Source organism: Marivirga atlantica (assembly GCF_016734805.1).
Taxonomy (GTDB): domain Bacteria; phylum Bacteroidota; class Bacteroidia; order Cytophagales; family Cyclobacteriaceae; genus Marivirga; species Marivirga atlantica.
The window spans coordinates 115,344-173,014 of sequence record NZ_JAERQG010000001.1 but is presented as its reverse complement, the minus strand read 5'-3'; the positions used below and the strand labels follow the sequence as shown (position 1 = coordinate 173,014).

58 protein-coding genes and 2 tRNA genes (2 of these 60 cut by a window edge) are annotated in these 57,671 nt (G+C 36.0%); 29 read left to right on the top strand and 31 right to left on the bottom strand.

The window, feature by feature from the left end:
* The 5 genes from JKP34_RS00835 to purE all read left to right on the top strand — a co-directional run.
* Nucleotides 1-1,077, top strand: partial view of a hypothetical protein gene (locus JKP34_RS00835; RefSeq protein WP_201916730.1) — the 3' portion only. 504 nt of this gene lie to the left of the window's left edge; only the last 1,077 of its 1,581 coding nucleotides appear in the window; the start codon falls outside the window, past its left edge; its stop codon occupies nt 1,075-1,077.
* A 10-nt stretch (nt 1,078-1,087) separates the two neighbouring features.
* On the top strand, nt 1,088-2,470 hold the full coding sequence (locus JKP34_RS00830) for a DUF5723 family protein (protein WP_201916728.1): 1,383 nt from the start codon (nt 1,088-1,090) through the stop codon (nt 2,468-2,470).
* Nucleotides 2,471-2,548: 78 nt separating this feature from the next.
* Nucleotides 2,549-3,157 (top strand): SiaB family protein kinase, encoded by a 609-nt coding sequence (locus JKP34_RS00825; RefSeq protein ID WP_201916726.1) that lies wholly within the window; start codon nt 2,549-2,551, stop codon nt 3,155-3,157.
* A gap of 101 nt (nt 3,158-3,258) precedes the next feature.
* Nucleotides 3,259-4,401 (top strand): 5-(carboxyamino)imidazole ribonucleotide synthase, encoded by a 1,143-nt coding sequence (locus JKP34_RS00820; protein WP_201916724.1) that lies wholly within the window; start codon nt 3,259-3,261, stop codon nt 4,399-4,401.
* On the top strand, nt 4,398-4,922 hold the full coding sequence (gene purE / locus JKP34_RS00815) for a 5-(carboxyamino)imidazole ribonucleotide mutase (RefSeq protein ID WP_201916722.1): 525 nt from the start codon (nt 4,398-4,400) through the stop codon (nt 4,920-4,922). Before JKP34_RS00820 ends, purE begins: the two co-directional genes overlap by 4 nt.
* Here the strand turns inward: purE and JKP34_RS00810 are convergent, their stop codons facing one another.
* Nucleotides 4,923-7,022, bottom strand: coding sequence for a tetratricopeptide repeat-containing sensor histidine kinase (locus JKP34_RS00810; RefSeq protein ID WP_201916720.1), 2,100 nt, complete (start codon nt 7,020-7,022; stop codon nt 4,923-4,925).
* A gap of 90 nt (nt 7,023-7,112) precedes the next feature.
* Between JKP34_RS00810 and JKP34_RS00805 the strand changes: the two genes are divergently transcribed.
* Nucleotides 7,113-7,697, top strand: a complete 585-nt coding sequence (locus tag JKP34_RS00805) for a hypothetical protein (RefSeq protein ID WP_201916717.1) — start codon at nt 7,113-7,115, stop codon at nt 7,695-7,697.
* On the opposite strand, the gene JKP34_RS00800 is transcribed toward JKP34_RS00805, so the two are convergent.
* From JKP34_RS00800 to JKP34_RS00755, 10 genes are all read right to left on the bottom strand, one after another.
* The gene (locus JKP34_RS00800; protein WP_201916715.1) at nt 7,694-8,464 is read right to left on the bottom strand and encodes a S1/P1 nuclease; all 771 of its coding nucleotides are present in this window, start codon (nt 8,462-8,464) and stop codon (nt 7,694-7,696) included. The two genes, JKP34_RS00805 and JKP34_RS00800, sit on opposite strands and share 4 nt — an antisense overlap.
* Nucleotides 8,465-8,521: 57 nt before the next feature.
* Entirely contained in the window at nt 8,522-10,546 is a 2,025-nt protein-coding gene (uvrB, locus tag JKP34_RS00795; RefSeq protein ID WP_201916713.1) for an excinuclease ABC subunit UvrB, read from the bottom strand.
* A gap of 32 nt (nt 10,547-10,578) precedes the next feature.
* Nucleotides 10,579-11,319: a shikimate dehydrogenase family protein gene (locus JKP34_RS00790; RefSeq protein ID WP_201916711.1), complete on the bottom strand. Its 741-nt coding sequence runs from the start codon at nt 11,317-11,319 to the stop codon at nt 10,579-10,581.
* On the bottom strand, nt 11,316-12,257 hold the full coding sequence (locus JKP34_RS00785) for a DUF368 domain-containing protein (RefSeq protein ID WP_201916709.1): 942 nt from the start codon (nt 12,255-12,257) through the stop codon (nt 11,316-11,318). Before JKP34_RS00785 ends, JKP34_RS00790 begins: the two co-directional genes overlap by 4 nt.
* Before the next feature lie 5 nt (nt 12,258-12,262).
* On the bottom strand, nt 12,263-13,033 hold the full coding sequence (locus JKP34_RS00780) for a phosphosulfolactate synthase (protein WP_201916707.1): 771 nt from the start codon (nt 13,031-13,033) through the stop codon (nt 12,263-12,265).
* Between the two features lie 74 nt (nt 13,034-13,107).
* The gene (locus tag JKP34_RS00775) at nt 13,108-14,517 is read right to left on the bottom strand and encodes a tetratricopeptide repeat protein (protein WP_201916705.1); all 1,410 of its coding nucleotides are present in this window, start codon (nt 14,515-14,517) and stop codon (nt 13,108-13,110) included.
* Between the two features lie 68 nt (nt 14,518-14,585).
* Nucleotides 14,586-15,569 carry an NAD-dependent epimerase/dehydratase family protein gene (locus JKP34_RS00770; protein WP_201916703.1) on the bottom strand — a complete coding sequence of 328 codons (984 nt, stop codon included), beginning with the start codon at nt 15,567-15,569 and terminating at the stop codon, nt 14,586-14,588.
* The gene (locus tag JKP34_RS00765) at nt 15,562-17,931 is read right to left on the bottom strand and encodes a GumC family protein (protein WP_201916701.1); all 2,370 of its coding nucleotides are present in this window, start codon (nt 17,929-17,931) and stop codon (nt 15,562-15,564) included. Before JKP34_RS00765 ends, JKP34_RS00770 begins: the two co-directional genes overlap by 8 nt.
* An 8-nt stretch (nt 17,932-17,939) precedes the next feature.
* Nucleotides 17,940-18,743 carry a polysaccharide biosynthesis/export family protein gene (locus JKP34_RS00760; protein ID WP_201916699.1) on the bottom strand — a complete coding sequence of 268 codons (804 nt, stop codon included), beginning with the start codon at nt 18,741-18,743 and terminating at the stop codon, nt 17,940-17,942.
* Between the two features lie 53 nt (nt 18,744-18,796).
* Nucleotides 18,797-19,948: a glycosyltransferase family 4 protein gene (locus JKP34_RS00755; protein WP_201916697.1), complete on the bottom strand. Its 1,152-nt coding sequence runs from the start codon at nt 19,946-19,948 to the stop codon at nt 18,797-18,799.
* A gap of 184 nt (nt 19,949-20,132) precedes the next feature.
* Between JKP34_RS00755 and JKP34_RS00750 the strand changes: the two genes are divergently transcribed.
* From JKP34_RS00750 to JKP34_RS00735, 4 genes are all read left to right on the top strand, one after another.
* Nucleotides 20,133-20,789, top strand: a complete 657-nt coding sequence (locus JKP34_RS00750) for a SirB2 family protein (RefSeq protein WP_201916694.1) — start codon at nt 20,133-20,135, stop codon at nt 20,787-20,789.
* A gap of 3 nt (nt 20,790-20,792) precedes the next feature.
* Complete coding sequence (hflX, locus tag JKP34_RS00745) at nt 20,793-21,983, top strand: GTPase HflX (protein WP_201916692.1); 1,191 nt, start codon at nt 20,793-20,795, stop codon at nt 21,981-21,983.
* 76 nt (nt 21,984-22,059) lie between these two features.
* The gene (locus tag JKP34_RS00740) at nt 22,060-22,584 is read left to right on the top strand and encodes a hypothetical protein (RefSeq protein ID WP_201916690.1); all 525 of its coding nucleotides are present in this window, start codon (nt 22,060-22,062) and stop codon (nt 22,582-22,584) included.
* Nucleotides 22,585-22,654: 70 nt separating this feature from the next.
* Nucleotides 22,655-22,726: transfer RNA gene (locus tag JKP34_RS00735), tRNA-Arg, on the top strand.
* Nucleotides 22,727-22,831: 105 nt separating this feature from the next.
* Here JKP34_RS00735 and JKP34_RS00730 read toward each other — a convergent pair.
* Entirely contained in the window at nt 22,832-23,182 is a 351-nt protein-coding gene (locus JKP34_RS00730; RefSeq protein ID WP_201916688.1) for a DUF1801 domain-containing protein, read from the bottom strand.
* 523 nt (nt 23,183-23,705) lie between these two features.
* Between JKP34_RS00730 and JKP34_RS00725 the strand changes: the two genes are divergently transcribed.
* Nucleotides 23,706-27,122, top strand: coding sequence for an ATP-binding protein (locus tag JKP34_RS00725; RefSeq protein ID WP_201916686.1), 3,417 nt, complete (start codon nt 23,706-23,708; stop codon nt 27,120-27,122).
* Between the two features lie 98 nt (nt 27,123-27,220).
* Here JKP34_RS00725 and JKP34_RS00720 read toward each other — a convergent pair whose 3' ends face one another.
* The gene (locus JKP34_RS00720) at nt 27,221-27,373 is read right to left on the bottom strand and encodes a lmo0937 family membrane protein (RefSeq protein ID WP_201916684.1); all 153 of its coding nucleotides are present in this window, start codon (nt 27,371-27,373) and stop codon (nt 27,221-27,223) included.
* Nucleotides 27,374-27,609: 236 nt separating this feature from the next.
* Between JKP34_RS00720 and JKP34_RS00715 the strand changes: the two genes are divergently transcribed.
* The 5 genes from JKP34_RS00715 (at nt 27,610) to JKP34_RS00695 (ending at nt 32,620) form a co-directional block, all read left to right on the top strand.
* Nucleotides 27,610-28,965 (top strand): sigma-54-dependent transcriptional regulator, encoded by a 1,356-nt coding sequence (locus JKP34_RS00715; protein ID WP_201916682.1) that lies wholly within the window; start codon nt 27,610-27,612, stop codon nt 28,963-28,965.
* Between the two features lie 77 nt (nt 28,966-29,042).
* On the top strand, nt 29,043-29,312 hold the full coding sequence (locus JKP34_RS00710) for a hypothetical protein (RefSeq protein ID WP_201916680.1): 270 nt from the start codon (nt 29,043-29,045) through the stop codon (nt 29,310-29,312).
* A gap of 206 nt (nt 29,313-29,518) precedes the next feature.
* Nucleotides 29,519-30,232, top strand: a complete 714-nt coding sequence (locus JKP34_RS00705) for a sensor histidine kinase (protein ID WP_201916678.1) — start codon at nt 29,519-29,521, stop codon at nt 30,230-30,232.
* Between the two features lie 70 nt (nt 30,233-30,302).
* Nucleotides 30,303-31,535 (top strand): parallel beta-helix domain-containing protein, encoded by a 1,233-nt coding sequence (locus tag JKP34_RS00700; RefSeq protein ID WP_201916676.1) that lies wholly within the window; start codon nt 30,303-30,305, stop codon nt 31,533-31,535.
* Entirely contained in the window at nt 31,532-32,620 is a 1,089-nt protein-coding gene (locus JKP34_RS00695; RefSeq protein WP_201916674.1) for an SO2930 family diheme c-type cytochrome, read from the top strand. Before JKP34_RS00700 ends, JKP34_RS00695 begins: the two co-directional genes overlap by 4 nt.
* A gap of 9 nt (nt 32,621-32,629) precedes the next feature.
* On the opposite strand, the gene JKP34_RS00690 is transcribed toward JKP34_RS00695, so the two are convergent.
* Genes JKP34_RS00690 through JKP34_RS00675 form a run of 4 tightly spaced genes read right to left on the bottom strand, consistent with a single transcriptional unit; the run spans nt 32,630 to nt 35,408 of the window.
* Nucleotides 32,630-32,815, bottom strand: coding sequence for a hypothetical protein (locus tag JKP34_RS00690; RefSeq protein ID WP_201916672.1), 186 nt, complete (start codon nt 32,813-32,815; stop codon nt 32,630-32,632).
* Between the two features lie 3 nt (nt 32,816-32,818).
* Nucleotides 32,819-33,247 carry a hypothetical protein gene (locus JKP34_RS00685; protein ID WP_201916669.1) on the bottom strand — a complete coding sequence of 143 codons (429 nt, stop codon included), beginning with the start codon at nt 33,245-33,247 and terminating at the stop codon, nt 32,819-32,821.
* A 16-nt stretch (nt 33,248-33,263) separates the two neighbouring features.
* On the bottom strand, nt 33,264-34,061 hold the full coding sequence (locus JKP34_RS00680; RefSeq protein ID WP_201916667.1) for a (Fe-S)-binding protein: 798 nt from the start codon (nt 34,059-34,061) through the stop codon (nt 33,264-33,266).
* Between the two features lie 36 nt (nt 34,062-34,097).
* The gene (locus tag JKP34_RS00675; RefSeq protein WP_201916665.1) at nt 34,098-35,408 is read right to left on the bottom strand and encodes a (Fe-S)-binding protein; all 1,311 of its coding nucleotides are present in this window, start codon (nt 35,406-35,408) and stop codon (nt 34,098-34,100) included.
* A 96-nt stretch (nt 35,409-35,504) separates the two neighbouring features.
* Between JKP34_RS00675 and JKP34_RS00670 the strand changes: the two genes are divergently transcribed.
* Together JKP34_RS00670 and JKP34_RS00665 are read left to right on the top strand one after the other, a co-directional pair.
* A tRNA-Phe gene (locus JKP34_RS00670) sits at nt 35,505-35,577 on the top strand.
* 242 nt (nt 35,578-35,819) lie between these two features.
* Nucleotides 35,820-37,250: a sensor histidine kinase gene (locus tag JKP34_RS00665; RefSeq protein WP_201916663.1), complete on the top strand. Its 1,431-nt coding sequence runs from the start codon at nt 35,820-35,822 to the stop codon at nt 37,248-37,250.
* On the opposite strand, the gene JKP34_RS00660 is transcribed toward JKP34_RS00665, so the two are convergent.
* From JKP34_RS00660 to dusB, 5 genes are all read right to left on the bottom strand, one after another.
* Nucleotides 37,237-38,082 carry a pseudouridine synthase gene (locus JKP34_RS00660; protein WP_201916661.1) on the bottom strand — a complete coding sequence of 282 codons (846 nt, stop codon included), beginning with the start codon at nt 38,080-38,082 and terminating at the stop codon, nt 37,237-37,239. The genes JKP34_RS00665 and JKP34_RS00660 overlap by 14 nt on opposite strands.
* A 76-nt stretch (nt 38,083-38,158) precedes the next feature.
* The gene (gene scpB / locus JKP34_RS00655; protein ID WP_201916659.1) at nt 38,159-38,722 is read right to left on the bottom strand and encodes an SMC-Scp complex subunit ScpB; all 564 of its coding nucleotides are present in this window, start codon (nt 38,720-38,722) and stop codon (nt 38,159-38,161) included.
* Between the two features lie 3 nt (nt 38,723-38,725).
* Nucleotides 38,726-39,115 carry a TraR/DksA family transcriptional regulator gene (locus JKP34_RS00650; protein WP_201916657.1) on the bottom strand — a complete coding sequence of 130 codons (390 nt, stop codon included), beginning with the start codon at nt 39,113-39,115 and terminating at the stop codon, nt 38,726-38,728.
* Nucleotides 39,116-39,256: 141 nt separating this feature from the next.
* Nucleotides 39,257-40,150: a DMT family transporter gene (locus tag JKP34_RS00645; protein ID WP_201916655.1), complete on the bottom strand. Its 894-nt coding sequence runs from the start codon at nt 40,148-40,150 to the stop codon at nt 39,257-39,259.
* Between the two features lie 4 nt (nt 40,151-40,154).
* Nucleotides 40,155-41,144 carry a tRNA dihydrouridine synthase DusB gene (gene dusB, locus JKP34_RS00640; RefSeq protein WP_201916653.1) on the bottom strand — a complete coding sequence of 330 codons (990 nt, stop codon included), beginning with the start codon at nt 41,142-41,144 and terminating at the stop codon, nt 40,155-40,157.
* A 38-nt stretch (nt 41,145-41,182) separates the two neighbouring features.
* Between dusB and JKP34_RS00635 the strand changes: the two genes are divergently transcribed.
* The 5 genes from JKP34_RS00635 to JKP34_RS00615 all read left to right on the top strand — a co-directional run bounded on the left by JKP34_RS00635 (nt 41,183) and on the right by JKP34_RS00615 (nt 45,242).
* Nucleotides 41,183-42,121: a CPBP family intramembrane glutamic endopeptidase gene (locus tag JKP34_RS00635; RefSeq protein WP_201916652.1), complete on the top strand. Its 939-nt coding sequence runs from the start codon at nt 41,183-41,185 to the stop codon at nt 42,119-42,121.
* The gene (locus tag JKP34_RS00630; protein ID WP_201916651.1) at nt 42,114-42,323 is read left to right on the top strand and encodes a putative signal transducing protein; all 210 of its coding nucleotides are present in this window, start codon (nt 42,114-42,116) and stop codon (nt 42,321-42,323) included. The genes JKP34_RS00635 and JKP34_RS00630 overlap by 8 nt, the downstream gene beginning before the upstream one ends.
* Complete coding sequence (locus tag JKP34_RS00625; RefSeq protein ID WP_201916650.1) at nt 42,304-43,137, top strand: phosphatidate cytidylyltransferase; 834 nt, start codon at nt 42,304-42,306, stop codon at nt 43,135-43,137. Before JKP34_RS00630 ends, JKP34_RS00625 begins: the two co-directional genes overlap by 20 nt.
* Before the next feature lie 88 nt (nt 43,138-43,225).
* Complete coding sequence (locus JKP34_RS00620; protein WP_201916649.1) at nt 43,226-44,500, top strand: Glu/Leu/Phe/Val family dehydrogenase; 1,275 nt, start codon at nt 43,226-43,228, stop codon at nt 44,498-44,500.
* 82 nt (nt 44,501-44,582) lie between these two features.
* Nucleotides 44,583-45,242 carry a phosphatidylserine decarboxylase family protein gene (locus tag JKP34_RS00615; RefSeq protein WP_201916648.1) on the top strand — a complete coding sequence of 220 codons (660 nt, stop codon included), beginning with the start codon at nt 44,583-44,585 and terminating at the stop codon, nt 45,240-45,242.
* A 59-nt stretch (nt 45,243-45,301) separates the two neighbouring features.
* Here the strand turns inward: JKP34_RS00615 and JKP34_RS00610 are convergent, their stop codons facing one another.
* Together JKP34_RS00610 and rlmN are read right to left on the bottom strand one after the other, a co-directional pair.
* A complete protein-coding gene (locus JKP34_RS00610) occupies nt 45,302-46,921 on the bottom strand; it encodes a PrsW family intramembrane metalloprotease (protein WP_201916647.1) in 1,620 nt (539 codons plus the stop codon).
* 48 nt (nt 46,922-46,969) lie between these two features.
* Entirely contained in the window at nt 46,970-48,058 is a 1,089-nt protein-coding gene (gene rlmN / locus JKP34_RS00605) for a 23S rRNA (adenine(2503)-C(2))-methyltransferase RlmN (RefSeq protein ID WP_201916646.1), read from the bottom strand.
* Between the two features lie 134 nt (nt 48,059-48,192).
* Here rlmN and JKP34_RS00600 point away from each other — a divergent pair, with 134 nt between their 5' ends.
* Together JKP34_RS00600 and JKP34_RS00595 are read left to right on the top strand one after the other, a co-directional pair.
* On the top strand, nt 48,193-48,456 hold the full coding sequence (locus tag JKP34_RS00600; protein WP_201916644.1) for a hypothetical protein: 264 nt from the start codon (nt 48,193-48,195) through the stop codon (nt 48,454-48,456).
* Nucleotides 48,457-48,511: 55 nt separating this feature from the next.
* Entirely contained in the window at nt 48,512-48,733 is a 222-nt protein-coding gene (locus tag JKP34_RS00595) for a hypothetical protein (protein ID WP_201916642.1), read from the top strand.
* A 44-nt stretch (nt 48,734-48,777) separates the two neighbouring features.
* Here JKP34_RS00595 and JKP34_RS00590 read toward each other — a convergent pair whose 3' ends face one another.
* Together JKP34_RS00590 and JKP34_RS00585 are read right to left on the bottom strand one after the other, a co-directional pair.
* A complete protein-coding gene (locus tag JKP34_RS00590) occupies nt 48,778-49,446 on the bottom strand; it encodes an SDR family NAD(P)-dependent oxidoreductase (RefSeq protein ID WP_201916640.1) in 669 nt (222 codons plus the stop codon).
* Between the two features lie 3 nt (nt 49,447-49,449).
* Nucleotides 49,450-50,115, bottom strand: a complete 666-nt coding sequence (locus JKP34_RS00585) for a ferredoxin reductase domain-containing protein (RefSeq protein WP_201916638.1) — start codon at nt 50,113-50,115, stop codon at nt 49,450-49,452.
* A gap of 132 nt (nt 50,116-50,247) precedes the next feature.
* On the opposite strand from JKP34_RS00585, the gene JKP34_RS00580 reads away from it, so the two are divergent.
* Nucleotides 50,248-50,676, top strand: a complete 429-nt coding sequence (locus JKP34_RS00580) for a 3D domain-containing protein (protein ID WP_201916636.1) — start codon at nt 50,248-50,250, stop codon at nt 50,674-50,676.
* 39 nt (nt 50,677-50,715) lie between these two features.
* Nucleotides 50,716-51,780 carry a PA0069 family radical SAM protein gene (locus JKP34_RS00575; protein WP_201916624.1) on the top strand — a complete coding sequence of 355 codons (1,065 nt, stop codon included), beginning with the start codon at nt 50,716-50,718 and terminating at the stop codon, nt 51,778-51,780.
* Here the strand turns inward: JKP34_RS00575 and JKP34_RS00570 are convergent.
* From JKP34_RS00570 to JKP34_RS00560, 3 genes are read right to left on the bottom strand one after another with little or no spacing between them, the layout of a single operon-like run.
* Nucleotides 51,777-53,090 (bottom strand): DUF2254 domain-containing protein, encoded by a 1,314-nt coding sequence (locus JKP34_RS00570; protein ID WP_201916622.1) that lies wholly within the window; start codon nt 53,088-53,090, stop codon nt 51,777-51,779. The genes JKP34_RS00575 and JKP34_RS00570 overlap by 4 nt on opposite strands.
* On the bottom strand, nt 53,090-53,995 hold the full coding sequence (locus tag JKP34_RS00565; RefSeq protein WP_201916620.1) for a mechanosensitive ion channel family protein: 906 nt from the start codon (nt 53,993-53,995) through the stop codon (nt 53,090-53,092). The genes JKP34_RS00570 and JKP34_RS00565 overlap by 1 nt, the downstream gene beginning before the upstream one ends.
* Before the next feature lie 32 nt (nt 53,996-54,027).
* Complete coding sequence (locus JKP34_RS00560) at nt 54,028-55,008, bottom strand: NAD(P)H-quinone oxidoreductase (protein ID WP_317193640.1); 981 nt, start codon at nt 55,006-55,008, stop codon at nt 54,028-54,030.
* Nucleotides 55,009-55,122: 114 nt separating this feature from the next.
* On the opposite strand from JKP34_RS00560, the gene JKP34_RS00555 reads away from it, so the two are divergent.
* Both JKP34_RS00555 and JKP34_RS00550 read left to right on the top strand, forming a co-directional pair.
* A complete protein-coding gene (locus JKP34_RS00555; RefSeq protein ID WP_201916618.1) occupies nt 55,123-55,926 on the top strand; it encodes a hypothetical protein in 804 nt (267 codons plus the stop codon).
* The gene (locus JKP34_RS00550; RefSeq protein ID WP_201916616.1) at nt 55,871-56,458 is read left to right on the top strand and encodes a hypothetical protein; all 588 of its coding nucleotides are present in this window, start codon (nt 55,871-55,873) and stop codon (nt 56,456-56,458) included. The genes JKP34_RS00555 and JKP34_RS00550 overlap by 56 nt, the downstream gene beginning before the upstream one ends.
* Before the next feature lie 56 nt (nt 56,459-56,514).
* On the opposite strand, the gene JKP34_RS00545 is transcribed toward JKP34_RS00550, so the two are convergent.
* Together JKP34_RS00545 and JKP34_RS00540 are read right to left on the bottom strand one after the other, a co-directional pair.
* Entirely contained in the window at nt 56,515-57,390 is an 876-nt protein-coding gene (locus JKP34_RS00545) for a hypothetical protein (protein WP_201916614.1), read from the bottom strand.
* Between the two features lie 101 nt (nt 57,391-57,491).
* On the bottom strand, nt 57,492-57,671 hold the 3' portion of the coding sequence (locus JKP34_RS00540) for a response regulator (RefSeq protein WP_201916612.1). It continues 438 nt past the right edge of the window; only the last 180 of its 618 coding nucleotides appear in the window; the start codon falls outside the window, past its right edge; its stop codon occupies nt 57,492-57,494.

Here is a 57,671-nt window from a genome sequence, read left to right as displayed (position 1 = left end):
TATCAATACAATTGGAATTACGATGGTGTAAACGCGGTTACCACTGATTTTGACTCAAACGAGTTTGATGAGGTAACATTTACAATTGCAAGTAACTCACCCACTATGTTAGTTGTTGATTACAACCTTACGCTTACAAAAGCTAACAATACTGATTTAACAGCATTTGAGAATACAGTAGATATTAATTTAAGTTTTGTTGATACTGATTTTAAAGCATTGTATGGAGACTTGAATACACAAGACATTAGTACTGAAAGAAATACTATAAAAACTGATTTTCTTAATGATATTGATGACCTGAATGATATTGAATATTATTTCGAACGACCAAGGTTTAGTGTTACCTATATTAACTCAATGGGTCTTCCCGTACTTTTTGATGTAGTTGATTTTACTTACTACAAGGAAGGTGATGCAAATGAAATAAATATTAATTCATCAGTTGAGTTGGCCAAAGGCTCACTGGAATCGCCTTCTGAATCTAGCCTAAAACTTGATGAACAATTTAAAAGTGTCATTAATGATCGTCCTGATTCTGTTAGTCTTGCTGTGGACGGCATTATTGATCCTAATGATACCCCAGATAATTTTGTGACAAGTGAATCTAATATTCAGGTGGGCTATAAGCTTGAATTACCACTAGAGTTAACACTTTCAGGATTAAATATTGAAGAGAGTTTTGGGGTTGAAGATATAGACCCGGGAAATACACGCTATGCCATTCTTAATTTTAAAACAGCCAATGAGCTCCCTTTTGATGTTTCGTTAAAAGCTGTTGCCTTATCAGAGGATAGTACTGAATTAAAAACGCTTTTTGAAGATGAAATTCTAACCGCGGGTAGCCTGGAAAATCCGAGTGTTAAAGAGTCATTCTTAACCATTGAAGATGATCCTCAAACTGAATCTAATGAACTTGATTTCTTAGAGGAAACTAGCAGAATTGCCATAATTGTTTCAGTTGCTACTGCTAACAATGGTAATGAAATAGTTCAAATATCTTCCCAAGCAGAGATTCAATTCTCTCTTTCTGTCCAATTTCAGTATACCTTAGATATTGATACTTCAGATGAATAATTTGATTGACATGAATAAAGTAAAAAGAGGACTGTTCGTTATATTGGTTATTCTGCCGTTTTTAAAAGGTTATGCACAATCTGATATGATTGGTTACGGTTTACACAAAACATTGCCTCAGGCTAATAATCTAAATCCAGCATTTTTGCCTGATTATAAATTCACCCTGGCACTTCCTGGCTTGGCAGGTTTTAAAATGAATGCCAGCCAGAATTTTACGAATCTTGAATTACTAACTGCAACTAATGCAGATAGTACATTTGATATTTCAGGCTTTTACGATAAGCTAAGAAATAATAATCGGGTTACAGGGAATGTAAATGTGCCTATTTTGAATCTTGGATTCAGAAGTGCGGTTGGTTACACGGCTTTCACCATTAATCTTAGAACTTTCAACAGGATTAGTTTCCCGAAGGCTTTAGTTGATTTGATTTATTTGGGTAATACGGGTGAGAACAGTGATCTTAACTTTGATAAACTTGCTTTTAAATCCAATACCTTTTCTGAAATAGGCCTTTCACATGGTCGAGAAATATTAGGCGGTAAAATGACGGTTGGCGCTCGCATAAAGTACCTCATAGGTCATTCTTATACTGATATCTCTGACTTTAATCTCTCATTAAGAACCTTCGAAGATTCAATAAGGCTTAGTACCGCTGGGTTTACAGCCAGAACTGCCGGTGTAGCCGGATATGCTGCTCTGGATGATGGCAATGGTGATGAGATTGATGCAGTTTTAAATGCCAGAGGTTTTGGTTTAGATTTAGGAGCTACTTATCAGTTCTCTTCAAAAATACAGTTTTTCGGCTCTATCAATGACTTAGGATATATCAGCTGGAAGGATTATAACAAGAACTTCGTTGCTCCTGCAACTAGTGTAACCTTTACAGGAGCCGATTTTTTAGATGATTCGTTTGAAGATGAATTGGACAGTACGTTAAATAGTCTGGATAATAGAATAGTAGAAGAAAAGGCGAGTAAATTCTCCACTTCCTTAACAGCTAATATTTACTTGGGAGGAAGCTATCAGATAAGCCGGAGACAGAAAGCTTTGGCTATTTTTTATTCTGAGTTGTATAAAGGAACCTTGGTTCCGGCATTTTCCGGAATGTACAATTTTCAATATAATGCGTTTTTCAATTTTGCAGCAGGAGCAACACTTATGAATGGTAGAGTTAACAACATAAGTACTGGTTTTACCTTGAAATTAGTACCATTTCAACTCTGCGTGGCCACCAACGACCTTTTATCCATAGTTAATCCTATCAAAGGACGAGCAGCTGATATAAGATTTGGTATTAATTTAACCTTTGGTGATATTAATAAATCAAAAAGAAAAGGGAAAAAGAACAGTAGCAATACAATAGATACCATTGATTTGGGTGTTGATTAAGTTCTTTCAGAAAAAAATCCTATTTTGGAGAATATTTAAAATAAACTCTGGTACATTTTTAAATCTTTACTAACTTAAATGCTAGATAACATAAAAGAAAATAAGATGGATTTAAACGTTAATTTCATCAAGTCGGTACTTAGTCTTTTTTCAGAAATGCAGGGGAATGGAATATCCCTTGTATACCTTGGTGAGTTTAATCATGAAATCACCAAAATGTTTACCTCTATGGCTGAATCTGACATGGAGCGTAAAAACGAAGATAGAAACGTTAAAAAGAGAGTTTACCATGTGATGGTGGAAACACTTCAAAACATGAACAAGCACTCTGATGAGATAACCAGTCAGCAAATTGGTAACGGACTATTCATTATTGGTGAGAAAGAAGATATTTACTATGTTATCACCAGCAATAAAGTAGCAAGAGATAAAGTTGATGGACTCAGAAGCGCTATTGATGAAGTTAATGCGGCTACACCTGAGGAGCTTAAGAAAATGTACATGCAACAAATAAAGCATGGTAAACTTTCTGACAAGGGTGGTGCAGGTCTTGGATTAATTGATATTGCCAGAAAGACAGGAGAGAAATTGGTTTATAAGTTCCTTCCTATTGATGACCAGCATGATTTGTTTATACTTAAGGTAGAAATTAACGGAGATAAAATTAAAGACGAAAAGTCTAAATAAAACTTACTAAACAGCTTAAAAGCCTTTTCATAAAATGGAAAGGCTTTTTTATTTCGTCACTATGTAAGTAATATTGCAGTCCAATCATCAGCAAATCAGAAATGGCTAAAATATTTAATACACAAACTAAAATAGGCGTACTTGGTGGAGGTCAATTAGGAAGGATGCTGCACCAAAGTGCCATCAACCTAAATTTAGATTTAAGGATGATGGATCCTGCCGCAAATGCTCCATGTGCCAGTCTTATTAAGCGTTTTACCGTTGGTGATCTTGAAAATTATGATGATGTCTACAATTTTGGTAGGGAATGTGATTTGCTCACAATAGAAATAGAGAAGGTTAATATTGAGGCACTTAAAAAGCTTCAGTCAGAAGGAGTGAAGGTTTTCCCTCAGCCTGAAATTATTGAGATCATTCAAGATAAAAGAGTACAAAAGCAGTTTTATCAGGATAATGATATACCAACAGCGCCTTTTGTACTTACTGAAAACCTTGAAGAGTTAAAGCAACATAAAGAAAAGTTGCCGGCAGTACATAAAGTAGGTAAGGGAGGTTATGATGGTAGAGGTGTACAGATGATCCGAAGTGAGGCGGATATTGAAAAGGGATTTGATGCTCCTGCATTGTTAGAAAATTTAATTCCATTCAAAAAGGAGTTAGCGGTAATTGTAGCAAGAAATGAATCCGGGGAAATAGATGCTTTTCCACCTGTGGAAATGGTTTTCCATCCAGAACATAACCTTGTAGAGTACCTATTATCTCCAGCAGTTATCAGCAAGGAACAAAAAGAGAAAGCCATCCGGGTTGCTAAAGATGTAATAGAAAAGCTAGGTATGGTGGGTATATTGGCGGTTGAAATGTTCCTTACCAAGGATGATGAAATTTTGGTTAATGAAGTAGCTCCAAGACCTCATAATAGTGGACATCAGAGCATAGAAGGTAACTTTACTTCACAATATGACCAACATTTAAGAGCCATTTTAGATTTACCTTTGGGCAATACAGATATTAAAATTGCTTCAGCTATGGTTAATTTGTTAGGAGAAGATGGTTATACGGGTGAGGCACAGTATGAAGGTATGCAAGAGATTATGCGTATTAATGGAGTACATGTTCATCTTTACGGAAAGGCAACAACCAAGCCATTTCGAAAAATGGGTCATATTACTATCACTGATCCAAATCTGGAATCTTTAAGAATTAAAATTCATCAGGTAAAAGAAATGATAAAAGTTAAGGCATGAGTACAAAAGGGAAAGTAGCTATAATAATGGGTAGCCAGTCTGATCTAAAAGTCATGGGTGAGGCTGCAAAGGTTCTGGAAGAATTAAAAACTGAATTTACTGTGGATATCGTGTCTGCTCATAGAACACCTGAGCGTATGTTTGATTTCGCAAAATCAGCTAAAGAAAAAGGATATCATGTTATTATTGCAGGTGCAGGAGGTGCAGCGCACTTACCAGGAATGGTAGCATCGCTAACCTCATTGCCGGTAATTGGAGTGCCTGTAAAATCAAGCAATTCTATCGATGGTTGGGATTCTGTTTTGTCAATTTTGCAAATGCCTGGAGGTGTACCAGTGGCAACTGTTGCCCTAGATGGCGCTAAGAATGCAGGGATTCTTGCTGCTCAGATAGTAGCTAATTTTGATAAGAATGTATCAAAAGCGCTAACGGAATATAAGGAGTCTTTAAAAGAGAAAGTTATAAGTTCTGCTGATGCAATTAAGGAAAATGGCTGGAAGGCAGGAAAAGTAGGCTTTTAGTTAAGGTGCTACTTCATCAAAAAGAGGAAAGTTTACGGTGAATTCGCTAAACTTTTCTTTTTCACTTGTTAACTTAATTTTTCCACCTAGTCGGTCTACCAAAGTTTTTACAATAGCAAGCCCAAGCCCATTGCTTGATTCACCACCGGTTGGTCTGGCACTAAGCTTACTGAACTTCTTGAAGAGTTTTTCCCGATCAAGCTCTGTAAAACCCTGACCAAAATCTTTAACGCTCACCCAAAACCCTTTTTCACTCTTTCCGCCTTTTATAATTATTTCACTACCTAAATCAGAAAATTTGATAGCGTTAGATAGTAGGTTATCTAGTATTCTATCCAGGTATACCTTATCAGTAATAATTATTGAATTTGGCTCACACTCAACTTGAACATTCATTTCTTTATTCGATAGTTCAACTACGTAAGTGGTTACTATATCTTCAATAACTCGTTTTAAATCAAGTTGACTAGGTACAGGCTTATCTTTGTCTATTTCAATGGCATTTACATCAAGAAGGTCGTTAATAAGGTACATTCCATGCTTAGAATTATTTCTAATCATTTTAACGTATTGCTCTTGCTCTTCATTCAATTTAGAAAGCCTTAATAGTTCAGTCAATCCTTTAATTCTGTGGAACGGTGCTTTCATGTCGTGGGCTACAATTCCTAACATTGAGTCTTTCTCATTGTTAAGGTCATCCAATTCCTGATTTCTAATAATGAGCTTATCGTTTTGGATCTTTATTTCTTTATTCTGATTAGTGATTTTAAGCTGCTGCTCTTCAATCTGTTTGTTTTTAAGTAAAAGAAGCCTGTTTTGTCTGCGCCTTTTTCTTGCCGTAAAAAATAACATAACCAGCATAAGTAGTACTAATAAGACAATGGCTATTAAGGCATAATTCAGTGCTCTTTGCTTTCTTATTACTTCCTTATATGCCTCTTGATTAAGTACTAAAATCTGATTCTCTTTTTCCTTAAGTTCAATAGCTAAGCGAGACTCCAGACGCTCGATTTGACGTGCGGTATTGGCATTGTCCGTCTTCTCTTTTAGTCCTTCGTAGGCCTTAAAGTTATTGTATGCTGCGGTCAGATTACCTTCTCGTTCATAAATTTTCGACAAATAGTAAAAGGCATCTCTTTCAAATGTAATGTCATTATTTTCTGAAGAAATTTCTTTAACACTTGTAAAATAACCTTTAGCTATGTCATAATTCCCTCTATAAAAATAGATTACGCCAAGTTGAAAATTAGTTTGATTGAGTAGATTCTTATTCTGTGATTTACTGAGAAACTTAAGAGCATCTTTAGCATTTGAAAGGGCTATTTCAAACCTTCCCCTTTCGGTATTCATTTTAGCAATGTTTAGTTTGATAATTGCTAGATTAACCTCATCCTCAGTTTCTTCTGCTATGTCGTAAGCTTTAGTAAAATAGGTAAGTCCGTTGTTGTAATTACCCATTTTCACATAAATCCCAGCGATTTCTAGATAAATGGATATAACACCTGAAGGATCATCAAACTCCTTTCTTATATCCGCTGTTTTAAGTGACATTTCCAGCGCTTTTTCATAGTTGTCCTGTGATTGATAAAGCTCTGCCAAGCTTTTATAACCATAACTTATTGAAGGATAATCCTGAATAGCTTCAAATATTTCCAATGAACGGAAGAAGTAATCATAGGCCTCAATATAATTCCCCTGATTAAAATATATTCTACCAATATTATTTAGAGAGTGACCGTATTGAACGGAATCGGCATTAATGATGGCGGAATCTTTTGCTTGATTATAATATTCGAAAGCTTTAACATTTTCGCCTTTATAATAGTAACCAACACCTATGTAATTTAAGGGTTTAGCAGTTTTGAACTGCATTTCTGCGCCCTTTGCAAGATCAAGTGCTCTTTGGCTGAAAAAGATTGTACTATCAGGAAATGATTTTCTGTATTCCCATCCAATTCTCAGATAATTTTCGAAAAGGTTTTCGGTATTGGAGGTGTCGAGCTTGGTCTTTAAACTATCAATATAATCAAGGTTTTGGCTAAGTAAATTTCTACTCACTAGCCCAACGAAAATAACTGATATTAAAATAAATCTTTTCACAATCAAACAGTAGTATCCTGTTTAAACACAATTGCTAATGTATATATATTTATGAATCTAAACATTATATTGGACTATTAAAAAAAGGATATGTCTTCACACCACGTAATAAGAGATGAGCAGGAGCCACCAATTTTTGTGCTTGACGAAAATTTTGACATTGATGTATTAAATGAATTGCTGGGTTGGGCACCGCTGCTTTATGTTGAAGCCAGTCTGTACAAGTGGTTTCAAGCCAGAAATGTTAAAGTAGATGGGATCATCTTATTAAATGATATTGATGATACAGATTATGAGGGTATCACTAAATATTATTTGAGTACGCTAAAAGATAGTTTACTAGAGTTGGTGATGCAGGTGATTAATAATAAACCTTTTACGGCCTTCAACTTATTTTGTAATGAAGCCCAGGGAAGAGAAGTTGTGGAAGAGTCAAGAATAGGCCCAGAAAAGTATCTTCCGTTTACTTTATTTATTGGAGGTAAGAAAACTATTGTCACCTTTAAAAATAAGTTGGCTAAATGGTTTCCGGCTGGTCAACGCATAATAGTGGATCAAAACAGGGTTACTATTTCACCAAAAGTTGAATTGAATGGTGACAGCTATGAAGTAAAAGAGGAAGGTACTTATACCTTTACAGCTGAAGAACTTCCTCTTGTTATAGAAGAATTTTAGCCATATATCTCATTGAGAATTCCGGCAAGTCGTATGCCTGATTTCATAAGCTGTGACTTTACGGTGTCCCAGTTTTTATAAGAGTATTCGTAGCCTAAATTCATATCATCCGGTAATGCATAAACCTGAGGTCTTAAAGCCATAGCTTCTTTATACCATTTATCAATAGTATCTGATTGAAGGCTTTTAACTTCATCTTTACTGGTGTTATTTACAGCGTCAGCTAATTCAGTGTATGAATACTGCTTGCTATCAATCATTTCGCTATCCCAAACTCTGTGCAAATTTGAATTCTGCCAGAACCACTTTAATTTAACTGCATTTCCTCCAATATCTTCTCCCGTACCTACATGCAATGGCTGGTGGATATCACCTACCAAATGCACCAACATCATCAGGTGCTGCTTTTCTGTATTAGCATCCAGGTTTCCAGCTTTCAATTCTTTAATCAGTCTATTGATAGTCATAATTAAATCACCATCTTCATTCTTTTCAGTTTCTTCATAAGACATGCCGTCAGGAATAGTAACCCAATGCCAGCTGTTGGCGTAGTCATAGGCATCGTCAGATTTTATGTCATCCATCCAATTACTGACTACTGCAAGTGATTCACAATCCAACACTTTGGAAATATTCTTTTTGGCTTTTTTAGTTAGGTAAAATGAAGCTACTTCACCTACTACTCTATGTCCTATTTTACCCCATGCCCATGCTTGCGAGTTCAGGAGAATAAATATTAAGCAAAAGCTGATAATCTTTTTTGTCATGTGTTTATGGATTTGGGGCAAATTTAAGAAAGTTGTTTATGTTTGCTTGCGGTAGGTCTATTTTTTATCTCTGATTTTTTGTAATTCCTGCCACTCATCTCTAAGTCGTGCTGCTTCTATAAAATCTAAGTCCTTCGCAGCTTTCTCCATTTTCTTTTGAGTGTCTTTTATCATTTTGTCCAAGCCAGCTTTATCCATGTATTGAACAACTGGATCTGCTGCAAGTGAAGCCTCTTCAGGACCAGCGTAATATTTCTGTTGAGAGGTTTTCTTAGAGTCTACTGCAACAGTTTGACCCAAAATACTTTCTCTTGATTTAAATACTGTTTTAGGTACAATACCGTGTTCCTCATTGTAAGCTTTTTGTATGGCTCTTCTTCTATTCGTTTCATCAATAGCTGTCCGCATTGATTCAGTAATTTTATCGGCATACATAATTACCTTTCCTTTTTCATTTCGGGCTGCCCGGCCGATAGTTTGTACAAGTGAGCGCTGATTTCTTAAGAAGCCTTCTTTATCTGCATCCAAAATTGCAACGAGAGAAACCTCCGGTAAATCGAGTCCTTCTCTTAGTAGATTTACACCTACCAGTACATCAAACTCGCCAAGTCTCAAATCTCTCAAAATTTCTACTCGATCGAGCGTATCAACTTCTGAATGTATGTATCGTGATTTGATGTTAGCCCGGCCCATAAATTTGTGTAGCTCCTCTGCCATTCTTTTGGTTAGGGTTGTTACGAGCACACGTTCATTTAACTTTATGCGCTCATCTATCTCTTCTAACAGGTCATCTATTTGGTTACCACTAGGTCGCACATCAATTTCAGGATCGAGCAAGCCTGTTGGTCTAATAACTTGTTCTACTACTAAACCTTCAGTCTTTCTCAGTTCGTATTCAGCTGGTGTGGCACTCACAAATACTGTTTGCCCCAGCATATTTTCAAACTCATTAAACTTTAATGGTCTGTTATCCATGGCAGAAGGTAGTCTATAACCATAGTCCACGAGGTTTATTTTTCGTGCTCTATCACCACCAAACATTGCTCGAACTTGAGGTACGGTTACGTGACTCTCATCAATAACCATCATATAATCATCAGGAAAATAGTCCAACAGGCAGAAAGGCCTGGTGCCTGGTGACCTTCTATCAAAATAGCGAGAATAGTTTTCGACTCCAGAGCAGTAGCCGAGTTCTCTCATCATTTCAATATCGAACTCAGTACGTTCCTTTAGTCTTTTTGCTTCAAGAAATCTGCCATCCTTTTCAAAGAATTTTACCTGCTCCATCATATCATCCTGTATTTCAGAGATAGCTTGATGAAGCACATCTTTACCTGTAACAAATAGATTTGCCGGGAAAATGCTGATGATTTTTTCATCAGATATTTTCTTACCACTTTCCGGGTCTATTCTTTGAATAGCCTCTACTTCATCGCCCCAGAAGTAAATTCGATAAGCAAAATCAGCATAAGCCACAAAAATATCCACAGTATCACCTTTTACGCGAAACGTACCTCGCTTGAACTCAGCTGTAGTCCTGTTGTAAAGGATATCTACTAATGCAAATAATAGTTGGTTTCGTGGTATTTGGTCACCTTCCTGAATTCTAATGATGTTTTTCCCAAACTCATCAGGATTACCAATACCATAAATACAAGAAACAGATGCTACCACAATTACATCTCTCCTTCCTGATAGTAAAGAAGAGGTAGCGCTTAGCCTCAATTTTTCAATTTCTTCGTTAATTGAGAGGTCTTTTTCTATGTAAAGATTACTTGAAGGAATGAAAGCCTCTGGCTGATAATAGTCATAATAGGAAATAAAGTACTCCACAGCATTGTCAGGAAAGAATTGCTTGAATTCTCCATAAAGTTGTGCTGCCAAAGTTTTATTATGACTCAGAACTAGTGTTGGTTTTTGAACCTGTTCAACCAAGTTGGCTATTGTAAAAGTTTTACCAGAGCCGGTTACACCTAATAAGACTTGATCTTGCTCTCCGGCTTCGATTCCCTTTTTTAATTGCTCAATAGCTTTTGGCTGGTCACCGGTAGGCTGATATTCACTTTTGATTTTGAAGTCCATAGCCTATAAAAACGATAGTAAATAAAAAGGTTTTATTTATTGGTCCAGATTTTCCATGCGGCTTCTGCCTGACCAACAAGCGTATCATAACCGTTCTTTGTTGATGCACCTTGCTGAAAACCTGCCTGCATAAAGGCAGTAGCCTTAGGATTATACACCAGATCAAATAACATATGGTGCTCAGAAAGCTGACTATATGGGATGTTAGGTTTGTCATCTACTTCGGGGAAAGTCCCTAATGGTGTGCAGTTGATCACAAGCTGATGAGTCTTCAAGATATCAGTATCTTTATGAAGCTGTTCATAAGTAAATCCTTTTTCTGCCTCTCTTGAAACGAAATGAAAAGGGATATTGAAATCCGAGAGTACGGCTTTTACTGCTTTTGAGGCTCCACCAGTACCTAAAATTAAAGCACCAGAATTAAATTTTTTTGTAATAAAATTCATTAGAGATTCTCTGAAGCCATAGTAATCAGTATTATATCCTTTTGTTTTACCATCAATAATTTTAATGGTGTTTACCGCTCCTATTCGTTTTGATAACTCATCCTGCTCATCCAGATAAGAAATAACACTTTCTTTGTAAGGGATGGTTACATTCAAGCCAACAAGTTGAGGTTCTGATTTTATTAATTGAGAGAATTTTTCTATTGAATCAATAGGGTAGGGCTGATAATCGTATCCTTCTATCTTTTCACTTTTAAATTTCTCACTAAAATATTTGGCAGAGAAGGAATGTGATAGTGGATAACCGATTAAACCCAGTTTCTTCATTTTGGCTGTTGATTAAACCTATTAGCTATTTTCTCGATGAGTATGACAAACAATATTCCACAACTGGCTAGTAGTAAAGCTTCAACCAAGTGAGGATTATTACCCGTTTCCGCCAAATATTGATGTGGGAGCACATTGTGGTCCAAGTAAGGCACTTGCTCACCATGACTATTGAGCCTATAGCTGTCCACTATTTTCCAAGGCCATACCTTGTTTAATGATCCAATCATGAAACCTGCTAACACAGCAACTGTGATAGATTTGAAATTATCTAAGCACCATGAAATCAATCGAGAAAAAGAGAGGATCCCTATTAAACAGCCAACGATAAAAATTAGAATAGTAACTACATCGTAAGACTCTAGCGCTGCCAGTATAAATTTATATTTACCTAAAATAAGAAGTATAAAAGCTCCGGAGATGCCAGGTAGAATCATAGCACATATGGCTAGTGCTCCTGATATTAATACGAACCACCATGTTTCGGGAGTTTCAGCTGGAGATACTTCCGTAATGAAGTAAGCAAAAGCAATACCCATAAGACCGGCAATGAAGGACTTCCAGTTACGGGCTTCAATATCTCGTGCTACTATCATAGCCGAGATGATGATTAAACCAAAAAAGAAAGACCATACCAAAATGGGATGCTTTAAGAGTAAGTACCCCATTAATTTGGCTAAACTGATAACGCTAATAGCTATACCAGCCACTAGCGTAACAAGAAAGTTGCCATTTATATGACTCCAGAACTCTCTTATTTTAAAAGAAGTGAGAAGTTTTAGTGCTTCAATATCAATTGATTTGATACTTTTCAGTAACTCGTTATAAATGCCTGTAATAAAAGCTACCGTTCCTCCGGATACTCCGGGAATTACATCAGCACTTCCCATTGCTATACCTTTTAGCAGCAACAGGAAATAATCTTTGAAACTTCTCATCTCTTCTACAGATTTTCAGAGTTTAGAAAATGATGAAAAGTATCACCTCTAAGTCCTAATCTGATAGTTTCCAAAGGTATAATTTCGTTTGGAGCAATATTTCCTAAGTTAACATTTGCACCCATCAACTTAATAAAATATACCTGTTGTGCTTTTTGAGGAGCTTCCCAAATAATCTTCTCGAAAGGAATTTTAGTAAGTATTTCCTGCACTAATCCAGACCTAACTTCACCAGAAGCTCTGAATAACCCAACATTTCCGCTCTCGCGTGCCTCACCAATTACCTTCCATGCACCGGCATCTAACTCAGCCTGCATCAAAGAAATCCATTGATAAGGAGGGATGATTTTCTCAGCATCTTTAGAGCCAACCTCTGAAAGCACAGTTACCTGGTCGGATAACTTGCGGACATATTCACATTTAATGTCATGTGGTAATTCAATGGAGCCGTCTGAAACCTCAGCAAATTCCATATCAAATTTATCCAGCACTTTTCTGTAATCATCAAACTGATCACGAATAATAAAAGCTTCAAATAAGGTTCCTCCAAAGTAGGTTGGGATACCAGCCTCTTTATAGATGGCTAGCTTTTCTTTTAACTTATTGGTTACAAAAGAAGTAGCCCATCCTAATTTGACAATATCAACATATTCACCACTGCTATCAATAAAGTCTTCTACTTGTCTATTGCTAAGCCCTTTGTCCATGGCCATGGTAAATCCTACATCTCTTGGCTTAGAAGGTCTTTCTGGAACTTGTTTTAAGTTGTAATTCATTAATATTTTGGTTTTGTAGGCTGCATAAACAAGAATTTCAGCAGAACTTAATCATTATGCTGAATCAGCTTATGCTATTGATTATCTTTTCTGAATTGGTCAATTAATTTAAATAGTGCTTTTTGTGTTTCAAGCCTTGGGAAGAAATCATAAAGCACTGTATGCATTTCAAAGTCCAAAACTAATGCATTTTCCAGAAAGATAAAGGCTTCTTTGTATTTACCTGATTCAATTAGGTAGGCTGTCATTCTATAATACAATTCAGGAGAGTCGGGATTTTCCTCTAAACCTTCCTTCAAAATATTTAAAGCAACATCCATTTCTCCTGATTCAAAATAGATGAATGACCAGTCTAAATAAATACTGATTTCTTCAGGATCAAGAGAAACAGCTTCTTCATAAGCATCAATGGCCGCTGTTTGATTACCCAATTGATATTCGGCAAAGGCTGCAGCTTGCCAGTATTTGCCCTCATGAAGATTAATTTTTAATGCTTTGCGTGCATAATGTACAGCTTCAATCCATTTTTCTGATTTGATAAGGTTTTGAGCTAAGCCATAAAAGGCCTCATCATACAATGGATCAAACTTAACTGCTTTCTGATAGTACTTTATGGATAGATCAAGTTGATCGAGCTTGTCATAAGTTTCTGCCATTCTGCAAAAAACTTCTGCGCTATGGCCTTCAATTCTTAAAGTTTGAGAAAATGCATCTAGTGCTTCTGTATGCTTTTCCTGTTGGAGCAAGCTGTTGCCCATGTTAAAGTAAGCTGATGCAAAATTATCATCAATTGCAATGGCATATTCATAAGCCTTAACTGCCTGATCGTACTTTTTTAATTTATGAAAAACTACGCCCAAATTATACCATGCATGATAAGAGTAAGGATCAGCATCAATAAATTTCTCGTAATAGGATATACTCCCTTCTAGCTGGTCTGTAATATCTAGGCAATAGGCTAGCTCATAAGTAGCGTTATCATGGTCAATATTGATTTCAAGCACTTGTTTATAGTGTTCAATTGCCAAATCAAATTTCCCCATTTGCTGATATGCCATTCCAATCTGATACAAGATTTCGTCTGTATCCTCGGCCATATCCATAGCACGCTGCAAGCAATCTATCGCTTCATTATTTTTACCATCAATTGTAAGTATGTTAGCTTTGGTTAGCAGTAAGTCAACATCATTTGGTTGAATATTTTCTGCTTTCTCTAATGCTTCTAAGGCTAATTCGTACTGATGAAGGGTTGCTAATACATGCGCATGTAGCACGATTAGCTCAATGGAAAATGGAAACTGCTCAACTGCGAATTCAATTGCTTGAAGTGCTTTCTTGTTGCGATCATCATCAAGATAAATGTCTACAACCTTCTCAAGCTCTTCAACATCAAAAAAGTGAAAATCATTACCCTTAATATGGTTTTCGAACTTTTTGACTAACTCTTTCTCTTCGTCCTTTCTGCTTCTATAAAATTCGCTCATATAAAAATTTACTGGCTAAATAAATTTAGCAAATGCAAAGTTAAAACCAATCAACGAGAGGAGAAAAATTATAGTTTGATATATCCGGCTTTTTTCATCTCAGCAATCGAATAATTAATCGATTCTTCTAGTGTATGAAATTCTATATCAAGCTCATTTTTAATTTTGATACTGTCATAAATGTATTTATTTCCAGCAATGCGAGCAGTTTCGGATGAAAGTAAAGGTTCTTTGTTTTTAAATTTACTCCATAAGTTTTCGAGATGCGCACCTAATATCAATGAAAAATTAGGAACAGCAATAAATGGAGCTTTGCAATTAAGTTTTTCAGCGAGCTGCTTAAAAAATGATTTGTAAGTAGTGTAGCCACTATTAATAACAAATTGTTCTTTCACTATATTACTCTCAAGTAATTTGAATATAACATTTGATATATCTCTAACATCAATATAGTTAATGAAGCCTTTAGTGAAGAAAGGCTTCTGATCTAGCACATATTGAAACAATTTGGCACTACTTTGACTAAGTTCAGCAGGGCCGAGGATTATGGATGGATTAAGAATTATATAATTTACACCTTTAGCACCATTTTCTTGGACAGCCTTTTCTCCGGCTCTTTTACTCAATGCATAATTCGTAGTGAAATCTGAATCATCCCAAGGGGTATTTTCATTGATGATTTGAGAATCACTATTTTTCCCTAAAGTGGCGATACTACTGATGTAGACAAATTTTTTAACTCGGGCACTTCTGGCCCATTTGGCAATGCTTTCAGTAATATCTTTGTTGACCTTGAACAATTCGTCCTTGTCAGAAGCATTATACGAAACCAGACCTGCACAATGAATAACAAAGTCTATTTTAAAATCTTTAGGGTCAAACTCTAATAATTTATCAAGTTCGATCCAGCTTAAATCCGGATGGTTGAAGGTTATTGAAGTAGAGCGTTTAGCACCTATAACTTTGAAGTTTTTACTTAAAAAGTGATTTGTAATATTTCTACCCAATAAGCCAGTAGCACCTGTAATGAGTACAGTTTCTTGATCAGCCAATATTGAATATTTTCTTCAAGTTGGAAAGGGACTTGCTGCTCTCATCATAATAGTCCTGATAATAACCATAGCCTCCTTTATTGTTCTTGGCAGCATTGAACACAATGGAAATATTTTTAAGCTGATTTAGCTCTACATTTCTGTGTAAATCCCTTATGAAACCTCTTTTAGAATAATCGGATCTAACAATATAAAGTGATTGATTTGAATGTTTTAGGGCAATAATACCATCAGAGACCAATCCTATTGGTGGAGTATCTAATATGATAATGTCATAGCTATCCTTTAAACTGCTGATAAGTTGTTCGAAATACTCGCTTTCTAATAATTCAGCAGGATTTGGAGGTATTACTCCAGAAGGTATCAAATGCAGATTTTCATTCTGAGTTTTTTGAACGCATGCTTCCCAGCTTGCATTCCCACTTAAGATGGCACTTATGCCTTCATCGTTTTTCTCAATATTAAAGGCATACTGTGTGCGAGGTTTGCGCATATCCAAATCGAGAATAATAACCTTTTTATTAGATAGTGATAATACCGCTGCCAAGTTAACCGCAATAAAGGTTTTGCCCTCACCACTCACGCTAGAGGTAACAGCAATTACCTGCTCCTTTTTATTCATGCCCATAAAGTTCAAGCCGGTTCTTAGGGCTCTGAAATTCTCACTTATCTGTGATCTGGGTTTATCAAAGACTAATACACCGCTTTTCTTAGCCAGTCCTGATCTTACTCTATTAATGGTGCCAACAATAGGAAGACGGGTGATTCGCTCTAACTCGGTTAAACTTATTATTTGATCATATAATAAGTATCTCAATATTAGAAATACAAAGCATAAAATAACTCCTAAAATTACTGAGCCTATATAAAGAGTTTTCGGTGATGGTCCTATCGAGCTTCTAGGGTAGTTTGCAGGAGTTAAAATTACTACCTCGGCAAGTGTTCCGGCTTTGGCTATCTGGAACTCAGTTTTTTTCTGCATTAATGACAAATAGAGCTCTTCGTAAATTGAATAAAAACGCATCTTTTGATTAAGCTCATTTGATTTTGCTGGCAATTCGTTGAAAGTACTAATAAGATTACCTTTTCTTTGATTTGCTCTTTCTAGTTGTTTATCAAGCGTTTCAAATGAATAAGCTATTGCTTGCTTTAAACGATCGTCAATCAGATTTAATTCTCTTTTGGCTTCATCAATTACCTGACTTTCGCCTTTATACCTCATTTCTGCTAAGGCCAGCCTATCAGCTACATCACGATATTCTGTAATCAGTTTATTAATTTGATCATTAAAAGTGCCATTGAAAATAATCAGTTTATTGATTGAGTCTTGCTGCAGATTATTTTTTAACTCCTGAAGGTTGGTTTTTTGGTACTTGATAGAATAGATGGTGGAGTCTATATTGATAATCTGGTCTATCACTTCGTTCAAATCTCTGGAAGGATTTGAGGTTTTGTTTTTTAAAGTAAAGGACTCGATATAGCTTTCATAATTTTCTAAAACTGATTCAATTTCCGATAGCTGAGTGTTTAGGAATGTAATTTTAAGTTGATTTGCCTTGTTCTTTTGTTCTCTACTATAATCAGTATAAAGTTCGCTTATCGTTTGAACTATATCCTGAACCTTATAGGGGTTATAGTCTTCAAAGGCGATTCTGATCGTATTGGCGTTTAAATTTTCCGGAGCAACCTGAAGTTTAGACTCTAAATAGTCCAATACCTGTTCTTCATTTTTAATACTTATGAACATTGTTTGATCTGCGAAAAAATTACCTGTTTTCTTCAGTAAGTAATTACAACCATTGAATCGAACTGGCTTTCCGAAAGAGCCGCTTATCCACTTTTCGCTTTCAGGATCGTTGCTTATTCTAAAATTATTTTGATCAACAATTTCAACGAAAAACGAAGTGCTGTTCACACATTCTGTTTCATAACTTAATAAGAAAGGTATGTATTTATATCTTTCCTCATTTTTAAACCTACCAATTAGTTCATAGGTAACATCCAAAGGCAACTGTTTAACAACCTCTTTTAAAAAAAGCTTTGATCTTATTAATTCAACTTCTCCGGAAAGTGAATTAAGATTTGAAGATTCTTCCGATACAGTAGGAAAACCAAAGAGGCTGGCTTCACTGCGTTTGTTTAATTTGAGCTCGGCTGTTGATTGGTACTTTACATTAGTGTATCGCAGATATAGAAAAACTGCGGCTACACAAATTGTAATAAAAAGAACGAACCATATAAGGCTTTTTTTAAGCAGTATAAAAAATTTGCTTAAGTCAAATGCATCCGATAGATCATTAGCCTGCTGAGGGCTTGATTCAAGGTTTAAATTTCGCTGATATCGTGAAGGCCTTTCGCTCAAAGAAGTTATTAATTATTAGAATTATTTAAACTTTGAATAACTATAAAAAGTGTAATAACATTAGTGATAACACCTAGAACCGGAGCAGCATCTTTTACTGACTCATTAAACACTCTTCTAATAGGTTCAACATAAATAATGTCATTGGGCAGTACATTTAGATTGGCCTTTTGCATACCCTCTATAGTTGAGAGATTTATGATTTGAACCGAAGGGTCGTTAAGCGGGCCTCTTATGAGTCTGATATTTCTTCCTTTTGATCTGTCGTTCAAACCTCCGGCCAGGGCTAGCACCTCAAGTAAGTTCATTTTTTCCTGGGCTAAAGGTATCACCTGACCTCCCAGAGCGCCTAAGACTACTACTCGCTGGTTGGTAGCCTGAACCCTTACAAATGGATTAATGTAATAGGCATCATATTTTTTTTCTATTTCTTCTTGAAGTGACTTTATCGTATGGTTTTTAGTAGAAACCGAACCTACCATAGGTAATATTAAGTTACCATCAGGAAATACCTGAAATACCTTAGTTGGCTGACCTTGTCCGCCTCTTACCCCTGCCACTAATTCCATATTTGGGTCAATTACTCTTTCTCCCTTGTTAGTGTACACTTCTATATTGAGTTGATCACCAGGTTGAATGAGATATGCCCCTTCTACTTTGGCTACTTCTTCTTTAAATTTTTCTGCGTTTAAACCTTCATCTGTTTGAAGAATAATATTTTGCTTGTAAACCTTACAAGAGGCCAGAACACTTATCAAAATGATTGATAATAAGCCGTTTCTAAAGAAAAATTTGGTGTTTATAATATTCACTAAGGGTAAAAATAAGACCTTAATTTTAAAACTCAATGATAATTTATGAATGCTTAAGACTTAACGTAGGCAAATTTGTATTGAGGGCTAAGGTGTTGGTAATCTTCAATAGTCTTGATGTAAGTGTCTATGATGATTTTATGGTCAAATTTGCGTTCAACAATTTCTCTACCTCTTTCAGCCATTTCTAACCTCTTGTCATGGCCTATATAAAACATATCTTTCATTTTTAGGCTGAGATCATAAGCGTCTTTGACTTTACATAGTAGGCCATTTATTTGATGATCAACTATATTGTTACAGCCAGGAACATTCGTAGCTACTATTGGTCTGCCGCAAGCCGAAGCTTCTAATAAAGTGCGAGGAGTACCTTCTCTATAGCTTGGAAGAACTACACAATCAGCATCATTAATATAAGGTCTTACATCATCTGTTTTTCCCAAATACTCAATTATGCCGGCTTCTACCCACGAGTCCAACTCTTCTTTTTGGATACCTCTGCTATGCTCTTCATCAAGTCCACCTAACAAATAGAACTTGGCATTCATACCTCTTTCCTGCAATAGTTCTGCAGCTTCAATGTACTCTCTAACACCCTTGTCAATTATTAATCTGGAAATCATAAGGAAGTTAAAAGATTCTCCTTCTGTTTTCTCTTTGTAAGAAAATTTATCGAAATGATCTAAATCAATACCTGACCCAGGTATTACTTCGCAAATATTCTTTTCAATAAGTCTTTTGTCTTGAAAAAGCTGATAATCTTCCTGATTCTGAAAAAATACTTTTTTGGGAAATTTGAATGAGAACCTGTAGAGGCTCATGGCAATTTTTGAAATCCAGTTATCATTCAAGAAGATTGTTCCTAGTCCACTGATATTATTAATTGAAGGTATGCCCAATTTGGCCGCAGCCATAGTGCCGTAAATATTTGGTTTAATGGTGTAATGAAGCACCAAATCAGGTTTAACCCTTTTGTAGATAGAGTGGAGTTCTAAGGTCAGTCCTAGATCTTTGTAAGGACTAGCCCCACGACTGTCCATTGTAACATCTTCAAATTCACAGCCGATATTTATAAGCTTTTGGGTGTATTCATCCTTTGGAGCAATGGCAATAACCTCATGACCTCTTTTCAGAAGCTGCTGCACTAGCGACAAGCGGAAGTTATAAATGTTCCAAGAAGTATTTAATGTTATTGCTACTCTCATAATTACGATCTAAGTAATATATAATTTATCACTTCATCTTATAGAATGCCAGTTTATTCGATAGGTTTGGGTTGCGTATTGATGAGCTCTAAAATTACTTAGGTTAATAGGCTATTCTTTCAAATATAATTGTATAAAAACAGGAATTACAATTAGCTTTTCTATTTTTGTAAAAAAACAATTTATGGAAATAGGATTTTTGCATTCGCACGTTGCAGTGGTAACATTATTTTTAATTTTTCTGTTGTTCAAAACAGTTTTGTTGCTATCCAATAAAAAGGCCTTATTAGAAAAAGTAAGAACTCGCTTTAAAATGGTTGATCCAATTTTAGGCACACTAATGTTGGTTACTGGCGGCTATATGTTATACCTCTATGGTGGTTCAGCGCCAATATATTTATGGGTCAAACTAGTATTAGTGCTTATCATTATTCCAATTGGCATTGTTGCATTTAAAAAAGAAAACAAGATTATGGCTACACTCGCTTTATTACTTACTCTCTATATATACGGTGTTTCTGAGGCAGGTAGTTTGACTTTCTCAAAAGATAGTGAGGCTAAATCTGAAATAACTGTAAAAGGTGACTCAGTGGAATTAGAGGTCACTGAGGGCATGCTTACTAATGGTGAAAAAATTTATTTAGCAGAGTGTAAAAAGTGCCATGGAACTGATGGTAAAAAAGGTTTGTTTAAAGCGCCTGATCTCACAAAAAGTGAGTTAACATTAGAAGAAAGAATAGCCTGGATAAAGCAAGGAAAAGGTGTAATGCCTAGCTATGAGGGTAAGTTGAGTGCTGATGATATTAAATCGGTAGCAGCTTACATTGAGGAGTTAAAATAATATATGTACGAAGCTAAAAAGATAGAAGATAAGCAAATTACAGCTGTTTTGGTAGCCCTTATTACGCGTGACCAAACAGAAGAAAAAGCTAATGAATATTTAGATGAATTGGCTTTTTTAACCTCTACTTTAGGTGCCGAAACTGTTAAAACTTATACACAAAAGCTTGATCATCCTGATGTAAAAACTTTTGTAGGCAAAGGTAAGCTGGAAGAAATTAGTGCTTATATAAAAGCTGAACAGGTTGATTGGATCGTATTCGATGATGACTTAAATCCTTCACAGCTAAGAAACCTTGAAAAAGAATTGAAATGCAAGGTGTATGACAGAAGTTTATTGATTCTGGACATCTTTCTTAGTCGTGCACAAACAGCGCAGGCAAAAACACAGGTTGAACTAGCCAGAAATCAATATTTACTTCCACGCCTGACTAGAATGTGGACTCACCTTGAAAGACAGAGGGGTGGTACAGCTACTCGTGGTGGTGCTGGTGAGAAAGAAATTGAAACAGATAGAAGGAACATTCGCAACACCATTGATGTCCTCAAAAAGAAGCTTGCTAAAATTGATAAGCAGAGCAGAACTCAGCGAAAATCAAGAGGTAAAATAGTTAGGGTAGCTATAGTTGGTTATACTAACGTAGGCAAGTCAACGCTCATGACTATGCTAAGCAAATCAGATATTTTAGCCGAAAATAAACTATTCGCCACTGTTGACTCAACTGTTAGAAAAGTCAATTTTGAAGATATTCCATTTTTACTTTCTGATACTGTAGGTTTTATTAGGAAGTTACCCACTCATCTTATTGAGTCTTTTAAATCTACCTTAGATGAAATTCGTGAGGCCGACATCTTAATTCATGTAGTGGATGTGAATCATCCTTCATTGGAAGACCATATTAATGTAGTGAATCAAACTTTGGCTGATATTGATGCCAGTGATAAGCCAACTTTGCTGGTCTTCAATAAAGTTGATTTACTTGAGGAGGAGGAAGAACTTTCCGTTGAAGAGAAAATAGAACAACTAAAAAACACTTATCTCAACATGGAATCTTTTTCTGACAAGGATGAGATAGTGTTTATCTCAGCTACCAATAAATCTAACATTGAAGAGCTAAGAGGTAAGCTGAGAAAGTTGGTAGAAGAAAAACACTTTACCATTTTCCCAAATTACTTGAAGAATACCTATTACTAATAATTTCACCCAAATTAGGGTATAACAGCTCCTATTTAGCTTTCTATTTTGCATTTTTTACAATAAATCAAATGCTATGAGAAAGCTTTATCTTCTAATAATACCCATTACTATGCTGAGTTATAACCTGAGAGCTCAATCTGGTTCAGTCACTGATCTTGATTGGATAATAGGAGAATGGGAAGGAGCCAATATTGGTTTAAGAAATGATGGCAGCGGTATATATGACACTATTAGAGATGTAAGCGTGAATGTAAGAAAAGCGTTTGGTGGTTTTGGGCATATAGTAGACTGGTATAGTCCAGAGGGTGATTATTGGGGTTCTTCAGTGAGAACCTATAATAGTGCGCATGGGTTCTGGCTTGAAAGATGGTTTAATATAAATAAAGGAGAATGGAATGATGAGCATAAGCTGAATTGGAGAAATAATCAACTAATTATGACTTCAGATGCGGAGAAGGATCAATTTGGTATTTATGCCGTCAAGCGGATTCATACCTATGATGAAGCTACTCAAGTATATCGCTACAAAAACTTGAGAAAGTATGAAGGATCGACTCAATGGATGTTAGTTGATTCCTTTGTTTTAAAGAAAAAGTAACTTTAGAACCCACCAAGTATTAAAGTTTGAATTTATTAAGGAGTGTTATAATTTAGCCACTTGTTATAATGGCTCCGTAGTTCAATGGATAGAATAGAAGTTTCCTAAACTTTAGATACAGGTTCGATTCCTGTCGGAGCTACTATTGAGATATAGCTTTATCCGCAAATTTGAGATGAACGTGAGTTACAGATTGATTTAAAAAATTATAGTATAGTTTAATTCTTAAACTCAAATTATTTCTCCACTACACCTTGTCATAAATTTGACTTAATACGCAAGTAAGAACTTTTTCATCAATTTCTTTGGGAAGTCTAAACTTGACATGTTTGGCACTTTTGCCTTTTCCTTCAAGTGTTAAACCATTAGTATCTACCTCGCCCGTTTTATGTAAGAACAATAGGCAATGTTTTTCTGATGTTTGTATACCACAAACTACCTGAGTAGGATTTTCTTTGCTGTATAAAACGGTAAATATTTTATTACCATAGACGTGCTCCTCTAAATCAGGAAAATTTTTCTGGATGATCTTTTTTAGAAGGATTGCTACTTCCTGAATTAGTTTCGGACGCTCGGTTAAGGTGTCTTCTAAATTCATATTAGTCAGAATTGAATTAATATTAAAAATACTAAATACAGAGTATTTAAGTGTTAGTGTGGTCTTTATTTGTAGCAACAGAAAATTTCTCTAGGGCAAGCAACTGATAGGAGTAAAGTGCTATGGCCAATTATTATTATCAGACTAAAAAGACATCTTTATTTCTTAAATGTATAATGTTATCAGCTGTTATTTATCATAACATTTAAGGTGTATTAAGGCTTGTTTTTATTTCTTTTTTGTTTAACTATTTATTAGGTTTGGTATAACATTTTTAGACAGAATGGGTTTTATTACCTATGAACGTATATAATTTGTCGATAAAAATCAAATAGTCTTAATCTTTTTTTAAGTGTTAACGATGAAGCACTTGCTTGTTTTAGTGGTGTCATAAATGATTTTGTTGCTTGCTCTTTGAGATGGCATTTTAACAAAGCTGCATAACATTAATTTAAAAATCATCTGCTTTAATACTTAGCACTTATAAGAAGCTATACTAAATTCTTTAATCAACAGTACAGGTTTGCAATCCATCAAAGAAATAGTGAACAATACTTTAATTAGTAATTTCCGCCATCCTATTGTTGCGATAGATGCTGAAATGAATGTTGTATTCTCTAAAGGATTGTTAAGTTCTTATTTGGCTGATGATGAGGCTTTGGAAAAACAGTCATTCCTTAAAAGCCTGAATCCAGATTTACAAGAATATACAAGAGCGCTACTGAATATCGCAAAGCAATCAAAAAATACAGTAAAAGGTGCCATTATTAAATATCCTATAGAGGAGGTGGAGAAATATCTTCAATTGATAGTTCATATTTCAAATCCAAAGAAAGATGCTGTATACTATATATTGGAATTTCATGCTTTCGATTTAGAAAACAGCAGGGACTTAAAAAATGATTCCTTTGAAGAGTTCGATTCAAAGGAATCATCAGAATCCAGGAAGTCGGAATATGAATCTGAGCTGAGTAAAAGTAAATTAGATGACTTTAACCAAGAACTTGAAGCACTCAATGAAGAACTTCAAGCCTCAAATGAAGAACTAAATACTTCTAACGAGGAGCTTCAGCTGGCAAACGAAGAGTTATTAGCCGTAAATAAAGAGTTAAGGAGTGCCAATGATCAGCTGGTAAAAAAGGAAAAGGAAATACTGGACAGTCAAGCTGAAATAAAAACTCTAAATGAGAGATTTGAAACAGTACTTGAGAACTCAAATGTATTTGTTGCCTATCAAGATCTTAATCTTAACTACGTATGGTTACATAATCCTTCTAATGATTATGATGCGGAAAACTTAATAGGTGTTTCAGATTTAGACCTATTTAAATTTGAAGATAAAGGAGCTTCCAACAGCTTCGTTGATTTAAAACTGAAAGTAATTGAGACAAAAAAGGAAATTAAAGAAGAAGTTTTCTTCAATGAACAATACTGGAGTATACATATTAAGCCTTGGTTTAATGGTAAAGAATTAAAAGGTGTAATTGTACTATCAATTGATATAACTGAACAGCGTGAAGCTTACAAAAAGTTAGAACTTAGAGAGCAAATTATAAGTGCATTGGCATCATCCTCAAAAGACTACCTTTTAATTGTTGATCAGAATTATATTATACAAACTATTAGTGAGCCGCTCTGCGAAGATATTGCAGATAGTACAGGGGTTGAGCTAAAAGCTGGAGATTCCTTAATATCAGCGTTTCCTAAATTAGGGGAATTAAATGACCAAATCTTTTATCCGCTCCAAAAAGCGCTCAACGGAGAGCAAACATTAATTGACAAATTTGATGAACTGAAAGATTCACTTCCAAAATTTCAAAAACTTTATTCCACTCGCATATCACCAATTAGAGGAAAGCAAAATAATATAATTGGAGCAGAATTTAGAGGTACTGAAATTACAGACATCATGCGCTCAAAGTTGGCTGTTCAAGATGCGCTTAAAAGAGGAGCTCATCTTACTGGAGAGGAATACTTCAAAGATTTGACATTGCACTTATATGAGTTGTTTAATTCTAAATCAGCTTATGTTGGCGTTCTATCAAGTGATAAAAACAAGATTATAACCAAGGCCATTAGGATTGACGGTGTTTTATCTGATAATTTTATTTATCAACTTGATGAAGTTCCTTGCCAAGTGGTACAGCAGAAGGATGCCATGCAGCATTATGAAGAAGTACTTTCCACGTTTCCTCAAGACCCTAAACTCAAAAGATGGGATGCTACTTCTTATGTAGGCGTACCTATTTCTTCACCAATTACAGGTGAGATGCTAGGTATTATGGTGATCATTAATGACGAAGAAGTGGTAATTGATGCTGATGCACAATATTTACTTACCATTTTAAGCTTGCGTGCTGGGGCTGAATTACTTAGACAAAGAGCAACTCACGAATTAGAAATAAAGGAAAAGCAATTCGAAAATATTACCAAGAATAGCCCTGGAGTCATTTATGAATTTGAACAGGGGCAAGACGGGAAAGAAAAATTCAAATATGTTAGTTCTTCGTCCTATGATGTTCTTGAAATAAAGCCTAAGGAACTTTTACAGAATACTGAGTTGATTTATGATGTCATTCATCCTGAAGACAGAAAAGGCTTTTTTGAGAAGCAAATGGAGGACTCTAAAAATCCAAGACCTTTACAATGGATTGGGCGTATGGTAACTGCACAATCACAGACTGTTAAATGGGTAAAACTATCTTCACAACCTGATTTACAGGCTAATGGTGATGTAATTTGGTACGGAATAATAGATGACATCACACGTCAGAAAGAAATTGAAAACGAGCTAAAGAAAGCAAAAGAAGAAGCTGAAGAAGCCGCCAATGCCAAAGAAGAATTTTTGGCAACTATGAGTCATGAAATCAGAACCCCTTTAAATGCTATTTACGGAATTAGCGAGTTGCTTAGACTTGATGAAACAGTTGGTGAAATGGAGGAAGTGGATTTATTAAAATATAGTGCAGAAAATCTACTTTCTCTGGTTAACAACATTTTAGATTTCAGTAAACTAAAAGCAGGTAAATTAGAAATCAAGCAAAAGCCTTTCGAATTAAAAAAGCTGTTTGACAGTATTTGCAAAAGCACTCACTTTCTGGCAAATAAGAATAATAATGACTGTGTACTGGAGGTAGATGAAAACCTACCGCAAGTTGTGGTAGGAGATGAATTAATACTATCGCAGATACTCCATAATCTTTTAGGTAATGCCAACAAGTTCACGAAGGACGGTAAGATAACATTGAAAGTAGTTTTGTTGGACGAATCTAAAGAATCGTTGGATATGTCTATTTCTGTAATTGATACTGGTGAAGGAATAGCAAAAGAAGATTTGTCAAAGATCTTTTCAAAGTTTGAACAGAGTGAACATAACATTGCCTCAAAAGGAACAGGGCTTGGTTTAACAATTACAAAATCCTTATTACAACTTCTAGGATCAAATATTGAAGTTGAAAGCGAAAAAGGTAAAGGAAGTACATTTCATTTTCAGCTTAGCCTGAGAAAATCCAAGGAACACAAGAGTATTAATAGATCTACCTCAAATGTTTCTATTCCTGAGGAGAGGCCCCTTATTAAAGTGTTGATGATAGAGGATAATGATGATAATAGGTTGTTGGTGTCAAAATACTTTTCAGCTCATAAACATATCCAGTTGGATTTGGCTGAGAATGGAAAAGAAGGCGTAGAAAAAGTGAGTAACTTTAACTATGACGTGATATTAATGGATATGCGAATGCCGATAATGAGTGGCAGTGAAGCAATAAAAGAGATTAGACAATTAGAAGGACCATCATATAATAAATTGCCTATAATCGCCTTAACGGCCGATACTTATGGGGTATCTAAAGAAATAGGCTTTAATGATATAATGACCAAACCTTACAAATTTGATGACTTAAAAAAGATGATTGAGAAATATGGAATGAACAAAAACTAAATAGCCATGAATATGGCAAGTTTTACTTATAGAATAGAGTGAGAAAAGTCAATCATATCAGTTTATAGGTGGCCTGATATGATTGACAAAAATCCGTATTAAATGGACTTCCCTCTAATTAATCTAAGTAATATAGCGATAACAGCAATTACCAATAAAATATGGACTATGCTGCCAAGACTAAATACAAAAAAGCCTAATAGCCAACCTATAATTAAAATTACGGCTAATAGATATAAAAAATTACTCATGATTAAATGTTTTGGTCTGAGTACTTATAATTAAATACAATGCCAGAAAATGAGATTGTGCGTTTAAGTGCTTCTAGCAATTATTTTTAATGACGAACATTTTATTTAAATCAGCTAGGTGAGAAGCGAAATACACACAATGGGTAAATAATTATACAGCTTATAGTTTAATTTTTTTAAACCTTAGATGAATCTCATGGCTTAATAATAGTAGTCATGTTTACTATTTTTTAGAAATGAATAAAATTTTAATAGTTGATGACGATCCTGATATCTCTAAGCTTTTGAAGAAATTCTTAGAGAAAAATCAGTACGAGACATTCTGTGTTGACAGGGGGGATGCAGCCATCAAGCATATAAAAAAGCATAAGGTAGATTTAGTTCTTTGTGATTATCGCCTGCCCGATACTGCAGGCACAGATTTATTGAAAGAGATAAAGGCATATAACCGAGAAATTGAGGTGATTATGATTACGGGCTACTCAGATGTTAGAGTAGCAGTAAATGCATTGAAGCTTGGTGCACTGGACTATGTTACAAAACCACTTTATCCAGATGAAATCCTATTGACTATCAACTCTGCCATAAAGAATAACAAACGGAGTAGTCCAGTTACCGTGATGGACCGCTTTGATCAAAAGTATGTTATTGGTGAAAGTGAACAATCGAAAAATGTGGAGAAGCTGATAGATTTAGTGGCTCCAACAGACATGACCGTTATAATTGAAGGAGAAACAGGTACTGGTAAAGAATATGTTGCCAAGGCCATACACAGTAGGAGTAATCGCAACGGAAAACCATTTGTAGCCATTGATTGCGGAGCAATTAGTAATGACTTAGCAAGTTCCGAGTTATTTGGTCATATCAAAGGTTCTTTTACCGGGGCGGTTTCAGATAAGTTAGGCAGTTTCGAAATGGCTAATGGAGGCTCGCTCTTTTTGGATGAGATAGGGAATTTGTCTCAGGAAAATCAAGTAAAACTTTTAAGAGTACTACAGGAACGAAAAATAGTAAAAATCGGAAGTGTAGCTGAGGTGCCGATAGATGTAAGAATTATCGTGGCTACTAATGAAGGCCTTAAAAATGCAGTCGATGATAGTAAGTTTAGATCAGACATATACCATCGGTTAAATGAATTTAAAATAGAGTTAACTCCATTAAGAGGTAGAAAACCAGATATTAGATTGTATTCATACTATTTTTTAAACAAGGCCAATAAGTCGCTAAATAAAGAAGTAGAGGGTTTTGAGGAAGAGGCTATGAATAAGCTGATTAATTACTATTGGCATGGTAATATTAGGGAACTTCTCAATGTCGTTAAAAGAGCAGTGCTTCTTTGTTCAGGAAAGCAAATTCAAACAAAAGACCTGCCGATTGAGATTGTAAATGGTGATAAGTCCGAAAATGAGATGAGTGATCTACCACAAAACGATGGACATAATTTAAGATCAGCCTCGGAGATAGCTGAGAGACAAATGATTTTGAAAATTTTGAAAAAGGTAAATTTTAATAAAACGAAGGCAGCAGAGGAATTATCTATTAATAGAAAGACACTATACAACAAATTGAAGGCTTACAATATTGAACACTAAGACGCTTCTTATGCTATTATTATATGTCAATAAGTGTTTGCCAAGAACTAAGATTTAGTTGACGAAAAGTTTATTTTATGAGTGAAAACCAAGGAGAAGATTCTAAGAATTCATTAAGAAATTCTGGTGATAAGGATGACAGTATTTTTAGTAAGGGCGATAAAGGTCTTAGTCATGAACAAGCCAGATCTGTAAAGCACGATATTAGAAATTCTCTGGCAAATGTTGAATTGGCTATATATCACCTCAGAAGTGAAGTTCCTACGAATAAATCAACAGAAGATCTTTTTGAAATCCTGGAGAGAGGATGTAAACAAATTGAAAGCATCATTACAGAGAGACTATAATGAAGTAACTGATAGTAGTTGTATAACAACTTACACAATAATGATTTTCTGATTAGTTAAATCAACAATTAATGCATCTATAAATAAAATAAATTATATTTATTGTTAATTTTATCACATAATTTGTAGTTACTGTCTTTTGGCAAGGTTTATGTCTTTTTTCGACAGAATATATTTTTTGATCTATAAACATTATTTTTTTAGGTATGAATAATCAAGATATTATCGAGGAACAGTCAAATAGTCCAACGTTCTTCCATTACATGTTGGCACATGATATAAAAAGTCCAATTAATCAGGTTAAAGGTTTACTTTATGTTCTCAAGAAGTCTCTTAATGACGAGGAAGAATTGCTCAAAATTCTAAATCTGGCAATAGCTTCTAATGAAAGGCTCTATGCCAAAGTTGAGGACCTTCTTGAAAACTGCAACAATGACCAAAAAAGAACAGAAGAGATAAATTTTTCTAATCTACTGGAAGGAATCAAGAAAAATTTATCAACGATGCAGGATGATGAAAATATTAAGTTGATTGAAAATATTGATGAGTCAATTAACTATTATGGAGATCCGGTTTTGTTACATTCCATCATTCAAAACCTATTAGAGAATGCGATTAAATATCGAAAGAAGGGCTCTAAAGAATGTGTAATCATAATTAGTATTCAGCAGAGTGCCGAAAACATTGTTCTTAAAATCACGGATAATGGTATTGGCATTAATGAGAATAAGCTGCCTTATATTTTTGAACGAAATTACAGGGCTAATGATGACGAGAAAGGCGGGTCAGGTGTAGGACTTTATCTAGTGAAAAAGACCTTAAATGAATTAAATGCAAGTATAAATGTGAAAAGTGAGGTAGATGCAGGTTCCACCTTCACAATTGTTTTACCTAGTTCTCCTTTGCAAAAGGCAGTTTGAAGCAACATGATTTTAGCCTAGTAATTTTATCCCCTTTCAATATTTAACTGCTTTTTTCATATATTTCTATATGAAAAAGGCTTACTACTTAATCTTACTCACTGTTTTATGCGCTTGTGGTTCAGAGGAAATAGCTGACAGAAGTGAAGCCCATTGGCAGAACATATACGATCAGTTACAAGAAGCACTAATTCTGGCAGAAGCAGGTGATACAATCAATATTCCAGAAGGATTTTTCTTATTTGACAAGAGCCTTTTGCTTGATACAAAGGACTCAATTGTAATTCAAGGTGCAGGAATTGATAAAACCATTCTTTCCTTTAAGGGTCAGTCTGAAGGTGCTGAGGGTATTAAGATAAGTGATTGTAGTCATATACAATTATTAGACTTCACTATTGAGGATGCAGCAGGTGATAATATTAAAGTGACCGATACTGATTATATCACCTTCAGGCATGTAAAAGCTCAGTGGACAGGAGAAGTGAGTGAAAATAATGGTGCTTATGCTTTTTATCCTGTCCTCTGCAGAAATGTTTTAATTGAACATTGTATTGCCATTGGAGCTTCTGATGCCGGAATTTATGTAGGCCAATCTGATACAGTAGTCATCAGACATAACATTGCCAGACAAAATGTGGCAGGAATAGAAAGTGAAAATAGCAATATGGTGGAAGTGCACCACAACGAAGCAATCAATAATACTGGTGGTATATTAGTGTTCGACCTACCGGGATTAACACAATACGGATCAAATATAAAGGTCTACAATAACATCATAAAAGATAACAATCATAGTAATTTTGCGCCAGAAGGAAATATCGTTGGAGTGGTACCTCCCGGCACAGGTTTAATGGTGCTTGCCACTGAAGATGTTGAGGTTTACGATAACCAGATTATAGATAACCGAACTGTGGGTATTGCGGTAATCAGCTATGAATTGGTGGCTGCTATTAGTGAGGAGGAAGCAAAGGCGGAAGGAGAGGGAAGTGCCCAAAGAGTGAATAGTAATTATCAGTTAGATGAGGAGTATGACCCTTATCCTACTCAGATTAAAGTTTTACAGAACGAAATTAGCAATAGTCATTGGTTTGCTACTTTCAGCCATGACTTCGGTATGCTTTTCAATTTCAAATTTCCTTTTAATCCACCCGATATAGCCTTCGATGGTTTTATCAAAGAAGGAAAAGCGCCTAAAGAAGTACTTTGTATGGTTAATAATGAAGATTGGAAATTTGTGAACCTGGATGCTCCAAATGATTTGGAAGACTTAAATCAAGAGAAAGATAATTTTTTGTGTAAATGAGCAGAATTGTAGTCATACTATTTGTGGTCTTCTCATTAGGTTGTTCTGGTAAAAAGGAAGATGTTTATAAAACAGTAGAGACAACAGAGGGTATTAGTTTTACAAAAACTGATAAAAAGAATGCTGTTGGTCTTCAGAAACTATCCGACTATAAATTCTTTCAAGGTAAGTTGGCTGAATTAAAGCCAGCCAAGAATGTAATTCCTTATGAGTTGAACTCTCCTCTTTTCTCGGATTACGCACATAAAGCACGATTTGTAAAGTTTCCCGAGGGCACTTCAGCTGACTATAATGCTGAGGAGGTGCTGGAATTTCCTGTGGGCACAATTCTCATCAAGAACTTTTATTATCCTTCAGATTTCAGAATGCCTGATGGGGAAAAACGGATAATTGAAACACGCTTATTACTACATAAAAAAGATGGCTGGCAGGCCTTACCTTATGTTTGGAACGATGAGCAAACAGAGGCTTTTTTAAAATTAACCGGGGCAACAAAGAATGTGTCTTGGTTAGATGAAGAAGGAAAACAACAACAGATAGCTTATGCAGTGCCTAACATGAACCAGTGTAAGAGTTGCCATTCATTTAATGGAAAGATTAAACCAATTGGGCCATCAGCCAGACAACTTAATAAAGATTATCACTTTGAATCAGGCACTAAGAATCAACTCCAATATTTGGCTGATAAGAAATATTTAAAAAATCTGCCCAGCCAAAATGAAATTCCTAAACTGGTCAATTATCAAAATCATGCGGCTCCATTAGATGATCGCGCACGTGCCTATCTGGAAATTAATTGCGGTCATTGTCATCGTAAAGAAGGACCTGCAAAAAACTCTGCACTTGAGCTTTTAAGCAAAGTCGACAATCCTGCGGCATGGGGTGTGGGAAAAACGCCAATTGCTGCCGGCAAAGGTTCAGGTGGATTTAAATATGACATCCTGCCTGGCCACCCTGAGCAATCAATCTTGCTTTACAGGATGAATTCTTTGGATCCTGGTATTATGATGCCTGAATTGGGTAGAAAGATGGTTCACAAAGAAGGTGTGGCCTTAGTAAAGCAGTGGATTGCCGAAATGGACTAAACACGAATTCTACTGTTTTTTATTGTTTTCTCTTAATACAACTAACATTGCAACGATAAGTAACACGTTACTTATTGGACCAGCTAAGCGAGCACTTAGCCATTCGTTTTGCTCCGCCATTTCATATAAGTTAATAGCGAGTAGAACTAACGAGAGTCCAATAACAAAATAGGGAGCATATTTTTTATGCTTCATTTCTTACTCAATAATTGGGATTTGATAAGTTTTACAAATTTCTTTCAAGTCAGATAATTCTTGAAAATAGTTTTCTTTATCCAGAGTAATTGATCGCGACTTACCACTTTTTGATTTCAAAATATGAGACTCTCTAATTCCTGATTTGAACTTAATCATATCAATTTCGTCAAGTTCAATTTTTCCATCTGGAAATCTAATAAACTCATTTGCTATTAAGGCAATTAAAGATAGTGTTCCGAAGATTAGCCAAAAGTAGGACAGGAATTCCTCAAAATTAAATGACCTACTGGCTAACTGTAATAATGCATTAACTGTATTTACTATAAAAATGATTCTTAACAACCAGCCTTGAGTTTTGTAATTGTCGTTAATAATTAAGAAGCCATCAATAATTCTAAATTTCTTATAAGATTCTATTTCCTTTCTCATAAATAAAAAAGGGCTTTTACAAGCCCTGATTTTTTGCGATTAATTCTGCCAAGTCTAGCACTTTAACGCTACCTTCTTTTTCTTTATTCTTAACGCCATCGCCCATCATAGTCATACAGAATGGACAACCAGCTGCAATAACTTCAGCACCAGTATCTAATGCTTCTTCAGTTCTTTCTATGTTTATTTCTTTATTGCCAGGCTCAGCATCTTTAAACATTTGAGCACCGCCAGCACCGCAGCATAAACCTTTGGTTTTACAACGCTTCATTTCAACTAGCTCAGCATCCAAAGCTTTAATTACATCTCGAGGTGCTTCATATACGCCATTAGCCCTTCCTAAATAGCAGCTATCATGGAAAGTAATTTTCTTCCCTTTGAATTCGCCACCATCTTTTAAAGTAACTTTTCCATCGTTGATAAGTCCTTGTAAGAAAGTGGAATGATGCACTACATCATAGTTACCTCCTAATTCAGGGTATTCATTTTTTAGTGTGTTGAAGCAATGCGGGCATGCCGTTACTATCTTCTTCACATTGTAGCCATCTAATACCTGAATGTTGCTCATGGCCTGCATCTGAAAAAGGAACTCATTTCCACCTCTTCTGGCAGGGTCACCTGTACAGCTTTCTTCAGGGCCTAATACGGCAAAATTGATTCCTACCTCGTTTAATATTTTAGTGAAGGCAATGGTAACAGCCTTGTATCTGTCATCAAAAGAACCTGCACAGCCTACCCAAAACAATACCTCAGGGCTTTCACCTTTGGCACTCATTTCCTGCATGGTGGGTACTTTATATGTTTTATCGCTCATAACTGATCGTTTATATCGTATTTAAAATCTTAACTATTAATTATTTACTTTATCTGCCCAATTGAACCTGTCCGTAGGAGGAAACTTCCATGGGGCAAAGTTAGTCTCTACGTTTTGGAACATGCTATTCCAGCTTTGCGGAGAGCTTGATTCTTCCATTGCCATGTATCTTCTCATCTGTAGAATAATATCCAATGGATTAATGTTGATAGGACAAGCTTCAACACAAGCGTTACAAGAAGTACAAGCATTTACTTCTTCGGCAGTAATGTAATCTCCTAAAAGTGATTTACCATCTTCTGATGGCTTACCAGCTTGAAGGTTTAAACCAATCTCTTCAATTCTATCACGCGTATCCATCATGATTTTTCTTGGAGAGAGCTTCTTACCAGTAATATTGGCAGGGCATTGTTCTGTACACCTACCACACTCGGTGCAGGCATAAGCACCCATTAGGTCTGTCCAAAAGAGATCGTTTGCATCCTTAGCGCCAAATCTGGCAATTTCAGCAGGAGGTTCCGAACTTCCGGCATCACCCACGCCAAGCATGGCTTTAACCTCAGTGGTTACTTCATCCATATTTTTCATTTGGCCTTTAGGTACCAATCTGGCAAAATAAGTGTTAGGGAATGCCATGAAAATATGAAGGTGCTTAGAATATGTAACATAAAGCGCGAATCCTAAAATACCAATGATGTGGAACCACCATGCAAACCTTTCTACAAAATGTAGTGCGCTAACACTCATGCCCTCGAAAAGAGGTGTTAAGAAACTGCTGAAAAAGAAATCACCTGTTTGGGTATAATGAGGGTCGTTACCTTGAAGCAGCATGTCTGTGGCATTCATAGTAAGAATGGCAAACATCAGGATAATTTCAATTACCAGGATTAAATTACCATCAAGCTTGGGCCATCCTGCCAGGGTGGTAAACCTTTTAATGCCAAGTATATTTCTTCTAATTAAGAATACTACGCAGGCCAAAAGAACAGCCACTGCCAGGAATTCAAAAATATTAATGGCTACAGTGTAGAAATCACCTAAAACTGGGGCGAAAATTCTATGCGTGCCAGCAATACCATCAATGATGAACTCTAGCACTTCCAGGTTGATTATTAAGAAACCAGCGTAGATCAGAAAGTGGAAAAAAGCAGGAATAACCTTTTTGAACATTTTCTTCTGGCCAAAGGCTACAAGTAACATATTCTTTGTTCTTTCACCTTTTTGGTCTGATCGGTCAATATCTTTACCGAGCTGAATATTTTTTTTGATCCTCCCTATCCTTTTTGATAAGAGGTAACCTGCAACCGCAAGTACCAGAAGGAAAGCTATTTGTGAGATGTATGCCATTTTATCTATTTGTTGAACTTTGAACTTTTTTCAATTTATTTTTAAAATATTTTTGCAGGATAAATTATCTTATCTACTTTTGCACCACTCTAACACGGTGCTATAGCTCAGTTGGTAGAGCATCGGACTGAAAATCCGTGAGTCGGTGGTTCGAGTCCACTTAGCACCACAAGCCTCGCTTAGAAATAAGTGAGGCTTTTTTTGTGTTATTGTTATCCTATCAACTGCTGAACTCATTTTTATCTTTTTTGTGAGTATTTCTTACAAATGAAATTTAAAAATAATATATGAGTATAAAAATAGTATGCATACATACTATTTTTGCACTAATTTAAAATCAATACAGATAAGCAATTTACTTCTCTTATCAGCTAGAAGTATTATTTTGCATCTTGTTAAAAATTCCCGGATTTGATAGATCAAAAATTCATTTTTGAATATTTTTTGAATGTGACTAATGTGTTTGTAGCTCACCTTATGTGGGGAGTAGCTATATCGCTGATACTCTGGTATTTCCACAGCCTTTATCAGCGTAAGCACCTTAAGTTGTGGTCCTTAAGCTGGTTAGCATATTCCTTTTACTTAACCTTTGCGTTTAGTGCTTTATATTTTGCTGATGCCGAGGGGCCTAACTTTCTACAGCTTCTTTTCACATTCCTGTATACCATGGCCGCATTTGCCCAAGTGTTTTGGCTATTGAACGGAGCTTATAATCTCATTCAAAAGAAGAGTCTTAGTAACAAATGGGAATTCTTAATTTATGGGCTTGTAATTGTGATTTCACTGTTAACCACACAACTCTACCTGTTTTTTGATGATTCTCAGGTAATTTATTCATTCATAATTCCTTTTGGATTAAAATCGTTGATTGTTGGTATTGCCTTTATTCTGGCAGGAATCATCATCATGCGCGTTGGTAGAAAAGATAAAACGGTAGGTAAAAAACTACTATGGATTAGTTTTGTGCTATATGGTTTTGAGAATTTACATTATCTGAGAGGCGTGTTTGAAATGTTTATTGATGATTCTCACATGTTTGAGATAGGTTACCTATATGGTTCTATTGATTTTCTGTTGTTGGCGCTTATAGGAATAGGCATGATTATTTGGTTGCTTGAAGATGAGCGCACAACCCTTGAGAAAACCAATAGGGAATTAGACAGTTTCCTCTACAGTACATCACATGATTTAAGAGCTCCGGTTGCCTCATTACTTGGTCTTATTAACCTTGCCAAACATGATATCAAAGAAGATCAAGGTAAGCAGTATGTAACTATGATGGAGGAACGTGTAAAAAAACTAGATCATATTTTTAGTGATATTCTGAATTACTCCAGAAATATAAAAACTGAAATTAAACCTGTGGTTTTTAGATTGGGGGAAATTATTGATGATGTGATAGCAGATGTGAAGTTTAATGAAGGGGCCGACAGCATTAGGCTTGATTTTGAAGAACAATTACATCATATCTTAAAAACAGACTATTATCAGCTGAAGGTTGTACTTTCAAACCTCATTTCAAACGCAGTGAAGTATCATGACAATAACAAGCGAGATCAATGGATTGCCGTAAGGTTTGAGCGATTAGATAGAGATGTGCAAATTACTATTGCAGATAACGGCAAAGGAATCCACCCTGAAAGTCAGCATAAAGTTTTTGATATGTTCTACAGGGCTAGCAGTGAAGCTGAAGGCTCAGGTTTAGGCTTGTTTATCGTAAAACAAGCCTTGGAAAAGATCAATGGTCAAATAAGGCTCAATAGTGAAATTGGTGAAGGAAGTGAATTCAAAATTATTATTCATGATGCGGCTGTAAAACCGTTGAATACTAAAAATGCTTGAGTCGAATAACTTCTTTTTCAGCCAAATAACGCCATTTCCCCCTGGGAAGATCTTTTTTGGTTAAGCTTGCATAAACCGTTCTGTCAAGTTTAACAACCTCGTAGCCAAGATGTCCAAAAATTCTTCTTACAATTCTATTTCTCCCAATTACTATTTCTACACCAATTCGTGTTGCTTCAGGATTTAAAATAGCAATTTTTTCAACAGGAGCGTGCCCATCTTCAAGTTCCAGACCAGCTTCAATTTGCAGAAAGTGCTCCTCCGTTATAGGCTTGTCTAACTCCACCTGATAAATTTTTCTTACTTTATGGGAAGGGTGGGTTAATCTTTTAGCTAAAACACCATCATTGGTAAAAAGCAATAGACCTGTTGTATTTCTATCTAATCTGCCAACGGGGTAAATCCGTTCATCACAAGCCTTCTTAACTAAGTCCATTACCGTTTTGCGATCTTTGGGATCATCCATTGTGGTAATAAAACCCTTGGGTTTGTTAAGAAGCATGTAAACTAATTTTTCTCTTTTGATTACTTTCCCTTCAAAAGATACGATATCAGTAGGCTGTACTTTGTAGCCCATTTCCTTAATTACTTTGCTGTTAACAGTAACCTTTCCTTCGGCAATGTGTGTATCAGCTTCGCGTCTGCTACAAATGCCTGAATTAGCAATGTATTTGTTAAGTCTGATTCCTTCATTACTGTCTTCTTCACCTACTTTCTTCTCCACAGCCTTGATTTTTTTCATATCATATGCTGGAACAGTACTATCGAACTTGGCTTTTTTGGGAGAATTCTTTTTGTTGGGTGGTCGCTTTTTGAAAGGCTTTTTAGACATACAGATATATTTAAAGCAAAAGTAGCAATAATAGACCTGCTATCATAGGCTGAAACTTCAGTTAGTCAGATAAAAACTAATCCTCGTTTTCTTCACCTATTTTGTTTTCTTCCTGACTGAAATCTTTTGGTGTAGGTAAATCCTTAAGATCATTTATGCCAAAGTACTCCATAAAGTTTTGGCTGGTGCCATAAAGCAAAGGGCGTCCGATAGCATCGGATTTACCTTTAATTTCTACTAATTCTTTTTCAAGAAGCTTTTGCACCGTATAATCACAATTTACTCCTCTAATCTGCTCCATTTCACCTTTGGTGATAGGTTGTTTGTAAGCAATGATGGAAAGTGTTTCCAGAGCTGAAGTAGAGAGCCTTTTCTTGGATTGATGCTTAAGCATGATGCCAATACTGGCCTGGTAGGCAGGCTTGGTCATAAATTGATAACCGCCACCAATATATTCGATTTGAAAAGAGTATTCCTCAGCGGCATATTTCTCGGAAAGCTTTTTTATTGCATCCTCAATATCCTGCTTGGGTACATCTGCCTCAAACATTTCAGTTAAGCATCTTTGAATCTCCTGTAACTTCAATGGAGAAGTGGCACAGAAAATCAGTGCTTCAATATGGTTAAGAAGAAAATTCAAATATTATGAATTGTCTTGTGCTAATTTAGCTTCTATTGATTGGGTAGTGTGTGGTACAGCTCTCAGCCTTTCCTTTGAAATTAGTTTACCAGTGCTTGAGCAAATGCCATAAGTACCATTCTTTATTCTCACTAAAGCGTTTTCCAGGTTAGTGATAAACTTTTGTTGTCTGGCGGCCAGCTGGTTCATGCTTTCTTTTTCCATGGTATCAGCACCGTCTTCCAAAACTTTCACATTACCTACAGTGCCGTCAGTACCTGAATCAGCAGATCTGGTAATAGTTGATTTAATATAACTTAGTTCTTGCTTAGCTTTATTTAACTTTTCAGTGATTAGCTCTTCAAATTCTTGAAGTTCAGCATCTGTATATCTGGTTTTTTCCTGTTCACTCATAGCTTACACTTTTTAAACTTCGGCAAAAATATGTGCTTTAATCGAAATGCAAAATTATTGTTGACTAAATTCTGATATTAAATATTTGTTGACAAATTGTTATTAATGGATTATTTGGTTATTTCAGTCAGTATCCAAATATTATTTCTTCTTTCTATTAGAGAACGCAACACCAACTATTATAAGCACTATCCCGATATAATGCCAGAAAATGAGTACTTCTCCATCAATAATTCCCCAAATAATAGCTACGATAGGGATGAGGTATGTAACGAAACTTGTAAAAACAGGAGAGGTGAGTTGTACTAATCTGTTAAAAATTATTAGAGCAAAGGCTGTACCTACAACCCCAAGGATACTAATGTAAGTCAAACTTAAATAGGCACCTTCTTTATTGGACATTACTTCTAAAAAGTCAGTATATCCAAAAAGATAAAAAGTGGCCAGAGGACTAATTAAAAGTAAAGATATGCTTGTTATTATTTTGGGAGTTAAAACACTGAACTGATGTTTTAAAATGTTCAGGTTGAAGCCATAGCAAAGTGTGGCAGCTATCACGAAAAATGCGTAGTAGTTGAAATTTCCTAATTCTCCTCCTGATCCGGCTACTATCAAAAGTACTGTTCCTGCGAAACCTAGAGTAATGCCTAAAACATCTTGCTTTTTAAGCTGGCCGCCAAAAAAAAGGACGCCTACAACTAATGCGAAAATTGGGGTAAGGGCATTTAAAACCCCGGTTATTCCACTAGCAAGTTGAGTTTGAGCAATTGCAAATAAAAATGCAGGGCCAAAGCTTCCAATCATTCCGGAAATGAAAAGCCATTTCCACTGCCTTGGTGTTAAAGTCTTTAGTTTAGGAAGTGATAGTGGTACTAGCACTATGGCTGCGGTAAAAATACGCAAAGCACCAACCTGTCCTGCACTAAACACATCTAATCCTCTTTTTATAAGTATAAAAGAGCTACCCCAAATTAAGGCCAGAAAAATAAGTAATCCCCAAACCAGTATTGGTTTTGCTTCAGGTTTTTCGCTCATAAAATTATGCTAGATCAGCCGCCAATACTTCGTTTACTTCATCTAAGGTGTCGAGTACTTCCTGATAGCTGTTACCTTCTACCAAGCGGGTTCTGTAAGGTTTGAAATTGTAAATGCCTTTAAAATAATTGGTGTAATGTCTGCGCATCTCAAAAATGCCCTTTTTCTCACCTTTCCATTCAATGGAGAATGCTAAATGCTTTTTGGCAATGGCTACTCTTTCTGCCAGGTCAGGGGCTGCAAGCTTTTCTCCTGTAGCTATATAATGTTTGATTTCATTAAATATCCATGGGTAACCAATGGCGGCTCGGCCAATCATGATACCATCAACCCCATATTTATTTTTATATTCTAATGCTTTTTCAGGAGAGTCAATATCTCCGTTACCAAAAATAGGAATATGTATGGAAGGATCATTTTTAACTTCAGCTATATAATCCCAATTGGCCACACCCTTATACATTTGCTTTCTTGTACGACCATGTATTGACAATGCCTGAATACCAACATCCTGAAGTCTTTTAGCAACTTCCTGAATTTTGATAGTGCTGTCATCCCATCCTAAACGGGTTTTAACTGTAACGGGCTTGTTTACCTGCTTTACAATTTCAGCAGTCATTTCCTGCATCTTTGGTAAATCCAATAGTATGCCGGCACCAGCACCTTTGCAGGCAACTTTTTTCACAGGACACCCATAATTAATATCTATTATTTCAGGATCAGCTTCTTCTGCTATTGCTGCAGCTTCACGCATAGAGTCAATCTTGTCACCAAAAATCTGAATGCCGATAGGGCGTTCATAATCGTAAATGTCAAGTTTCTGGACACTTTTAGCTGCATTGCGGATTAGGCCTTCCGAAGAAATAAATTCTGTGTACATCAGGTCAGCCCCATTTTCCTTACATACTGCTCTAAACGGAGGATCACTCACATCTTCCATAGGTGCTAAAAGCAACGGGAAGTCTCCTAATTCTATGTTTCCTATCTTTACCAATTTGTAAATATGAATTTTGCTGTAAATTTACGCTTTATATGAATTCTTTCGAAGACAATCTTCCACTAAAACATAATAAGAATCCCTGGGTATCACTCATAACTTTTGTATTGCTGTTTATTGCAGCTAATGTGCTGGGTCAACTTATTGGTGTTGTAGCAGCAATTTTGGTTGCTCAGGTGCCATTGGCTGAAGCTATGACTGTATTTGAGCCGCCATATGCTAATGATACAAAGGCTGTAATTTATACCGCCCAAGGCATAAGTCACTTACTAGGTTTTACTGGCTTCGCACTCTTTTTCATCAAAGTAGTGGACGACCAAAGGCTCACAATGTATTTTAATAGAAAAAGGTTCACTGCAAAGCAGGCATTAGTGGTAGCAGCACTTACCTTTTGCTTCATGATTTTCAACTCAGTTGTGATCGACTGGAATATGAATATAGAATTCCCTGATTTTATGCGAGGTTTTGAAAACTGGGCAAGAAATATGGAAGACCAACTAATGGAGCTTACCAAGCTTTTGAGCACTTACGATAGTTTCGGTGAAATGCTACTGGCACTTATAGTTATTGGAGTGTTGCCAGCTGTTGGTGAAGAACTTATTTTTAGAGGCTTATTACAAAATAAACTTCAGGTTATTGCCAAAAATCCTCATGTGGCCATTTGGGTCACAGCCATTATTTTTGGCGCTTTTCATATGCAGTTTTATGGAGTTGTACCCAGAATTTTATTAGGTGCGCTTTTTGGTTATATTTATTATTATTCTGGTAATATATGGTATGCGGTAATCGCTCATTTCGTAAATAACGGACTGGCCGTAATTGCAGCTTATGTAGGACCAAGAGTTTCAGAAGATTGGGATGCAACCGAAATGGATACAGCAATGCCTGTATATGTTTCACTAGTGGGGCTGGTAGCCTGTATTTATTTATTCAGATTTTTTTATCAATACATGCAAAAACAGCTCAATGGCTAAATGGCAAACCATATACAAAACAGAGTTACTTTACAGAGCTGAAATAATTAAATCTCATCTGGAAGAAGGTTCGATTGATACAATCATCTTGAATAAAATGGATTCAGCTTATCAAATTAATGGCCATTACGAGATTAAGGTTAATCCTGATCAAGTGATAAGGGCCATCAAAATTATTGAGAATGACATCACGTTTGGATAAATACAGCAATCTCACACAAAGAATTATTGCTGCAATTATTGGAGTAGCACTCATACTTTTTTGTATAGTTTATAGTCAATGGACTTATTTTGCTGTGTTTTTTGTGCTTTGTATGCTTACCCAGCTTGAATTTTACAAACTGGTAGGTTTAGATGGTGCACTTCCTCTCAAGTTTTGGGGAACCATAACAGGCTTATCGGTTTATACAATAACTTTTTTAGTGCGCGCTCAGCATCTTGATCCTCGCATTTACTTCGCTATTGCACCCATTGGTGCAACCGTTTACTTTGTGAAACTTTATAAAAAGAATGACACCAAGCCATTTACTAATATAGCCTACACCTTTCTGGGTATTATATATGTGGCCATACCTTTTTCATTATTACATATTGCAGTTTTTTATAATGGAACTTATAGCTTTCAAATAATATTAGGCGCCCTTTTTATACTGTGGGCCAGCGATACAGGTGCTTATTTTGCCGGGGTAAGGTTTGGTAGAACCAAATTATTCGAAAGAATTTCTCCTAAAAAAACCTGGGAAGGTGCTTTAGGCGGTACCATACTGGCCTTTTGTTTAGCGGCTTTAATGGCTCATAATTTTGATGAAATAGCCGACTGGCAATGGTTCTGCATTGCAGGTATTATTGTAATAGCAGGCACTTATGGTGATTTAGTAGAATCGCTCTTTAAAAGAAGTATAGATATCAAAGATTCAGGCAGTATAATTCCCGGACATGGCGGCTTTTTGGATCGCTTTGATGGACTTTTGTTGTCCGCACCATTTATTTCTGCTTTTTTGATGCTTTTCGACTGATTTTTATAACTTTCGGCCATCAAAAAGCAAAATTGAACCTACAAATCACTAATTTTGCTCAAAGTTTTTATAAAAAACACAAAATAATATGGGTTATATAGAACCGGCTCCAATTAAAGACTTAGAGAATCCTTTTGAGTCGATGATGTCAAGATTTCATATCGCAGCCCAGCACTTAGGACTAGATGATGAAATCTACAATGTTTTAAAATCTCCAGCACGTCAAGTTATTGTAACGCTACCTATCACGATGGATGATGGGTCTATTCAAGTGTTTGAAGGTTACCGAGTTATTCACTCAACTATTTTAGGGCCATCAAAAGGTGGTGTAAGGTATGATATGGGTGTAAACATTGATGAGGTAAAAGCTTTAGCCGCTTGGATGACGTGGAAATGTGCGGTGGTTGATATTCCTTATGGCGGTGCCAAAGGGGGAATCAAATGTAACCCAAGAGCGATGTCAGCAGGTGAAATCGAAAGGTTAACTCGTGCTTATACTGAAGCTATGGTAGATGTATTTGGTGCTGATAGAGATATTCCAGCTCCGGATATGGGTACAGGCCCTAGAGAAATGGCATGGATGATGGATGCCTACTCAAGGTCTAAAGGTATGACTGTAAATGCGGTTGTTACTGGTAAGCCATTAGTTTTAGGTGGTTCGTTAGGTAGAACAGAAGCTACAGGCCGTGGCGTTATGGTATCAGCTTTAGCTGCAATGGAAAAATTAAAAATCAATCCTTATAAAGCTACTATGGCTGTTCAAGGTTTTGGTAATGTTGGTTCATTTGCTGCTTTATTGTTAGAGGAAAGAGGTGCCACTATCAAGGCCATTTCTGATATTTCGGGTGGTTATTTTAATGATAATGGTATTAACATTAAGGAGGCAATCGATTACAGAAATAATAACAATGGAACTTTAGAAGGCTTCCAGGGTGCTGAGAAAATAGATGGCAATGAAGTTCTTGAATTAGAGGTTGATGTACTAATTCCAGCAGCTAAGGAAGATGTTATTAATAACGATAACGTAAACAACATCAAGGCTAAGCTAATTGTGGAAGGTGCCAATGGTCCAACTTCGGCAAAAGCTGATAAAGTAATTAACGAAAAAGGCATAATGGTAGCTCCTGATATTTTGGCTAATGCAGGTGGTGTTACGGTGTCTTACTTTGAGTGGGTACAAAACAGACTTGGCTATAAATGGACAGGTGAGCGCGTAAACAGAAGATCGGACAGAATTATGAAAGATGCTTTCGAGATGGTTTACAAAACAAGCCTTGAATACAATGTGCCAATGAGAATTGCTGCTTATATAGTAGCAATTGATAAGGTTGCTAAAACATATAAATTTAGAGGAGGTTACTAAAATACTAACCAAGCCTAATTTTAAGATAAAAAGAAAAGCGCTGGTTAGGCGCTTTTTTTATATTTGTTAAAAAATTCATGTTATGACTTTACATAAAGAAGGACGAAAGATTCTATTCTTTTCGCTAATCATATTTGTAGGTATTTACTTTTTGGTGGATTACCTTACTGATGCACCTGAATGGGTAAATAATAGTGTTTTAGGGATATTAGTAGTTGTTTATTTCCTTATTCTGCAATTCTTCAGAAACCCGTCATTCAAAATTGTAAAGAATGATAAGCATGTGCTGGCTCCGGCAGATGGAAAAGTGGTGGTGATTGAAGACGCTGAAGAAACAGAGTACTTTAAAGAAAAGAGAAAGCAGATATCCATATTCATGTCACCTGTAAATGTGCATGTAAATAGAAGTCCAATTGCAGGAGTTGTTAAGTTCTGTAAATACCATGCGGGTAAATACCTGGTTGCATGGCACCCAAAATCAAGTACGGAAAATGAGCGAACTACTATTGTGGTTGAAAAGCCAGATGGTGTTCAAGTACTTTTCAGACAGATTGCAGGTGCAGTTGCCAGAAGAATTAAATGGTATGTGAATGAAGGTGATGCTGTAGATCAAGGTGCTGAATTTGGCTTCATTAAATTTGGCTCCAGAGTAGATGTTTTTCTTCCACTTGATGCCAAAATAAATGTAAACATTGGTGATAAAACTAAAGGAGGAAGAACGATTCTTGCAGAGCTATCCTAATAAAATTAAGATAAGATATTTCAAAAGGCTAAAATTGAAAGTTTTAGCCTTTTTTGTTATTAATTTTTGTATTCGAAGTCATGTCCATTGACAATAACATCACCGAAGTTTTTGACCAAGATTTTTTTGTCGTTTTCTTCTGACTTAATTAAAACACGAAGGTGACATCTTATATGCTTGTCATGTTCTAAACTTAAATGAGGGCTATTAAATTGAATAAAAATAGTGTCCTGAACGTATTTGGAAGGTAGTCCCAAAGGTTTATCAAGCTTAATTTTAAACCAGTTGTAATCGAAAGAACGGTTAAGTCTTCTGAGTTTAACCCTATCCACAATTTTACCAGAAGTAATGCCTAGAACAGCTCTTAATGCTACATTTTCTTTAGGACTGTGCAGTTGTAGTTTCTTACCAACTCTATTTTGAGGATGGATGGTGTTGTTGGTGAAAATTCTGGTCAGTGACCTGAAACTAAAGTTTCTGTTAAAATCATCGATAATGCTGAAATCCACTTTGCGCCAGTAGCCCTTCATCATATCGAAACTACTAATCCCTGTTACGTAAAAAGCTATTAAAAGAGTAAACCGAAAAGCTGAAGCCCAGTAAGTGGTTACTGCATGATCTCTGCCAACAATTAGACCGTCCGCTACAAAGCTCAAAATAATTAAGATGGAAAAACTCATGGCCATAAATACTTTCAGCCGTTCGTATTGAGGCAAAATTCTATAGCTGAAGTATTTTGAGTTATTGATACAATTATTGATGATAATTGCCCATGATTGAATAAAAATAAGAAAGGCAATATAGAAAAGAATGATCCAACCTTCGAAAAGGAAAAAGTCATACAAGCCGTGAACAAAACTGCCTAACAGGAAGTACATAATGACCAAATTCCATTTCCATTGTTTATACTTGAACTTACTTAGGATAATTCCATAAACACAGAAAGAAGCATCTACCATATGGCCTATAGCAGAATACATGGCCCTACCAATAAAAATCTGCCCTCCAATATTTCTGAAATACAATAAGTTTTCAATGAAGGCGAAACCTAAGGCGGATAAACAAGCATAGTAAATAAGGTCGATAGGCTCATCTACTTCTTTGGTGAAAAAAAGCACTACCAGAACCGGGAGTATTTTTACGAATTCTTCAACTAAGCCTATATTAAACCATGAGTAGACAAAGAGATTATATAGGGCATTATTGCTGAAATGAATGTCAAAAGTCAGTTTAAGAAAATCAGTTATTGGGAATACCAGGAAGGTGCATAACATACCAAGAATCAGCGCCAGTATGCTAATACTTATTTTCTCTTGATTGAAAAAATCGAGCTTGTGGAGGTAGTATGCCCATATAACGAGAATAAGGGTGGCGAAGAAGACTCCAATTAGATTTACTTCTGTAAAAACTGCCAATATTTTATACCAATAAGAGCTATGGCTTTTAAGTACCATTTCCTCATTATGCAGTTGAAAAATCTCAAGGTTTAAACCATTTTCCGGTAAAACCAGAGACACAAAAAAGCCAATAACAAAGACGATTATGGTAACCGCAAAGAAGGATCGGGTCATTCCCTTTTTTAGGAAAAGCTTCTTATTCCTGCTGGCTCTGTATTTATTAAGGATGAATAAACCAAAAATACTAAAGGTAGTAATGAGTACTGCAAGCGAGAAAACCATAGGTGTATATTAGAAAGCTAATATACTGCTCAAGAGTTAAAATAGAAATTAGTGCTTATTGGCTAATTGACCACAGGCAGCGTCAATATCTTTACCTCGGCTTCTACGCACATTCACGATCACACCTTTATCTTCTAAATAATCGGCAAAGGCATCAAGTTTGTCATCACCTGTGTTGGTGAAGTCAGCCATGTCTATAGGATTATACTCTATTAGATTTACCTTAGCAGGAACATACTTGGTAAACTGGTGAAGTTCTTTAGCGTCATCAATGCTATCATTAAAACCTTCGAAAACACAATATTCAAAGGTGATTCTGTTGCCAGTTTTGTCATAATAATACTCTAGCGCTTCTCTTAAAATAGGTAAGTTATTGGCATCATTGATAGACATGATTTGGCTACGCTTCTCATCATTGGCCGCATGTAAAGAAAGTGCCAGATTAAACCTTACTTCATCATCACCCAGTTTCTTGATCATTTTGGCAATACCCGCTGTGGAAACGGTAATTCTTTTTGGTGACATGCCTAGTCCTTTTTCTGAAGTAATATGATCAATAGACTGAAGTACATTTTTATAATTAAGCAAAGGCTCACCCATGCCCATATATACTATATTTGAAAGTGGCATGTCATAATGTTCTACAGCCAGATTTTTGATCATTACTACCTGATCATAAATTTCGGCAGCTTCCAAATTACGCATCCTTTTAAGGTAACCTGTAGCGCAGAATTTACAACTTAAAGAGCAGCCCACTTGTGAAGAAACACAGGCTGTCATTCTATTTTCCGTAGGAATTAAAACGCCCTCTACCTCATTGCCATCATGCAGTTTAAAAGCCACTTTAATGGTTCTGTCATTACTCACTTGTTTGGAAGCAATGGTGATTCTATTAATGCAGTAGTTTTCATCGAGCCATTCTCTGAGTTGTTTGGACAGGTTAGTCATGTCTTCAAAAGTTGAAGCAGACTTAATCCAAAGCCACTCATAAATTTGCTTAGCTCTAAAAGCTTTTTCACCAGCTTCAGTTAAATCAGCAGCAATCTCTTCAACAGACATCTTTCTAATGTCCTTTTTGCTGAGCTTAACTTCAATAACTTCTTTAGGTAAGTGTTTCGCTTTTTCTACTTTCTGCATGATGCAAAGTTAATTCAATTAGGCAACAAAAGCAGATCGAGTTTAAAATAGTTCCAAATGCTATTGAGTAAAAATTTTAGTGGTTTTGTAATAAAGCCAAGTTCATTGACACTAATTGAATAAAAGGAAAAATTATGAAAGTTGAAGTAATTACACCTCGGATCAACAAGTGGTTTAATACAGGATTTTACTTACTGATGACTACTTTAGGCGCTTTGATGCTGATATTATTCAAGGATTTAACCTGGGCCGGAATCAATTTAAATCTGGCATTAATTTTTGATCCTTTTGATCAATCTGTACCGTTTTCAAAACGACCGTTTTACCAAAAAACATTGCTTATAACTCAATTAGCACTTGGCTGTATTCTATTAGTGGTAGGTTTCTTCTTTAAATAATATCAGTACTGATTTACTTTTAAATTGGTATATTCAGGTTTAAAGTAAATGAAAAATGAAGAACAAGAAATTAAGAGGTGTATTGCTGCTAGTCGTTGGTGTTTTTATCATCATCTGGGCAATTCAACATCAGCCGAGCGATGCTTTGGTGAATGAAATCAACGGACTTTTTGATGATACTAGTTACAGTATGAGCGAACCTTGGTATTATGCTTCCTTAATTGTAGGCGGGTTGATATCTTTACAAGGATTAAGAGATTTCTTTAGCGGAAAGTGATATGTAGGATTCTCTTTGATGAGAGAATCCTATTTTATTACAAATTATACTTCACCATACACTTTTACCACAGCATCCTTAATGTAGTTATGGGTCAGGTGAAAATAGATGGTATCGGCAATTTCAGCTGGTTTTACCCATTTTGAGAAATCCATATCTGGCATGCTTTCTCTATTAGGTGGTGTATCAATAATACTCGGAACAATTACTTTGCACTGAATGCCTGTATCTTTTCTGTCAGCATTTATTACTTCAGCTAAAGTAAACACAAGTTTTTTGGCTAGGCCATAGGCTAATTTATCTTTTAATTCTGCAGCATCAGTTGCGGGCCGTGCACCAATAAGAAAAATTTGTCCGCCCTTACTCATTTTAGCAAGAAGTGGCTTAACCAAATTGTAAGCGGTATTAAAATTAAGTTTGATCTGCTTTTCAATAGCTTCTATTGAAGTGTTTTCAATGTTGCCCATTGCAAAACCTCCTACTGTTAGCACTGCTCCATTAATGCTGTTGAACTTGTTCTGCATTTCACTCACGGCTTTATCAGCTGCTTCTGGATTCGTTAAATCGGCAGAGAACTTTTCAAAGTCGCGTTTGTCACTTTGTGCTTTATCCTCATGAGCAAATAGGCCGAAAACATTGTGATTCTCGGCCATTAATTTGTCTACTACGGCTGATCCTAAATTGCCATCAGCTCCGCTTACTAAGATGTTCATTTTTTATTTTTCAAAGGTTATTCCATCTGGCTTTGCACCTAACATTTTTAGGTATTCACTTATATCTTTCACCATCTGGTCTGGACCGCAAACATAGAAATTCTGAGAGAAGCTGTCCACGTTTCTCTTGAGGAATTCCATTCCAATAGTCTCATTTAAGTGTCCATCAACTTTTTCGTCAGTTAGTGTTGATGTGAAGTTATTTCCTAGCAATTCTTGAAAGTAAGATTCTAAAATTACATCTTCTTGTTTTTTATTTGAGAAGATGAGTTTGTTGCCATTGAGTTTGCCCTCTTTTTCGAGCTGTTTAAATATGGCTATAAAAGGAGTTATTCCTGCACCACCTGCTATGAAAGTTCCTGTTCCTTTGTAATGAATAGCTCCCCAGGCATCATCAATTATGAGTTCATCACCTTCCACTAAACCATCTAATTCATTGGTGACTCCATCATGGTCACGATAAGATTTAATGGTGAACTGCAAATCTTCTTCATCAGGCAGGCTGGTAAAGGTGAAAGGTCTCTTCTCTTCTTTCCAGCCTTCTTTATTAATAGCTACTTCAGTAGCTTGTCCTGGCTCAAAAGTATATCCTTCTGGTTTTGAAGTAGTGAACTGTTTCACGTTATGTGTTACTGAATGTATGTTTTTAATTTTAACTGTATATCCCATGTGTGTTTTATTTGATAAGTAATCCCTTTAATAAAAAGTGAACTGACAAAATGTTTATTTCTGGTACCGATTTCTAACTGAACAATTGATTTTAACAATCGCTTTATGCTTGTAGATCAATTTAATAGTTAAATGAAGACAAATATTTTATTTCTACTTATTGTAATACTTTTAGTGGCCTGTGGTCCAAAAAGTGACCAGGCACCTGAACCAGTAGTGGTTTATGATACCATGCAGGTGACTTCCACCGCCTACAATTCTACTGAAGCGCAAACCAAAAAGGGAAATATTGGATTGGCAGCCTGGGGAGATACTTTAAAGCCTGGTATGCGAGCATTAGCCATAAGTCGTGATCTAATTGATTCAGGGCTTGTTCATAATACTGAAGTATATATTGATGGTTTTGACGAACCGTTTTTTGTGAAGGATAAGATGAATAAGCGATGGACTAATAAAGTTGATATTTATATGGGTTTGGATATTGATAGTGCCAGAAGTTGGGGCAAACAACAAATAGAAATATATATTCCCGTAGATACCATTCAAGAAAATAATAACTAAATAATTTAGTAATACTATTAATATTAGTAAATTTGATTTGTGTCAACAGATCAAAAAATAAAAGGTAGAGGTGCTCAGCATAAGCCTGATAACCGTTTTCTAAAACAATCAATTAGTTGGGAAGAAAAAGATGGTATAGATGAGTTTGTGCATCTTGACGCTCCCAAAACGGAGATTTTCTATGAAAGCCCAAAGGAGGTAGTTAATAAAGTTAAAAGTCCTGATGTAGGGATGGAGTATTCTCTAAATCCTTACCAAGGCTGTGAGCATGGTTGTATTTATTGTTATGCGCGTACCACGCATGAGTTTTGGGGCTTTAATTCAGGCCTAGATTTTGAGTCTAAGATTGTGGTAAAGAAAAACGCAGCTGCTCAATTAGAGAGAACAATTCTTAAAAAAAGCTGGAAAGTAAAGCCCATAGTTTTATCAGGCAATACAGACTGTTACCAACCACTAGAGAAGAAGCTTAGAATTACCCGAAGTCTCTTAAAAGTATTTGCTGACTATAGGCATCCTGTTGGTATCATTACCAAGAATGTTGGTTTCTTAGACGACCTCGATTTACTTGAAGACTTAGCCAGCAATAATCTGGTAAGGGTAATTCTTTCAATCACTAGTCTTGATGAAGAGCTTAGAAGCAAACTGGAGCCCAGAACCGCTACGGTTGCCAGAAAGCTGGAAGCCATAGAAAAGTTAACCGAGAAAGGTATACCAGTTTCTGTAATGACTGCGCCTATCATACCGGGTTTAAATCACCATGAAATACCAGAAATTATAAAGACTGCTGCCGAGCGAGGAGCAACAAACGCAGGCTACACGGTTGTGCGGCTTAATGGAACTATTGCTGAGGTTTTTCAAAAATGGCTAAAAACGCACTTTTCTGATAGGTACGATAAAGTCTGGAATCAGATTACTCATTTACATGATGGCAATGTGAACGACTCTAACTTTGGCAGACGTATGCGTGGAGCAGGACAAGAAGCAGATATGATTAAACAGCTTTTCGATATGGCCATAAAGAAATATATGAATGGGGGAGAGAAGGTTGTGCTGAATACAAAAGCCTTCAGAAGAGGAGGGAACTACAAGTTGTTCAATTTTTAGATTAATTCGATTGCCTTGTCTTCTGAAAAGCGATGATTGATTCTTTTGATGATATGATTAATAGCTTCTTTATCTAGCTCATTTTGATAAAGTTCTTTGGAGCAATCAACTATGTTCTCTATCAAGCTATGTATTTCATCCATAAAAAGGATTTCATCCTGATGAGCATAAAGCATTTGTTGTAAACTTCTCAATAACCTCATTACTACTAGTACATCTCCATTTCCATACTTACGAATGGGCACCAAAGTTTTGTAAAGTACTTCTTTAAAACTCATGGGTTTTAAATAAATGGCAGCATTTTCATTATCCGTGGAAATGGTTTTTTGCTCTTTGATGAACATTAGTTGAATGAATAAATCAGCTAGCAAATCTATAGCACGGATAGCGGTGCCAGGATCATTAATACCGGGACTCAGCGCTTTGATCGCTATTTCAGAAATCTGATTGAAGCCAAACTGGTAATGATCTTTTACATGTTCCTCATCATACATCATAAAACATGAAATCAGGCGCTCAAGCTGTTCATCGTTCAGTTCTTTGTTGCACAAAATGAAGGGATAATATTTGATGATATAAGCTCCAATACTTTCTTTCATTATCAGCTTCAGCTCATTTTCTTCACAAAAATCTTTTAACCGCTCTTGATGGATTTTCTTTAAATAACCTGAAAAATCTGCTCCATATTGATACCAGTCTTTAGTTTCTGGTATTTCAGGTTTTTCTTCATCGGAATCAGCTGCTTTTATGGCACGGCTGGTGTTAGAAGAAATCGCACCTAAGATGTTATCAACTTGAATTTTCTGCGAAATTGAATGAATGAAGTATACGAACAAGCCGAGACAAATAATGGCCATTATCATGCTTAGAAATACTCCAAAAGAAGGCACTGAATACTCAATATCTGGTGAATCAATATTGATGATTATAATAAGGCTGTAAATAATAGTGCCTATATAAACACCCAATACTACCTGATGGAATCTACTAGAAATTAAACCTGGAAGCACGCGTGGAGATAAAGTGGCCGTGGCACGATTAAGTACCACCATCACCATAGAAAAACTGAAGACCATCAAAGAAATAATACTGCCCACAATTGTTCCTAAAACTAATCGTGCATTTTCTGAACTGTGAACCAGAGCATCGTTTATGTTCTCTTTTAAAAACATAATAGGCTCAGTAAATTCTATTCTAATGATAATAAGGGATAGAATTAAAAAGGCGATCGCTAATAAAGATGGCCAGAATGCTATACTATTTACTATTTTTAAATAGAGCCTGCTGATGTAATTAAGCCACTTGCTCATTATTTCTTGGAGTTAAGAGGTGTTGTATCATCATTTTTAATAGATAATGGTATTGGTTGTCCTTCCTGATATATTTTAAGCTCAACTATATCAGCCGGCAATGTGAAGCCTTCTTTTAATAACTGGCGGACCACGCTTTGCATTACTGTACTTTTGAGCACAGTAGTTGATCCCAGGAAGTCATAGGTGTTGATCCAGAAAAATATTCTCAGGTTGATAGTGCTTGTGCCAAACTGATCAATAATAACGAATGGTTCAAGTTGATCTTTATCTTGCACTATATTTTTAGTCACTTTCATAGTTTCCATGATGACCTTGCTTGCTTCGGCTACATCATCTCCATAATCAATGCCTACCACAAAATCATGCCTCATCAGGCCGTCTTTGGTATAATTAATTAGGGGATTCTTAATCATCATGGAATTAGGAATAAAAATGTCCCTACCATCGAAAGTACGAATGTGGCTGTTTCTGAAGCTCATAGCTTTAACGTTGCCCATCAGACCATTCACTTCGATAATATCACCTATACTGAAGGGTCTACTAAAAGCGAGGAAAAAGCCAGCTATGAAGTTTTCGCCTATATCTTTAAAGGCAAAACCCAGAATTAATGCTGAAACACCTGCTCCTGCCAACAAGCCACCGGCAGCACTTCCTAAACCAATTTGGTTAAAGAAAATTACAATACCGATTATGAGGAACAGCACGAATATTACTCTCCCTATAAAGTTGAGCAAGAGGGTGTCTTTAACCCTTAACTTCAGTCTGCTGACAATGAGTTTTCTGATGAGAATACCTAAAAAAATAAAAATAACCAGAAGCGTTAAGCCAATGGTTATTTCAGGGGCTCTGTCTAATATGTTGGTCCAGTAGCGATCAAAAGAGGCAAGAATTTTTTCTTTCATAGAAGAATTAAAAAGTATGAAACCTGATGAAACTATACAAGTAACACAATTTTGCCAATATGTTCACTGCTTTCCATAAGCTCATGAGCTTTACTTGCCTCTGCAAGTGGGAAACTTTTATAAATAATCGGCTTGATCGTTCCATCAGCCAATTTAGGCCAGATATACTTTTCCAGTTTAGCGGCTATCTGCCCTTTAAATTCCGGTGATCTGGCTCTCAATGTTGAACCTGTAATGGTAAGTCTTTTCACCATCACTTTTTTCATATTAATGGTTGATTCTGCATCTTTCATGGCATTGATGATGACCAATCTGCCATCAGGATTTAACAGATTGATGTTTTTAGCAGTATAATCACCACCGACCATATCCAGGATCACATCTATACCATCAGGGTTCACTTCTTTTAATGCTTTCTCAAAACCCCCCTCTTTATAATTCACACATTTGATAGCGCCTAGCTTTTCAGCATAATCACATTTTTCTTTTGTGCCGGCAGTTGCGTACACTTTACCACCCATGGCTTTCACCATTTGAATAGCTGTTACCCCAATACCGGAAGTGCCACCATGTATAAGGAAACTTTCTCCTTTCTTAAATTGACCTCTGTCAAATACATTGGACCATACCGTAAAAAATGTTTCAGGAAGAGAAGCTGCTTCTTCAAAAGTAAATCCATCAGGAATGGGTAAGCATTGGCTTGCCGGTGCCACAACTTCTGTAGCATAGCCGCCACCTGCTACTAAAGCGCATACTTTATCACCTACTTTCCATTTGTGTTCCTCAGACGAAACTTCAGCTATCATGCCAGCTACTTCAAGGCCTGGAATATCATCAGGCACGCCAGCGGGAGCTGGGTAACCACCCATTCGCTGAAAAACATCAGGTCTATTTATGCCTGAGGCTTTTACATCAATACGAACTTCTCCATTTTGAAGAGTAGGAGAGGGTCTTTCTTGCATTCTGAGTACTTCAGGATCACCACTTTGTGTAATTACGATTGCTTTCATCATGTATAAATTTCAGATAGGTAAAAGTATGATAAATCATTTAAAAGGTAGGGCAATATACCCTTTAGATGGTATGGATGTAAAATGACGTGTAGCATAACTTGCATCAAAAAAAATATGAAAAAGATTATTGTTTTAAGTTTACTTTATCTGCTCAGCTGTTGTGCCTATGGCCAGTTATCATCTCACGAGCTGAACGGAGACCAACGTGCTAGAATTTTTCTAAAAGCCGCAATAGCCTACAACGAGGTGAAATACCCTGATGCCTTGGGAGCAGGTGTAATTACCTTTGATTTAGATCTCACAAAATCAAATTTCGAGTTTGGGGGCTATAATACAAGTCATCGTTTTCCTAGTTTAGGTGATTTTTGGATACCCGCGTTTGGAGAGTTAATTGGCTTTACCTTCAGAGGTAAAGATACTCCAGCAGTGAATGGTAATTTAGGTAGTACAACTTTAAGTTCACTGATTTTTGGTTGGCATAATCACGCCTGGAGTGTCCTCTCTACGGACTTTATTAACCTTGCAGCTGGTTTTCACTGGGGAGACTACGGATATGGCTTTCAAAGATATGAAGAGCCTAATCGTTTCTTTACTGCTAATGCTTTGACCTTTGCCGATGATTACACTGACCCTAGTGGATATTATGCAGGATTCGGGCCCTCTTGGATGGTTGATGTGGCTTTGCTTCCTGATTTATTATTCCATTACGAAGGAGCATTTGTTTTTACGGCCAGGCTATTAAAGGAAGGTAGCTCTGTTGCCCCTAAAAATTCTCCTAATCCTAAATTCCTTAATCAGCAATTTGAGCTCAGATACAATCGGCTTTTTATTGGAGCCGAATACTGTGCGGCTTTAAAAAATAATGAAGCTGCACATGCTGGAAGAAGGCTCGCAATTATTTCTGGATTCACCTTTTAATAAAACCATGATGAAAAAGATTATTTATATTTTACCTATTCTACTTTTAAGCTCTTGTTTTTTTACTGTGGGAGATTTGCCACCAGATTTTTGTGACATTAGCCAATCAAAAGTAGTAAAAGATGATGGTGCTGCAGTGAGATGTGGCGATGCAACAGTTGAATATACTTACAATTCTAACACAGGATTATATAAATTAATATTAACCACTAGTAGAATGGTTCCTAGTGATAATGGCTCAGAGCAGCCTTTAGGGATGCGATTAGAGCTGGAAGAATATGAGCCTATTAGTTCAGGAGATTTTCTAAATAACGCAAACAAGGGGTGGAGATATTCCTTTTCCTGGTACGACTATTATGTTTCCATTACAGAAACTAATGCTTTAAGATTGAAGATTAATGCTGATGGTAGTATTGAGGCAACTGTAGATTTGAATGCGGATTTAGCAGCTATAAACGATAACAGTAGCGCTAATTTTATTTTTACATTCAGGAATATTCAAATACCTGAAAATCCTAATCCAAATAACTAATTAAATAAAAAAACCTGTTAGAATTTCTAACAGGTTTTATCCTAATCTTATTTTTACTAATCCTGAAATACTTTGAATCCTACTCCACCGCTAAGATAGAAGCCCATTAGAGGTCTTATTCCTATTTCAGCTGAGTAAACAATTCTACCAAAAAGAGGTGTGTCATACGGATTTTTATTCCATTGAAAGCCAGCTCTGAAGCCAAATGTGCCGTCTCTCTCATTGGCATCAAGCACTCTTTCATCAGCAATATTGGTTACTGGAAGTATCATCACATCAAAATACATTTTGGTGAAACCTGCACCAATAAATTTCTCATTGGTTAATCCATTGCCACTCACTAAGAGTTCTACAAAAGCTTGTGTTACTTTCTGAAAACCGATATAAACACCCGCCAAAGTAGAACCTGTTTTTATATCTTCTAAGTTGAAATCATCAGAAGTGAAAGGGCCTTGTCTGAAATACAACCCTCCTCTGGCACCATAAGAATCGGTATAGGTGCCCGTAGCATTAAGAAACTTATAAGTATCAACATTATAAGTTACACCATTCTTGGTATAGCTATCCGCATATATGGTAGATTCTAAAACAACAGGTACATCATCAGTTTTATTCTTTGTGATAAGTTTAAAATAAACACCAGGTTCCAGCGTGATGCCAAAACCACCATTCCCAAACTGGAAATAAGGTAGTTTCATGTGAGCATCTACTACCAATTTTTCTGTAATAGGCCAATAGGCAGAGCCTCCAAAATAGACATTACTGCTTTGGAAGTCTATATCAATATCAGTAGCTAAAACATCTACTACAACAAATCGATCTAATACTTGAGTTGGATCATCTTGAAGCATCTGAGTTTGGTAGGTTTGAGCAATTGAACAGTTTAGGCCAAATGCCAAAACACAAAGTGATAGGTAGGCGAATTTTTTCATAGTATTTAATTTTAAATTTTATACTTAAAATTAAATACAGCAATCGTCAATAGGTATGCCCTGCAAAGTGCATATTGGGCTACCCACTAACACGTATATTTTTATATCAAATTATTGGCGTAGCCAAATTTGATGAGGCCTACCAATGAATTGGTTTTGGTTTTTCTGAAGATATTCTTTCTATGGGTTTCCACTGTTCTTTCCGATATAAACAGTGCTTCAGCAATCATTTTATTGGTATACTCTTGAGCAATGAGCTTTAGTATTTCTCTTTCTCTATC

Bases quoted from the DNA above. Each gene is read 5' to 3' on its own strand.
- JKP34_RS00630 (WP_201916651.1), top strand. From the start codon at position 42,114: ATGGCTAAATGGCAAACCATATACAAAACAGAGTTACTTTACAGAGCT.
- JKP34_RS00755 (WP_201916697.1), bottom strand. From the start codon at position 19,948: ATGAGAGTAGCAATAACATTAAATACTTCTTGGAACATTTATAACTTC.
- JKP34_RS00545 (WP_201916614.1), bottom strand. From the start codon at position 57,390: ATGAAAAAATTCGCCTACCTATCACTTTGTGTTTTGGCATTTGGCCTA.
- JKP34_RS00600 (WP_201916644.1), top strand. From the start codon at position 48,193: ATGAAAGTTGAAGTAATTACACCTCGGATCAACAAGTGGTTTAATACA.
- purE (WP_201916722.1), top strand. From the start codon at position 4,398: ATGAGTACAAAAGGGAAAGTAGCTATAATAATGGGTAGCCAGTCTGAT.
- JKP34_RS00720 (WP_201916684.1), bottom strand. From the start codon at position 27,373: ATGAGTAATTTTTTATATCTATTAGCCGTAATTTTAATTATAGGTTGG.
- rlmN (WP_201916646.1), bottom strand. From the start codon at position 48,058: ATGCAGAAAGTAGAAAAAGCGAAACACTTACCTAAAGAAGTTATTGAA.
- JKP34_RS00660 (WP_201916661.1), bottom strand. From the start codon at position 38,082: ATGTCTAAAAAGCCTTTCAAAAAGCGACCACCCAACAAAAAGAATTCT.
- JKP34_RS00775 (WP_201916705.1), bottom strand. From the start codon at position 14,517: ATGAGCGAATTTTATAGAAGCAGAAAGGACGAAGAGAAAGAGTTAGTC.
- JKP34_RS00675 (WP_201916665.1), bottom strand. From the start codon at position 35,408: ATGGCATACATCTCACAAATAGCTTTCCTTCTGGTACTTGCGGTTGCA.
- JKP34_RS00650 (WP_201916657.1), bottom strand. From the start codon at position 39,115: ATGAGTGAACAGGAAAAAACCAGATATACAGATGCTGAACTTCAAGAA.
- JKP34_RS00635 (WP_201916652.1), top strand. From the start codon at position 41,183: ATGAATTCTTTCGAAGACAATCTTCCACTAAAACATAATAAGAATCCC.
- JKP34_RS00695 (WP_201916674.1), top strand. From the start codon at position 31,532: ATGAGCAGAATTGTAGTCATACTATTTGTGGTCTTCTCATTAGGTTGT.
- hflX (WP_201916692.1), top strand. From the start codon at position 20,793: ATGTACGAAGCTAAAAAGATAGAAGATAAGCAAATTACAGCTGTTTTG.
- JKP34_RS00785 (WP_201916709.1), bottom strand. From the start codon at position 12,257: ATGAGAAGTTTCAAAGATTATTTCCTGTTGCTGCTAAAAGGTATAGCA.
- JKP34_RS00585 (WP_201916638.1), bottom strand. From the start codon at position 50,115: ATGGGATATACAGTTAAAATTAAAAACATACATTCAGTAACACATAAC.
- JKP34_RS00590 (WP_201916640.1), bottom strand. From the start codon at position 49,446: ATGAACATCTTAGTAAGCGGAGCTGATGGCAATTTAGGATCAGCCGTA.
- JKP34_RS00580 (WP_201916636.1), top strand. From the start codon at position 50,248: ATGAAGACAAATATTTTATTTCTACTTATTGTAATACTTTTAGTGGCC.
- JKP34_RS00705 (WP_201916678.1), top strand. From the start codon at position 29,519: ATGAATAATCAAGATATTATCGAGGAACAGTCAAATAGTCCAACGTTC.
- JKP34_RS00750 (WP_201916694.1), top strand. From the start codon at position 20,133: ATGGAAATAGGATTTTTGCATTCGCACGTTGCAGTGGTAACATTATTT.
- JKP34_RS00610 (WP_201916647.1), bottom strand. From the start codon at position 46,921: ATGGTTTTCTCGCTTGCAGTACTCATTACTACCTTTAGTATTTTTGGT.
- JKP34_RS00620 (WP_201916649.1), top strand. From the start codon at position 43,226: ATGGGTTATATAGAACCGGCTCCAATTAAAGACTTAGAGAATCCTTTT.
- JKP34_RS00800 (WP_201916715.1), bottom strand. From the start codon at position 8,464: ATGACAAAAAAGATTATCAGCTTTTGCTTAATATTTATTCTCCTGAAC.
- JKP34_RS00565 (WP_201916620.1), bottom strand. From the start codon at position 53,995: ATGAAAGAAAAAATTCTTGCCTCTTTTGATCGCTACTGGACCAACATA.
- JKP34_RS00550 (WP_201916616.1), top strand. From the start codon at position 55,871: ATGAAGCTGCACATGCTGGAAGAAGGCTCGCAATTATTTCTGGATTCA.
- JKP34_RS00790 (WP_201916711.1), bottom strand. From the start codon at position 11,319: ATGAAGAAACTGGGTTTAATCGGTTATCCACTATCACATTCCTTCTCT.
- JKP34_RS00555 (WP_201916618.1), top strand. From the start codon at position 55,123: ATGAAAAAGATTATTGTTTTAAGTTTACTTTATCTGCTCAGCTGTTGT.
- JKP34_RS00615 (WP_201916648.1), top strand. From the start codon at position 44,583: ATGACTTTACATAAAGAAGGACGAAAGATTCTATTCTTTTCGCTAATC.
- JKP34_RS00780 (WP_201916707.1), bottom strand. From the start codon at position 13,033: ATGAATTACAACTTAAAACAAGTTCCAGAAAGACCTTCTAAGCCAAGA.
- JKP34_RS00690 (WP_201916672.1), bottom strand. From the start codon at position 32,815: ATGAAGCATAAAAAATATGCTCCCTATTTTGTTATTGGACTCTCGTTA.
- JKP34_RS00645 (WP_201916655.1), bottom strand. From the start codon at position 40,150: ATGAGCGAAAAACCTGAAGCAAAACCAATACTGGTTTGGGGATTACTT.
- JKP34_RS00825 (WP_201916726.1), top strand. From the start codon at position 2,549: ATGCTAGATAACATAAAAGAAAATAAGATGGATTTAAACGTTAATTTC.
- JKP34_RS00715 (WP_201916682.1), top strand. From the start codon at position 27,610: ATGAATAAAATTTTAATAGTTGATGACGATCCTGATATCTCTAAGCTT.
- JKP34_RS00685 (WP_201916669.1), bottom strand. From the start codon at position 33,247: ATGAGAAAGGAAATAGAATCTTATAAGAAATTTAGAATTATTGATGGC.
- JKP34_RS00830 (WP_201916728.1), top strand. From the start codon at position 1,088: ATGAATAAAGTAAAAAGAGGACTGTTCGTTATATTGGTTATTCTGCCG.
- uvrB (WP_201916713.1), bottom strand. From the start codon at position 10,546: ATGGACTTCAAAATCAAAAGTGAATATCAGCCTACCGGTGACCAGCCA.
- JKP34_RS00740 (WP_201916690.1), top strand. From the start codon at position 22,060: ATGAGAAAGCTTTATCTTCTAATAATACCCATTACTATGCTGAGTTAT.
- JKP34_RS00625 (WP_201916650.1), top strand. From the start codon at position 42,304: ATGACATCACGTTTGGATAAATACAGCAATCTCACACAAAGAATTATT.
- JKP34_RS00560 (WP_317193640.1), bottom strand. From the start codon at position 55,008: ATGATGAAAGCAATCGTAATTACACAAAGTGGTGATCCTGAAGTACTC.
- JKP34_RS00570 (WP_201916622.1), bottom strand. From the start codon at position 53,090: ATGAGCAAGTGGCTTAATTACATCAGCAGGCTCTATTTAAAAATAGTA.
- JKP34_RS00805 (WP_201916717.1), top strand. From the start codon at position 7,113: ATGTCTTCACACCACGTAATAAGAGATGAGCAGGAGCCACCAATTTTT.
- JKP34_RS00700 (WP_201916676.1), top strand. From the start codon at position 30,303: ATGAAAAAGGCTTACTACTTAATCTTACTCACTGTTTTATGCGCTTGT.
- JKP34_RS00710 (WP_201916680.1), top strand. From the start codon at position 29,043: ATGAGTGAAAACCAAGGAGAAGATTCTAAGAATTCATTAAGAAATTCT.
- JKP34_RS00730 (WP_201916688.1), bottom strand. From the start codon at position 23,182: ATGAATTTAGAAGACACCTTAACCGAGCGTCCGAAACTAATTCAGGAA.
- JKP34_RS00680 (WP_201916667.1), bottom strand. From the start codon at position 34,061: ATGAGCGATAAAACATATAAAGTACCCACCATGCAGGAAATGAGTGCC.
- JKP34_RS00820 (WP_201916724.1), top strand. From the start codon at position 3,259: ATGGCTAAAATATTTAATACACAAACTAAAATAGGCGTACTTGGTGGA.
- JKP34_RS00595 (WP_201916642.1), top strand. From the start codon at position 48,512: ATGAAGAACAAGAAATTAAGAGGTGTATTGCTGCTAGTCGTTGGTGTT.